The organism is Azoarcus sp. PA01, from assembly GCA_001274695.2.
GTDB lineage: Bacteria > Pseudomonadota > Gammaproteobacteria > Burkholderiales > Rhodocyclaceae > Aromatoleum.
In genome coordinates, this window is record LARU01000002.1 from 690,172 (window position 1) to 747,671 (window position 57,500).

Sequence of the window (57,500 nt, forward strand, 5' to 3'; positions counted from 1 at the left end):
GATTTCCCGGTGATCCTGTTGAAAGGCAGCGCATACGTCCTGCAGCGACGCAGGATGGCGGAGGGGCGCTTCGTTTCGGACGTCGACTTGCTCGTACCGCGCGAACAGTTGCGGATCATGGAGGACCGACTGAAGGCCGCGGGTTGGCAAGCGCAGAAGCTCGATGCCTACGACGAGCGCTACTATCGGGACTGGAGCCATGAGACGCCGCCGCTACGTTACCCGGGGCGCACGCTGGAAGTGGATCTGCACCACGCGATCACCCCCGTGACAGGACGCCGCGCGTTCGACCCGGCGACCCTGTTCGACCGCAGCGAGCCGATTCCCGGCACGCCGTTTCATGCCCTATGTGCAGAAGACCAGGTGCTGCACGCCAGCCTGCACTGCTTCAACGACGGCGACCTCGAACTGCGCGTGCGCGAAGTCGTGGATATCGACGGACTGATACGCGAATATGCCGATCGTCCCGGCTTCTGGGATCGGCTGGGGCAGCGCGCGACCGAACTCGGCCTTGAACGCCCGCTGTGGTATGGATTGCATTACGCGCGGCAGTGGCTCGCTTGCCCGGTTCCGGTGTCGGCGACGGCGGAGCTCAAGCAGCCGCCGGCTTTGCACCGGCGACTGATGGACATGCTTGTTCCGCTGGCGATGTTGCCACCCTCACCGGACCACCCGCCCGGGCTAAAGGTCAAGTGCGCCCGCGTGCTGATGCTGGCACGCCACCATCTGCTGCGCATGCCGCCTCATATGCTCGCACCGCACCTGACACGCAAGTCACTGCGGCGAATGCGCGCCCATTTCGGCGGGAACCCCGAAGCCGGCAGCGCCTGAAAGCCGGCGGGATCTCGTTACAGGGAATGTCAGGAGACGACGCCCGCATCCTGCAGCATCGTCTTCAACTCGCCGTTCTCATACATCTCGCGCATGATGTCGCAGCCCCCGACGAATTCACCGTTCACGTACAGCTGCGGAATCGTCGGCCAGTTGGCGAACTGCTTGATGCCGTTACGGATTTCGTCGTTCTCGAGGACGTTCACCGAGAAGAACTTCGGCACGCCGCTGTGCTTGAGGATCTGCACGGCCGTCGACGAGAAGCCGCACTGCGGGAACTGGGGCGTGCCCTTCATGTACAGGACGACGGGGTTCGTGGTGACCTGTTCGCGGATGACTTCCTGGATGTCCATGGTTCATGTCCTAAAAGTTGAGTGTTTCAGTCGGGTAATTCTATGGATGGATGTCGCACGCGTCAATAGCCTGCGCACGCCATGCGAGGGCAGGACGCGCCGCGATCAGCGACCGCGCCATTGCCCCCCCGACACCCGTTCGATGCCGGCGAGATCCTTCCAGGATGCGATCGCCGAAAACCCCGCGTCGGTCAGCAATCCGCGTACCGCGGCAGCCTGGTCGAAGCCGTGTTCCATGAACAGCCACCCGCCGGCTTCGAGATGACGCGGGGCCTGCGCGGCGATCGCGGCAAGGTCGTCGAGTCCGTCGGGGCCTGCGGCAAGGGCGGTGCTCGGTTCGAAGCGCACGTCCCCCTCTTCGAGATGCGGGTCGGCCGCCGCGACATAAGGGGGGTTCGCGACGATGAGTTGATAGTGGTCGTCGCCGAGCGAAGAAAACCAGTCGCCAAGCACGAAAGAGACGCTCGCGCGCAAGCGCGCAGCGTTCGCCATCGCGACCCACAGCGCTTCGCGCGAACGATCGACCGCGACGACGTCAGCCTGCGGCAGCTCGAGCGCGAGGCTGACCGCGAGCGCCCCACTCCCGGTGCCGAGGTCGAGCACGCGCGTATGCGGCTTGTCGCCGAAATGCGCGAGCGCCAGTTCCACCAGCAGTTCGGTGTCGGGGCGCGGAATCAGCACCGCCGGCGTCACGATGAACGGGTGGCCGAAGAATTCGCGCTCGCCGGTCAGGTAAGCGACCGGCTCGCCCGCCTCGCGCCGCTCGACGAGCGCGCGGAACTCGGCCCACTCCGGCGCTTCGAGCCTGGCTTCGGGATACGCCGCAAGGCGCACCGCCGAGCACTGCAGCACGTGCCGCAACAGAATGCGCGCATCGACGACGGCGATTCGCGCCCGTGCCCAGTTCAGCGCACCGCCGATGTCGGGGGCCGCTTCGGTCATTTTCACGTCAGTCGCCTCCGAGCGCCGCCAGCTGGTCGGCCTGATGCTCGCGCGTCAGCGCGTCGATGAGCTCGTCCAGATCGCCCTGCATCACCGCATCGAGCTTGTACAGCGTGAGGTTGATGCGATGATCGGTGACGCGCCCCTGCGGATAGTTGTACGTGCGGATGCGTTCGGACCGGTCGCCACTGCCGACCAGGCTCTTGCGCGTAGCGGCCTCGCGCGCCTGCTGCTCGCGCAGTTGCCGGTCGTGGATGCGGGCGGCGAGCACCGACATCGCCTGCGCGCGGTTGCGATGCTGGGAACGGTCGTCCTGGCACTCGACGACGATGCCGGTCGGCAGGTGCGTGATGCGCACTGCCGAATCGGTCTTGTTGATGTGCTGACCGCCCGCGCCGCTCGCGCGGAACGTGTCGATGCGCAGGTCGGCAGGGTTGATGTTCACCGCTTCGACTTCATCGGCCTCGGGCATCACCGCCACCGTGCAGGCGGAAGTATGAATGCGCCCCTGCGTTTCCGTCACCGGGATGCGCTGCACACGGTGCCCGCCGGATTCGAACTTGAGCTTCGAATACGCTCCGGCGCCCGCGACGCGCAGGATCACTTCCTTGTAGCCGCCGAGATCCGACGGGCTCGACGACACGATTTCGACTTTCCAGCGCTGGCGCTCTGCATAGCGCGTGTACATGCGCAGCAGGTCGCCGGCGAACAGCGAAGCTTCGTCGCCGCCGGTGCCGGCGCGCACTTCGAGAAACAGGTTGCGCTCGTCGCTCGGGTCGCGCGGCAGCAGCGCACGCTGCAGTTCGGCTTCCAGCGCCTGCAGGCGCACCGCCCCCGTTTCGAGCTCGCTCTCGGCGAGCTCGCGCATCTCCGCGTCGGCGAGCATCGTGCGCGCGCTCTCGCAGTCGGCCTCGGCTCGGCGGTATGCGCCGTACAAGGCGACCACCGGTTCGATCTCGGCGCGCTCGCGTCCGAGCGAACGGAACCCATCCAGGTCGCGCACCGCGTCCCCGGACGACAACTCGCGGTCGAGTTCCGCCAGGCGGTGGGTCAGGAGTTCGAGCTTGTCGCGGATGCTCTGCTTCATGAAAAAGGAGTCGAGTGGGAAACGAAACGGGTTGAGCGGCCGATGGTTAATCGGGGGAGTTGAGGTTGAACAACTGCTGCACGAGCCGGCTCGCATCGGCCTGCTGCTCACCGTCGGACTGATTGAGGTAGCGAGTCGGACCGTGCATCATCTTGTTGATCAGCCCGTGACTGAGCGCATCGAGCACTTTCTGCGGGTCTTCGCCTTTTGCCAGCAGACGCAGCGCCCGCTCCAGTTCGACGGCGCGCACCGTCTCTGCGTGCTGGCGCAGCGCGCGAATCGTCGGCACCACGTCGCGCGCCTGCATCCAGTGCAGGAAACCATTGACGCGCGAATCGATGATCTCCTCGGCTTCGAGCACGGCCTGCTGCCGCGACTCGAGACCCGCGTCGACGATCTGCGCCAGATCGTCGACGGTGTACAGGAAAACATCGTCGAGCTGGCCGACTTCGGCTTCGATGTCGCGTGGCACCGCAAGATCGACCATCACGATCGGGCGGTGGCGGCGCACCTTGATGGCGCGTTCGACCATGCCCAGACCGACGATCGGCAGCGGGCTCGCCGTACAGGACACCACGACGTCGAAGTGCGGCAGCATCTCGCCGACCACATCGAGCCGCATCACTTCGGCGCCGAAGCGATGCGCGAGCAATTGCGCTCGCGCTTCGGTGCGGTTCGCGACCGCGATCCGCTTCGGGCACGCCCCGGCAAAATACGCGGCACACAGTTCGATCATTTCGCCGGCGCCGATGAAGAGCACGCGCTGGTCCGACATCCGCTCGAAAATACGCTCGGAAAGATGCATCGCCGCCGCTGCCATCGACACGATGTTCGCGCCGATTGCCGTCGTCGAGCGCACTTCCTTCGCGACGGCGAAAGTGTTCTGGAACAGTTTGTGCAACAGCGTACCCATCGTCCCGGCTTCTTCGGCACGGCGGACGGCGTCCTTGACCTGGCCGAGGATCTGCGGCTCGCCGAGGACCATCGAGTCGAGCCCGCTCGCGACGCGGAAGACATGCCGGATCGCGTCGCGTTGCGGATAGGTGTAGAGATACGGCGAGACTTCGCTCAACGGCAGATGATGAAACCGCGCCAGCCAGTCGGCAGCGTGCTGCGGCTGCTCGGTGGCGAAGTACAGTTCGGTGCGGTTGCAGGTCGACAGGATCGCCGCTTCGCGCACCGTCCGCTCGTGCGTCAGATCATGCAGCGCATCGTCCAACCGCTCGGGCTGAAACGCCACCTGCTCGCGAATCGTGAGCGGCGCCGTATGATGATTCAGGCCAAGAGCATAAAGTTGCATGCGCGATCGCAGGGGAGCGTAATGCCGCGAATTATAGCACTCCGCGAAACTGCGAAAGATTGAGCAAAATCAGGCAGTTCTGGCAGGCCTTCGGCAGCGCGAAAGAAAACGGGCCGGCAAATGCCGGCCCGTTTTCGTGTTCTGGTGGCCAGGGACGGAATCGAACCGCCGACACGCGGATTTTCAATCCGCTGCTCTACCAACTGAGCTACCTGGCCGGGAAAGCGCGCATTATAGCCCGATCGGGCCCGCTGTCAATCCACCTATGCAAAAATCGTTTCTGCGTCACCGAACGCCCGCTCCTCACGTTACCGAAAACGACGGCAGGAAAGGCTGGGGCGGCGGGGTGACCAGCGGCCCGCGCGGAAACAGGACTTGTGCCGTCGTCCCCGGACCTGTCGGGTTCGGATTCAGCGTCACGGTGGCGCGGTGCAGTTCGGCGATCTCCCGCACGATCGGCAGCCCCAGGCCCGAGCCGTCCACGCCGCTTCCGAGCACGCGATAGAAGCGTTCGAAGACGCGCTCGCGGTCCGCTTCCGGGATGCCGGTACCGGTATCTTCGATCTCCAGCACGATCGCTCCCGCGACGCGGGTGCGTGCGGTGACGCGCCCCCCAGGCGGCGTGTATTTGATCGCGTTGTCGAGCAGGTTCTTGATCAGTTCGCGCAGCAGCACCGGGTTGCCCTCGATCGGCAACGGCCGGCCCGCATCCTCGACCCCCAGGTCGATGCCTTTGGCCTGCGCACGCGGGTACAGCTCGAGCGCCACGTCGCGAACCATCGCGTCGAGGTCCACCTGCTCCACCGCGTAGAGTTTTTCGAAGCTCGCTTCGGCGCGGGCCAGCGACAGCAGCTGGGTGATCAAGTGGCTGGCCCGGTCGGTGCTGTCCGCGATCCGCTGCAACGACTCGCGCAGTTGCTCGGGGTCCGTTTCGAGCAGCGCTAGGTCGGTCTGCATCTTCAGGCCGGTCAGCGGCGTGCGCATCTGGTGCGCGGCATCGGCGATGAAGCGCTGCTGCGCGTGCAGATTCTCTTCGAGACGCGCCATCATGTCATTGAACGCGACGATCACCGGCCGCACTTCCTCCGGAACGCTCGCCGCGGCGATCGGCGACAGGTCGGTCGGACGCCGGCGGCGGATCAGGCTCTGCAACCGGTTCAACGGCGCGATGCCCCGCGTCAGGCCGACCCACACGAGCACGACCGCGATCGGGATGATCGCGAACTGGGGCAGCAGCACGCCGGTCACGACACGTGACGCGAGGTCGCTGCGCTTGTTGCGTGTCTCGGCCACCTGAACCAGCACCAGCGGGCTGGCCGGTTCGGGCCACGCACGCAGATACTGGTACGCGACGCGCACCTCCTCGCCATGAATCACATCGTCGCGGTACAGCACCTCTTCGGCAACCACGGTCGCGGGCGGCGCGACCCACGAAATTTCGCGGTCTCCGGTGACGACTTCACCGCTGCCGTTGGCGACCTGGTAATAGACAGTGTCGTCCTGGTCGGCGCGAAACAGCGCCCGCGGCGGCGCAGGAAAATGCACTGCGATATTGCCATCTTCGACCGACACGAGGCGTCCGAGCGCCCGCACGCTGTCGGCCATTGCCCGATCGTAAGGCTGGTTCGCGAGATTGTCGGCGACGTTGTGCGTGACGATGATCGAGATCGGCCACAGGAACAGCAGTGGCGCGAGCATCCAGTCGAGGATCTCGCCGAACAGCGAGTTCGGCTGCGCCGGCGGACGGTTCGCCGCGGCCGTCTTGTCAGGCTTTCGCCGTCTGGGCCGCATCCGGGTTTTCCAGGCAGTAGCCGAGTCCGCGCACGGTGACGATGCGTACACCGCTGTCTTCGAGCTTCTTGCGCAGCCGGTGGACGTAGACCTCGATCGCGTTGCTCGAGACCTCTTCGCCCCACCCGCACAGGTGATCCACGAGCTGATCCTTGCTCACCAGTCGCCCGACCCGCAGGACGAAGACTTCGAGCAGGCCGACTTCGCGCGCCGACAATTCCACGACCTGGCCGTTGATCTTCGCCACCCGGTCAGCCTGGTCATACGACAGGCTGCCGATCTCGATGCGCCGCGGCTGCCCGGTGCCGCGGCGCGTCAGCGCGCGCACGCGCGCCTCCAGTTCGGGCAGCGCGAACGGCTTCGTCAGGTAGTCGTCCGCCCCGGCATCGAGTCCCCGCACCCGCTCCTCGACCCCGTCCTGGGCGGTGAGGATCAGCACCGGCAGCGCCGACTTGCGCGCCCGCAGGCGTTTCAGGACGTCGATCCCGGGGAGCTTCGGCAAGCCGAGGTCGAGAATCAGCAGATCGTAGGTCTGCGTGGCCAGCGCCGCATCCGCCTCGCTGCCCGAAGCGACGTGATCGACGGCATAGCCGCCCCGTTTGAGGGCCCGCCCGAGGCCGTCGGCAATCACCGAGTCGTCTTCAGCAAGAAGGATCCGCATGGAAATATGGATGTAAGTTGTCCGTAAGCGGGCGCGCCTAGTCTTACACCCGCTGTTCTCCTATTACCGGCCCGGGGAATGTCGACGCCTTTTCGGCCCGCACATTCCGGGGAGCGCCCGTTTGCACAACCGGCGCTCCCTGCCCCTTTTTCCTCACGATCGGTCAATTATCCCACCTTTCCGCAACGTGGCGCGTCGACACGTCCACCCGCCGCGCCAAAGCAAACGGCCCCGCCGCAGCGGAGCCGTTTGCTTTGGCGCCCGGGCCCGAAAGCCCGGAAGCACGAGGCGAACCTCAGACCGGCATTACATGCCCATGTCCATGCCGCCCATACCACCCATACCACCCATGCCGCCCATACCGCCCATCGCCGGCTTTTCTTCAGCCAGCTCGCCGACCATGCAGTCGGTCGTCAGCATCAGGCCGGCGACCGAGGCTGCGTTCTGCAGCGCAATGCGCTCGACCTTGGTCGGATCCAGCACGCCCATGTCGACCAGGTCGCCGTACTCGCCGGTCGCGGCGTTGTAGCCGAAATTGCCCGTGCCTTCGACGACGCGATTGACGACGACGGACGGCTCGTCACCGGCATTGGAGACGATCTCGCGCAGCGGCTGCTCGAGCGCGCGCAGCACGATCTTGATGCCCGCGTCCTGGTCGTGATTGTCGCCCTTGAGGGTGCCGAGGTTCGCGCGGGCGCGCAGCAGCGCGACACCGCCCCCCGGGACGATGCCTTCCTCGACCGCGGCACGGGTCGCGTGCAGCGCGTCTTCGACGCGGGCCTTCTTCTCCTTCATCTCGACTTCGGTCGCGGCGCCGACCTTGATGACGGCAACACCGCCCGCCAGCTTCGCGACGCGCTCCTGCAGCTTCTCGCGGTCGTAATCCGACGTGGCTTCCTCGATCTGCGCGCGGATCTGCTTGACGCGGCCTTCGATGCGCTGGGGTTCGCCGGCGCCGTCGATGATGATCGTGTTTTCCTTGCCGACTTCGATGCGTGCGGCCTGGCCCAGCTCGGCCAGCGTCGCCTTCTCGAGCGTCAGGCCGACTTCCTCGGCGATGACCTGGCCGCCGGTCAGCACGGCGATGTCCTCGAGCATCGCCTTGCGACGATCGCCGAAGCCCGGCGCCTTGACGGAGCAGGTCTTCAGGATGCCGCGGATGTTGTTGACGACGAGGGTCGCCAGCGCTTCGCCTTCGACGTCTTCGGCAACGATCAGCAGCGGGCGGCCGGCCTTCGCGACCTGCTCGAGCACCGGCAGCAGATCACGGATGTTCGAGATCTTCTTGTCGAACAGCAGGATGAACGGGTTCTCGAGGATCGCCACCTGGCGGTCCGGGTTGTTGATGAAGTACGGGCTCAGGTAGCCGCGGTCGAACTGCATGCCTTCGACGACGTCGAGTTCGTTCTGCAGCGACTTGCCGTCCTCGACGGTGATCACGCCTTCCTTGCCGACCTTGTCCATCGACTTGGCGATGATCTCGCCGATGTCCGCGTCGGAGTTCGCCGAGATCGAGCCGACCTGGGCGATTTCCTTGCTCGTCGAGCACGGCTTCGATAGCTTCTTCAGCTCTTCGGTGATCGCGATCACGGCCTTGTCGATGCCGCGCTTGAGGTCCATCGGGTTCATGCCGGCGGCAACGAACTTCATGCCTTCGCGGACGATCGACTGCGCCAGCACGGTCGCGGTCGTCGTGCCGTCACCGGCGATGTCCGAAGTCTTCGACGCGACTTCCTTGACCATCTGCGCGCCCATGTTCTCGAACTTGTCCTTCAGCTCGATTTCCTTCGCGACGGACACGCCGTCCTTGGTCACCGTCGGCGCGCCGAACGAGCGCTCGAGCACGACGTTGCGGCCTTTCGGGCCGAGGGTCACCTTGACCGCGTTCGCGAGGATATTGACGCCGGCGACCATGCGGTCACGGGCGGAATCACCAAACTTGACTTCTTTTGCAGCCATCGTTCATTGCTCCTTGAATTCGTGGGACGGGGATCGACCGGGCGCTCAGGCCTCGACGACGCCCATGATGTCTTCTTCGCGCATGACGAGCAGTTCGTCACCCTCGACTTTCACGGTCTGGCCGGCGTACTTGCCGAACAGCACCTTGTCGCCGACCTGGACGGCCATCGGGCGAACCTTGCCGTCATCGAGGATCTTGCCGTTGCCCACGGCGAGCACTTCGCCCTGATCGGGCTTCTCGCCGGCCGAGTCGGGGATGACGATGCCGCTGGCGGTCTTGCGCTCGGCTTCCAGGCGCTTGACGATCACGCGATCATGCAAGGGACGAATTTTCATCGAGATGACTCCTTCAGTTCGAATTCAACATATCTGCGGGCACCCGCAGCATAAATTATCAAGGGCGCGGAGCGGCCCGGGACGGTTAGCACTCACTGCCAACGAGTGCTAATAATAGGGACGGCCCCCGCCGATTTCAAGAGCACGGAAAGCGATTTCCTGCCATCGCGGCCGGGCACGCCGAATGCTGCGCCCTTTGCTCCCTCGAAAAGGAGAGCAGACATGGCCAAAAGCAGCATTCTCGGTGGCGACGAGACTCCCAGCGTACCGCCCGGTCACAGCACCGCCGACCTGGGCCCGAGCGACAGTTCCGACAGCGGCAGCGACATCGCCGGGGCGCCGGGGCTGATTGACGACGCGGGCATCGCCACGGACAGCGGCACGACGTCCGATCTCGATCATGGTCGTGGCGCCGGCGCGGACATCGGCGACACCGATCTCGACAGCGACACCGATGCTTCCGGGACCGGCGAACGCCGTGCGGCCGGCCGCGACGACAGCAGCCGCGAGGCGAACGACATCCAGCCGGACCGGATCACGCGCAATCCGGGGGGTCTGACCGGCAAGCCGTGACCGGCGTTGTCCGGCAACCGGATAATTTGCTGGCGCCGCGCCGGAAATACCCGCTCCCGCCGCCACGACTCACGCTGACGCCGGACTCAGAACGCGATCGCGATGCCGAAATGCAGGCGCAGCCGCTTTTCGTCGTGACCGTACGCGAGATCGAGGGCGAGCGGACCGGCAGGACTTTTCCAGCGCGCGCCGACGCCGTAGCCGGTCTTGAGCGCGAACGCGTCGCGGCTGTCGCCAGCATCGCCCGCATCGACGAACGCCGCCGCTCCCCACTGCGGCAGGAACCAGCGGACATATTCCGCGCTGAGCGCGGCGAGGTAACGCCCGCCGACCGTCGCGTCGCCCTCTCTCACGCCCAGGCTCTCGAACGCGTAGCCGCGCACCGTCTGCGTGCCGCCAGTGCGGAACAGGAAATCGTGCGGCACGCCATCGCGACTCGGCCCCAGCGTCGCGCCGCCTTCGACGCGCAGGATCAGCACGTCACGTTCGACAAAAGGCAGGTAGCGCACATAGCGGCCGTAAAGCCGGAGGAAATCCTGGTCGGACAGTGCCGCCTTCGCGCCGCCGCCGATGTCGAACTGCAGCACGTCGCCTCGTCGCGGATCGAGGAGGTCATCGACCCGCCGCCGGACCCACGTCCAGTTCGCCGTTAGCGAATTGCGGCTCGTCGACGGTGCGCCGTCGGGGTCGCGTTGCTCGTGCTGCAGGCGCAGCGCGAGGCGCGTGTCGATGTTGCCGCGCGTCCTGGTGCGCGCCACACCCAGTGCCTGGGTCATCAGCGTAAGCCCCTCGACGGTGCTGCGCTCGATCGCGGCACCAAAGCTGTCCCGATGGCCGGCGCGCGCAGGCGGCAGGAAAACATCCGCGTATGCGGCGTTACGGCGCTGCTCGAGCCGCACTCCGGTAGCAAGCTCCCAGCCGCGGTCGAGTAAATTTACGTCGCGCCAGCTCATCTCGGTGCGAAAACCGGTGTTGGTCGAGTAACCGACGCCGAAACCGAGGTATCGGGACTGCGCTTCGGTGACCTGGACCCGAATCGGCACGGCAGCGGCAAGCGCCGGATCGCGCTCGACATCGACGATCACCGAGGCGAACTGCGGAGAGTTCTGCAATGCAGTCTGCAGCGCGAGGAGACGCTCCTGGTCGAACGGCTCGCCGGGCTCGAGCATGTTGAGACGTTCGACGAAGTCGGGCGGAAGATTCTGCAGGCCCGACACTTCGAGCGGGCCGAGGAAAAAGCGCGGCCCGGAGTCGACTGTCACCGAAAGCTGCACCGTCGCGTTGTCGGGATCGACTTCGGCACGGCTGCCCACAATGCGCGCTGCAGCGTAATCGCGCAGCGCGACGCCGTCGATGAGCCGCGCCTTGGCGTCGTCCCACGCGCTCTGGCGAAAAGGCTCTCCCGGCGCGAGCGCCCAGGCGCGGCGCAGCGCAGCGCGACGTGCCGCGCGCGCTTCGCCGTCGCCGGCCAGATCACCGTCGAACAGCAGCTCGACAGCGGCGATGCTCGCCCGCGGACCGGGCTCGACCGACAGCCCCCACCGGCCGTCCGGCTCGCGCTGCAAGCGGATCTCGGGCGTGAAATACCCTTCGGTCGCGAGCAGTTCCGCCGCTTCGCGCCGCGTGCGCCGGGCCAGCGCGATGCGGTCGGCCTGCACGTCCGGCAAGACCTGGCCGTCGGGAGCGAGGATGCGCAGATGGCGCTCGAGCAGCGGCCGCACGCTGTCGGGCGCGTCGAGTTCGACCTGCAGCGGGGCTTGGGCGAACCCGGTGCCGGACGAAAGCCCGAGGCACAGCGTGATGAGCCGCAGCCGCAGCCATGCATGAGTCCGCAAAACTGTCATGCCGAGATTCTACGGCAGAGCTACGGACTCGGCAGTGTCCGGCTCTTGCCGCGCCGTCGGGCTGGCGGACCGAGTGCCCGCCCCGCGGTCCGGCAACAGGCCCCCGCTCCGGGATCCCCCGGCTCAGCTTTCGAGATGATAAGCGGTCACGCGCTCCACTTCATGGGTCGAACCGAGGATCACCGGGACGCGCTGGTGCAGCTTTTCCGGCTGCACATCGAGAATCCGCTGGCGTCCGGTCGTCGCCGAGCCGCCGGCCTGCTCGACGAGCATCGCCATCGGATTCGCCTCGTACATCAGGCGCAGCTTGCCGCCCTGGTCGCGGCACTTCTCGTCGAGCGGGTACATGAAGACGCCGCCGCGCGTGAGGACGCGATGCACGTCGGCGACCATCGAGGCGACCCAGCGCATGTTGAAATCCTTGCCGCGCGGCCCCGTCCTGCCCTGCTGCAACTCCGCGACGTAGCGCTGCACCGGCGGCTCCCAGTGGCGCGCGTTGGATGCGTTGATTGCATATTCCTGGGTATCCACCGGCACCGTCATGAACGGGTGGGTGTAGACGAAGCTCCCCATCTCGCGGTCCAGCGTGAAGCCATGCACGCCGTGGCCAACGGTGAGGATCAGCAGCGTCGACGGACCGTACAGCGCGTACCCCGCAGCGACCTGCTCGCGCCCGGGCTGCAGGAAGCACGCTTCAGTCGGCTCCTTGATGCCCTCCGGAAAGCGCAGCACCGAGAAGATCGTGCCGACCGAGATATTGACGTCGATGTTCGACGAACCGTCGAGCGGATCGAACAGCAGCAGGTAGCCGCCCTTCGGATAGTCGAACGGAATCTGATGCACTTCCTCGACCTCTTCGGACGCCATCGCCGCGAGGTGCCCGCCCCATTCGTTGGCCTGCAGCAGGATCTCGTTCGCGATCACGTCGAGCTTCTTTTGCGCCTCGCCCTGGATGTTGTCGGTGCCCGCTTCGCCGAGCAGGTCGGCAAGCGCCCCTTTCGAGACATTGACGGCGATCGCCTTCACCGCCCGGGCGACGACTTCGATCAGCAGTCGCAGGTCCGGGCTGGTGCGACCGGCGCGCTGCTGCTCGATCAGGAATTGGGTTAGCGTGACGCGTCGCATGAATTGACTCCTTGTTGGTCCAGCCGGGCCAGACTTCAGTTTGTTTCGCAAGCTTGCGGCGCGGATTATCCCGCGGAAGGCGATCGAGCGCACCATCGTGCGCGAACGCGGTTATGATCCTTCGGCAATCGCTGCCCCTGCATCTGCCCCGCCTCGACTGCGCCACGTGAGCATCGGCGACGTCCGGTTCGGCGCGGCTCAAAAACTGTTTCCGTTCAACCCACTCGCTGACTATGCACGTTCTGGTTCTCGGCGCCGGCGTCACCGGCGTCACCACCGCCTGGTATCTCGCCAAGGCGGGCTTCGAAGTAAGCGTGGTGGACCGCCAGCCCGAGGCCGCGCTCGAAACCAGCTACGCGAACGGCGGCCAGATCTCGATCAGTCACCCTGAACCTTGGGCGAACCCTGCGGCGCCGCTCAACGCGCTGCGCTGGTTCGGCCGCGAGGACGCTCCGCTGCTGTTCCGCCCCCACGCGGACACCGCCCAATGGGCCTGGACGCTCGCGTTCCTGCGCGAATGCCTGCCGCATCGCGTACGGCGCAACACCGCGGCGATTGCCAGTCTCGCGGTGCATAGCGGCGAACGCCTGCGGGCGCTGCGCGCCGAAACCGGCCTCGCGTACGACCATCTCGAACGCGGCATTCTGCATTTGTTCTTTACGCCGCATGAGTTTGCGCGCGTCGGCGCGAAGGTTGCGCAACTCGCGACCTACGGCATCCGGGCCCGCTCGTGCAGCCGCGACGAATGCGTCGCGATCGAACCTGCGCTCGCTGCCACTGCCGGAGAGCTTGCGGGCGGCCTGTATGCCCCGAACGACGAGTCGGGGGATGCTTTCGGTTTCACCCAGGCACTTGCCGAGCGGGCCGCGCAAGCAGGCGTGCGCTTTCATTACAACACCACGGTCACGCGCATCGACCACAGCGGCGGGCGCATCAACGGTCTCGAAGTCCATGACGCCGAAGGGCGCAACGGGGGCCTCGCCGCCGCGGCCTACGTGCTGTGTCTCGGCAGCTACAGCCGTCCGCTGGTCGCCCCGCTCGGCGAGCACCTGCCGATCTACCCGGTGAAAGGGTACTCGGTCACGGTTCCGCTACGCGACCCCGAGCGCGCGCCCAGCGTGAGCCTCACCGACGAATCGCGCCGCATCGTGTGCTCGCGGCTGGGCGAGCGGTTGCGCGTCGCCGGGACGGCGGAATTGAACGGCTACAACACCGGCATCAACCCGGCCCGCTGCCAGGCCATCCTGGACTGGCTGGAGTCGCATTTTCCCGGCGCCACCGACACCGCCAAGGCGCAGCTGTGGGCCGGGCTGCGCCCCGCGACGCCCGGCAATGTCCCGCTGATCGGACGCAGCCGCGTGCCGAACCTCTGGTACAACACCGGCCACGGGACGCTCGGATGGACGCTCGCCTGCGGCTCTGCCAGCTGCCTCACCGCCCTGATGTCGGGTCGTCCGGTGCCGGTGCGCAACTTTCCATTCCTGGGAAACATGGTCTGAGCTTGGCATCTCAACGCCCGTCCCGCTGGACCGGGTGCCTTCGCCGCACCCGCAGTCCCGCTACCGCGGGCCGGCGAACCCGGACCGGCACACCCTCCCGATTCGACCCCGGCCTCGAATTCGCCCGAACGCCGCGGCCGGTGCCGCAGCCGCTTACTTGACGATCTTCAGATGGTTGCGAGGTGCTGTCGGGCGCTTTTCCGCAGGGGGCGTCGCGACAGGATTGCTCTCGTCCTGCTGTCCGCCGACTTGCTCGGTCGGGACATCCGGTGCCTCGACGGCGGCTTCCAGTTCGAACGCCATGCCGTGCCCGTTCTCCCGTGCGTAGATCGCAAGAACATTCGACACCGGGACCGAGAGTGCGTGGGCGACGCCGCCGAAACGCGCCTGGAAAGTGATCAGCTCGTTGCCCATGACGAGTTGCTGCGTCGCTTCGGGACCCAGGTTGAGCACGATCTGTCCGTCTTGTGCGTAGCCCGACGGGACCACGGTACGCTCGTCGACGAGTACCGCGATATGGGGCGTGAAGCCCTGGTCGACGCACCATTCGAAAATGGCGCGAAGCAGATAGGGTTTGGTAGATGTGTTTGTCATGGTCAGGTCGCTCCCCTTACAGGGAGCCTCGGCGTTCAGCGCCGCATCACCTTTTCGGACGGAGTCAGGGCATCGATGAAGCCCTGCCGGCTGAAAATGCGCTCGGCGTATTTCATGAGGTTCGCAGCGGCCTTCGGCAGTTCGATGCCGTAATGCTCGAGGCGCCACAGCAACGGCGCGATCGCGACGTCGAGCATCGAGAACTCGTCGCCGAGCATGAACTTCTGCTTGACGAAGATCGGTGCGAGCTGGACGAGCTGGTCACGCACGTGGGCGCGGCTCTTTTCGACGCCTTTCTGGTTTTTCTCGAGCACGTCGATGTGCGAGAACAGTTCGTGTTCGAACGTGTGCAGCAGCTGGCGGGCGCGCGCGCGCAGGATCGGGTCGGGCGGCATCAGCTGCGGATGGGGGAAGCGCTCGTCGATGTACTCGTTGATGATGTTCGCCTCGTACAGGACGAGATCGCGGTCGACCAGCACCGGCACCCGGTTGTACGGGTTGATGACGGCGATGTCTTCGGGCTTGTTGTAGAGGTCGACGTCGATGACCTCGAAGTCCATTCCCTTTTCGAAGAGCACGATCCGGCAGCGGTGACTGAACGGATCGGTTGTGCCGGAATACAGGTTCATCATGTTGTTGCAGCTCCTGATACAAAAGCAAAGCGCACCACGCGATGACCGCGTGGTGCGTCAGATTCAGTGAGTGTGCGGATCAGGTCCGGCGGGCGCTCAGTGAATATCCTTCCAGTAATTTTTCTTCAAAGCATAGGAGAGCACGAACAGCCCCGCCAGGAAGATCAGGACGTAGATCCCGATCGTCTTGCGTTTGTCGGCCATCGGCTCGCCCATCCAGACCAGGAAGGAGACCAGATCGGCAACCGTCTTGTCATATTCCTCGACGCTCATCGTGCCCGGCGTCGCCAGTTCGAGCGCGACCGCTTTCGTGCCGTCCTCGTGCTCGGTGACCTTCGCGATCTGCTGGCCCTGCAGTTCCCACAGCGCGTGCGGCATGCCGACGTTGCCGAATACCACGTTGTTCCAGCCGGTCGGGCGCGCCGGATCACGGTAGAACTGGCGCAGATACGTGTACAGCCAGTCGGCACCGCTGCCGAACTCGGATGCGCGCTGGCGCGCGATCAGCGTCAGGTCGGGCGGCGTCACGCCGAACCACACTTTCGATTCGGCCGGACGCATCGCGATCTTCATCAGGTCGCCGATGCGTTCGCCGGTGAACATCAGGTTGTCACGGATCTGCTGCTCGTCGAGACCGATCTGCTGCAGCGTGTTGTAACGCGCGAAGCTCGCGCTGTGACAGTTCAGGCAGTAGTTGACGAACACCTTGGCGCCATTTTGCAGCGCGGCCGGCTCCGAACTGACCGGTGCCTTGTCGAGGTGCAGTTCCGCCCCGGCCGACAGCGCGAGAGCCGGTGCGAACAGCACGATGGCGGCCAGGCGCTTGAGAGTCTTGATCACACGAATGCTCATTTGAACGTCACCCTTTCCGGTTCGGGTTTGCACTTGTCGAGTTTGCTGTACCACGGCATCAACAGGAAGAACGCGAAGTACAGCACCGAGCAGATCTGGGCGACCAGGGTACGGCCGGGGGTCGGGGCAGCACGCCGAGGTAGCCGAGGATGAAGAACGCGACCAGGAACACTGCGAGGATCGCCTTGAACAGCCCGCCCTTGTAGCGGACCGACTTCACGGGGCTGCGGTCGAGCCACGGCAGGAAGGCGATGATCACGACCGACGCACCCATCGCGACGACGCCCCAGAACTTCGCATCGACGCCGAACAGCGGGTACGTGACCGCGCGCAGGATCGAGTAGAACGGCGTGAAGTACCACACCGGCGCGATATGCGGCGGCGTCTTCAGCGGGTCGGCGGGGATGAAGTTGTTGTACTCGAGGAAGTAGCCGCCGCCCTCGGGCGCGAAGAACAGGATTGCCGAGAACACGATCAGGAAACCGACCACGCCCATGATGTCCTTCACGGTGTAGTACGGGTGAAACGGAATGCCGTCGAGCGGGATCCCGTTGGCGTCCTTTTTCTTCTTGATCTCGACCCCGTCCGGGTTGTTCGAGCCGACTTCGTGCAGCGCGACGATGTGCGCCAGCACCAGGCCGATCAGCACCAGCGGCACGGCGATCACGTGGAACGAGAAGAAGCGGTTCAGCGTCGCGTCGGACACGACGTAGTCACCGCGGATGATCAGCGACAGGTCCGGCCCGATCACGGGGATCGCGGAGAACAGGTTCACGATCACCTGCGCCCCCCAGAACGACATCTGTCCCCACGGCAGCAGGTAGCCCATGAACGCTTCGGCCATCAGCGCGAGGAAGATCAGCGTGCCGAACACCCAGATCAGCTCGCGCGGCTTGCGGTACGAGCCGTACAGCAGGCCGCGGAACATGTGCAGGTAGACGACGACGAAGAACGCCGACGCGCCGGTCGAGTGCAGGTAGCGGATCAGCCAGCCGCCCGGCACTTCGCGCATGATGTACTCGACGCTCGCGAACGCGACGGGGACGCCGGACGCGTTCAGCGAAGCATCGGGCTTGTAGTGCATGACCAGGAAAATGCCGGTCACGATCTGGATCACCAGCACCAGAAGCGCCAGCGAGCCGAAGAAGTACCAGAAATTGAAGTTCTTCGGCGCGTAGTATTCCGACAGGTGCGCCTTCCAGGTCGACGTGAGCGGGAAGCGCGCGTCGATCCAGTGCATCAGTTCTTGTGATTTTGTAGTCATCGCTTAGGCCTTTGCGTCGTCACCGATGAGAATCCGCGTATCCGCGAGGAACTTGTAGGGCGGAATCTCGAGATTGTCCGGCGCCGGCATGCTGCGATAGACGCGCCCGGCAAGGTCGAACAGGGAGCCATGGCAGGGGCACAGGAAACCGCCTGGCCAGTCCGGCCCCACGCCGCTTTCGGCACCGACCTTGAACTTGTCGCTCGGCGAACAGCCCAGATGGGTGCAGATGCCGACCGCGACGAGGTATTCGGGGTTGATCGAACGGTGCTTGTTCTGCGCGTATTCCGGCTGCATCGGTTTTTCCGAAGCCGGATCGCTCACCAGCGGCTCGGTCTTTTCCAGCGACGCGAGCATTTCCGGCGTGCGCCGCAGGATCCACACCGGCTTGCCGCGCCACTCCACGGTCATCATCTCGCCCGGTGCGAGCTTGCCGATATCCGCTTCGACCGGAGCGCCTGCCGCCTTGGCGCGTTCCGACGGCGTCAAACTGGCAACGAACGGCACCGCCGTCGCGACCACTGCAACGCCACCGACCGCCGACGTTGCGACAAGCAGTTGGCGACGGCCACTGTCCATCTTCTGATCCATGCTCATGACATCATTCCTGAAAAGAAAGCCATTCCCGGATACAAAAAAACTGCCGGATTCTATCAAACTGGCCGCAACATAAAAAGCATAAAGCTCAAAGGTGTATTCGGATCATGTATTTAGCATCGCGCACGAAGGCCCGGAACGCAGCGGCAACGCGGCGTTTTGTGCGGTGCAACAGCCTACTCCGGGGAATCAGAGGGGGCGCCTCTCGACGAGCGCCTGCGCGATCGTGCCGGTGTCGGTGTGCTCGAGTTCGCCGCCCACCGGCACGCCCCGCGACAGACGGCTGACCCTGATGCCACGCGCGGCGAGCAGTTCCGCGACGATGTGGGCGGTCGCCTCGCCTTCATTCGTGAAGTTCGTCGCGAGGATCACTTCCTGCACGGTGCTGTCGGCGACCCGGGCGAGCAGCTTGTCGAACTTGAGCTCGCGCGGACCGATGCCGTCGAGCGGCGACAGACGGCCCATGAGGACGTAATACAGGCCGTTGTACGCATGGGTCTGCTCGATCACCGCGAGATCGGCCGGCATTTCGACGACGCACAGCAGCGACGCGTCGCGCTGCGGGCTCGCACAGCGCTGGCAGATCTCGGTTTCGGTAAACGTGTTGCAGCGTTCGCAATGACGCAGCACCGCGAGCGCATTGCCGAGCGCCCGGGCAAGGCGGTCGGCGCCGCGCTGGTCGCGCTGCAAAAGATGGTAGGCCATGCGCTGCGCGGACTTCGGCCCGACTCCGGGCAGGCCGCGCAGCGCGTCGATCAGCTCGTCGAGACTGGAAGGGGACATTCAGAACGGCAGCTTCATCCCGGGCGGCAGGTTGAGGCCGGACGTGAAGCCCGCCATTTTCTCCTGCGTCGTGGTTTCCACACGTCGCACCGCGTCATTGACAGCGGCGGCGAGGAGATCCTCGAGCATTTCCTTGTCGTCCATCACCGAGTCGTCGATGGTCACCCGGCGCACGTCGTACTTGCAGGTCATCAGCACCTTGACCATCCCGGCGCCCGACTGCCCTTCGACTTCGACCGAAGCCAGCTGGTCCTGCATCTTCTTCATGTTTTCCTGCATCTGCTGGGCCTGTTTCATCAGCCCGGCAATTCCGCCTTTCATCATCGCCAGATTCTCCGCATGAGGAATTCAAAGTGGTCTTACCGACGCTTCCACGAGGGACGCGTCGAATCGTTCCATCAGTTCACGCACGAAAGGGTCGCTCTCGAGCGCCGCGACGGCCTCGATGTGCCGCGCCCGTTTTTCTGCCTGGTCGCGCTGCGCCGGGGTTTCGCCGGCGATCGCGCCGGTCTCGATCCTGAGCCGCAGCGGACTCCCATATTGCACCGCGAGCGCGTCCTGCAGGCGGTCGACGAGCCCCGGATTCATGCCGAGCAAATGGCGATGGGTCTCGGACAGCCGAAGGTTCAGCACGCCGTCGGCAAATCCGGCCCATTCGCAGTGCTGCGCCAGTTCCCGCACCATCCCGCCAAGGCCCAGTGCGCGCAGGATCGCATGCCATCCGCCGGCTGCGAAGGCCGACGCGATTCCGGTCATCGTTGTGCCAGCGGACGCAGCCGTGGCTTGCTGCCGCTCGGCACACGCAACAGCACTCCCGGCTGCCGCCGTCGCGCTTCGTTCTGGCACAGCCCGCTCGACCTCCGCGTTGCCTGAGCGCAGGGGGCCCGACACAGCCGACGAGACCGCTTGCGACACGGAGCCTTCGGCGAACGCTTCCGGCGGCAGATCCTCCCACGGCGGAACGGAGTTCGACGGTTCGACCGGACTTTCGGTGACTGCCCCGGCGCGGCCCGGCGACGAAGCTGTCCCGGCTTCGGCGATCGCGCGTTCGCGTCGGGGCTGCTCCGGCGGCAGCACCTTTGCGACCGCGGGGCTTGCCGGCGGCGCCGCATCGCGTGGCGCCACCGGTGCCGTCGTTCGTGCTGCGAAGCTCGCGGCCGGCCGGGGCGACGGAGAGATGACACGCGCGCGCCCGGCCCCGCCTCCGCCCGCCGCATCGTCGGGACTGCCGAGCGGCGCCGGCTGTTCGGGGCGAAACGCGTGCAGGCGCAACAGGCTCATCGTGAAGCCCGCATAGTCGTCCGGCGCCAGCGACAGTTCATCGCGCCCGTGGATGGCGATCTGGTAGGCGAGTTGCAGGAACTCGGCGTCGAAAGCCTCGGCATACGGGGCGAGACGTTGGCGTTCCGCCTCGTCGGCGATCGCCGCCGGGGCGAACTGCGCGAGCGCGATGCGGTGCAGCAGCGAGGCGAGCGCCTGCAACGCCGCGTCGAACGACAGACTGCGCGCCTCCATGCGGTCGGCCACTGCGAGCATCCCGGCGACGTCGCCCGCTGCCAGCGCGTCGAGCACGGCATACAGATGGTCGTCGCCGACCGTGCCGAGCATGTGCGAGACCGGCTCTTCCTCGACGCGCCCCGAACCGTGCGCGATCGCCTGGTCGAGCAGCGACAGCGCGTCGCGCATCGAGCCGTTTGCCGCCTTGGCAAGGTGGCGCAGTGCGGGGGCCTCGAATGGCACGCCTTCGGCCTCGAGGATGCCGCCGAGATGGTCGATGATGTGGCCCGGGGGCATCTGCTTGAGGTTGAACTGCAGGCAGCGGGAGAGCACGGTGACCGGGATTTTCTGCGGGTCCGTCGTCGCGAGGATGAACTTGACGTGTTCGGGAGGCTCTTCGAGCGTCTTCAGCATCGCGTTGAACGCATGCCCGGTCAACATGTGGACTTCGTCGATCATGTAGACCTTGTAGCGCCCCTGCACCGGCGCATAGACCGCCTTGTCGAGCAGCGCCGCCATGTCCTCGACGCCGCGGTTCGAAGCCGCGTCCATCTCGACGTAGTCGGGAAAACGGTCCGCGTCGATCGCGCGGCAGGCGGCGCAAGTGCCACACGGCTCGGGGGTGACGCCGGTCTCGCAGTTCAGCGCTTTGGCGAGAATGCGCGAAATGGTCGTCTTGCCGACGCCGCGCGTGCCGGTGAACAGCCACGCGTGGTGGAGCCGGCCGCTCGCGAGCGCATGGCTGAGCGCCCGGACGACGTGTTCCTGGCCGACCAGCGTCGCGAAATTCTTCGGGCGCCACTTGCGGGCGAGAACCTGATAACTCATGGCAGGATTCTAGCAGAGCGGCCCTCGTCCCGCGGCGCCCCCGCCCGACGGACAACACGCATGCGCGCGTGAAACGGGCGCCGCCGGCCCAAATGAGCCGAAGGGCGTCTTCATCGGAAGACGCCCTTCGCGCGATTGTTTCGGGGTGGCGAGCCTGACCCCCGGCACTTGCAGGGAACGGCTGTGGCTGCTGCCTTCCGGCCCTGACCAGGTTCACCGCGCTGCAATGCGGGGAGACCCGCCACGGCCGCAATTGTACCAGCTTTGCAGCGGCCGGGCGGCTCCGGTGATGCGGTGCGCAACTGTTCCGGTCCCGTTCGGGCAGAGCTTGTGGACGCCCGAACGGTGCCGTGCTACCGGCCCAGCGCGAACGGGTCTTTCGGGATCAGCCTTTCAGCTCCGGGAAGTCCTCTTCGAAGAACTCCAGCGCGCCGCGCACTGTCGAGGCGTCCTTGCCCTGCTCGCTCCGGCGCAGCTCGACGCGCCGGATCTTGCCCGAGATGGTCTTCGGCAGGTCCGAGAATTCGATGCGGCGAATGCGCTTGTATGGTGCGAGCTTGTCGCGCGTGAAGGCGAAAATGTCTTTCGCGAGCTCCTTGCCGGCCTCGAAGCCCGGGGCGAGGATCACGTAGGCTTTCGGCACCGCAAGGCGCACCGGATCCGGGCTCGGCACGACCGCGGCTTCGGCGACCGCGGGGTGCTCGATCAGCACCGACTCGAGCTCGAACGGGCTGATGCGGTAATCCGACGCCTTGAACACGTCGTCGGCCCGGCCGACGTAGGTGATGTAGCCGTCGGCATCGATGGTCGCGACGTCCCCGGTGTGGTAGTGGCCGTTGCGCATGACTTCGCTGGTTTTCTCGGCGTCGCCGGCATAACCGAGCATCAACCCGACCGGACGCTTCGCGAGCACCAGCGACACTTCGCCCTCTTCGGCCGGCTTGTCGTCGGCGTCGAGCAGCGCGATCGTGTAGCCGGGCAACGGGCGGCCCATCGAACCGGACTTGAGCACCTGCCCCGGCGTGTTGCCGATCTGCGCAGTCGTTTCGGTCTGGCCGAAGCCGTCGCGGATCGTGATGCCCCACGCCTTCTTCACCTGGTCGATGACTTCGGGGTTGAGCGGTTCGCCGGCACCGATCAGCTCGCGCAGGTTCGTCTTCACCGACGCGAGATCCTGCTGGATCAGCATGCGCCACACGGTCGGCGGCGCGCACATCGTCGTGATTTCGTATTTCACCAGCACATCGAGCAGCGCGCGCGCGTTGAAGCGGTTGTAGTTGTACAGGAACACGCACGCGCCGGCGTTCCACGGCGCGAAGAAGCAACTCCACGCATGCTTCGCCCAGCCCGGGGAGCTGATGTTCATGTGGCGGTCGCCCGGCTGCAGGCCGATCCAGTACATCGTCGACAGGTGGCCGACCGGGTAGGACTGGTGGCTGTGCTCGACGAGCTTCGGCTTCGACGTCGTGCCGGACGTGAAATACAGCAGCAACGGGTCGGTGACGCGAGTCACCCCTTCAGGCGTGAACTCGGGCGACGCTGCGTATGCGTCCTCGAACGAGAGCCAGCCCCCAGTCGCGCCGCCGACGCTGATGCGCGTGTAGTCGCCGGGAAGTTCCGCGAACTTGTCGGTGTGGGCCTTGCCGATGACGACATGCCTGACCTGGCCGCGATCGAGACGGTCGAGCAGATCTTCGGGCGTCAGCAACGTGGTCGCCGGGATCACGACCGCGCCGAGCTTGATCGCCGCGAGCATCGTTTCCCACAGCGGCACTTCGTTGCCGAGCATGATCAGGATGCGGTCGCCACGCGCGACGCCCTGCGCGCGCAGCCAGTTCGCGACCCGGTTCGAGCGGGCCGACATCTCGGCGAACGACAGCTTCGCCTCCTGCCCGTCTTCCTCGACGATCCACAGCGCCGGCTTGTCGTTGCCTTGCGCCATCGTGTCGAAGTAGTCCAGCGCCCAGTTGAATTCGGTCAGTTGCGGCCACTGGAAGCCGGCATACGCGGTGGCGTAGTCGGTCCGGTTGGCCAGCAGGAAGTCGCGCGCTTTCAGAAACTCGGCCACTGCAGTCATGTGCTCTCCTTTCCCATATGCAACGCCGCGGACGTCCGTCCGCGACGCGTGTTATACGCCGGCTCGCAGTCCCTGGCTGCCACGTCCTGCACCACGGCGTGGCGCAGAAGCGGGGAAACAGTCCGCTGCTGGCGGAATGATTCGGCTCCGGCGATCCATGAAGATCGCCGGGCGGTATTGTGACGTTGACGTCAACGTCACGCAATCATCTCTCGCCGGTAGCCCGCAGCGGTCGAGCGGCCGGACGTTTTCGAGCACTTCGTGCTTCGCCGAATCCGCCAGTCGACCCCAGCCGCAGGAAAGCGTCGAAAAAATTTACAGCCCCGCTTGCGCACGAACCAAATACCTCAGGCTGTCCCGTTTAAACAGCGGTTTGCATGCCGCAGGAATGCTCCTTGCTGCCTCCGGACGACTCTTCATCGACCACGCAGCGAGGGCTTCATGCGTATGTCCAGCACTATCCGGTTCATGCTTTTGCTCACGCTGCTTCCGGTCACGGCGCTCGCAGCCCCTTTCAGCAATGTCTATTTCTTCGGCGACAGCCTGTCCGATACCGGCAACGACTTCCTCCTCAGCAGCGCGATCAACGCCGGCGATCCGGACTTTCCCATCGTCCCCGACCCGATCGGTTACCCCGCTTCCGGGCGATTCTCGAATGGCCCGGTATATTCGGAACTCTTCGCGAGGCGGCTCGGTTTCGACCTGCAGCCGTCGCGGCTCGGCGGGACGAACTACGCCTATGGCGGCGCGGGGACCGGTGCGGTGATCCTGCCCGGCTCGTCGAGCTTCATCGAGCAAGTGGAGCAATACGTCGGCGCTGCGGGCGGCGCGGACCCCGACGCGCTCTACGTCCTGTTCGTCGGATCGAATGATGTCCAGGACATTTTCGACGGTGCGCCGCCCGCCGCGACGATCGAGGCGGCGATCGGTCGAATCGGCACGGCCATCGAGGCCCTCGCGCTCGAAGGGGTGAATCATTTCCTGATTCCCAACATCCCCGATCTGGGGCTCGTGCCGGCGACCACCGGGAACGGCGCGACTGCGCGAAACGACGAGGCGACTGCCGTCAGCTTCGCGTTCAACGCTGCACTCGCCGCGTTGCTCGACAGCTTCGATCACCTCGACCTCCGGACTTTCGACACGTTCGCGCTGCTTAACGATGTCGTCATGAATCCTGCCGCGTTTGGCCTCGCGGACGCGCAGCACTGGTGTCAGCGCGAGATCGGCGTCACGCCGGACGGCCAGCCGCAATACGAGCTGCTGTGCAGCGCGGCCGAAGCCGACCGCCATCTCTTCTGGGACTACACCCACCCGACGACCGCAGGACACCGCGCGCTCGCCGACGCGCTGTTCGCCGCACTGCAGATTCCGATCCCGGAACCGGGAACGTTCGCGCTGCTGCTCGCGAGCCTTGCCGCCTTCGCGCTGCACCGACGCCGGCCGCGCTCCGTCCGAGCATAACCGGCAGCGTGCCCCGCCGTCGAATCCTTCATCCGGCGCTGTCACCGGTCCGGCGGCAGCGGGCGCGCAAACTACCCGCTCTTCCTCAAACGGCTTGGCCTGCCTGGGCGAAGAAGACGCATGAAGCCGGCGGATCATCACTTGCCGGTTCGCGCCGGATCCGGATCGAGCACGTCGCCCGTCCGCGCGGAACAACCGGCGCCTTCGGCTGGGCCCGTTACGCCATGCTGCCTCCGGCGGCGACGAGGCGCTTGATCTCCGGTACGCACGAGCCGCAGCTCGTGCCGCATTTGAGTTTCGCCTGCAGCACGTCGAAGCCGTCGCCGCCGGCGATCGCTGCGGCGATGTCGCTTTCCGCGACGTTCAGGCACGTACACACGATGCGGCCACGGCTCTTCGCCGCCGCCGGTGGGTTCGCGAGCGGCGCGAGGATCCAGCGGCGCAGGTCGGCAGTCGGCTGGCGCTCGACGAGCACGTCGCGCAGCCAGCCGGCCGCCGCCGTTTCGCCGGTGAGGCGCAGGCCGACGAGCAGCCCGTTGTCGATGCGCGCGCGCTTCGTCACGCCGCGCCGGGTGTCGCTGTACGCGAGGCAATGCTCGTCGTCGAGCCCGAGCATGGCATCGAGCTCGGCGAGCCACTCGGGCGGGATCGGCTGGTGGTGCGCGATGCGCAGCACGACCGCGGGATGGTCGCGGCCGGCGAGCGCGAGCGACGCGTAGCTGAAGCGCTCGAGCCACGGCGCGAGCGCCGCCGCACGTTGCAGCGCGAGACCGGCCGCGTTCGCCGCGCCGCTGCCCGCGACCGTGCCAGGGACTTCGTTCGACGCTGCGTCATCGTTCCAGCTCCCCTCCTCCTCGCCGGCCGCACCGGGCTCGCCGCGCATGATCAGCGCCTGGAACGGCAGCACCGCTTTTTCGACCTGCACCGTCGCATGCTTGAGCTCGGGCTGCTTCGAAAACGGATCGAAGTCGCGCAGCGTCAATGCGTTCGCGCCAGCCGAGTTCAGGCTGTTGCCGCCCCAGTGCATCGCGATGAACGCCTGGCCGGAGCGGATTTCCGGCGAGGCTTCGGCGCGCAGCACGACGTCGCCGCGGCGGCTCCTGACGCGCGCGAGATCGCCGCTTTTCAGCCCGCGCAGCGCGAGGTCGTCAGCGTGCATCTCGATGCGGGCTTCGTCGACGTGGTTGTAGAGTCGCGCGACCTTGCCGCTGCGGCTCATGCCGTGCCACTGATCGCGCAGCCGGCCGGTCGTCAGGTGCAGCGGATAGCGCGCGTCGGCGCGCTCGGCGGTTAGCCGCTCGGTCGGCACGATGAAATGCGCCCGGCCGTCCGCAGTCGGGAAACGGCCGTCGGCATAAAGCCGGCTACGGCCGGCTGTATCGGCGACCTTCGCGCTTTTGGGAAATGGCCACTGCTGCGGACCGGCCGCATCGAGCAGCGCGTACGACAGCCCCGTGATGTCGAGGTCACGCCCGGCAGTCGAGGCGGCGTGCTCTGTGAAGATTTCGGACGGCGCCGCGTACGGGAAGAGCCGCGCCGCGTCCTTGCCGATACGCGGCCCGAGTTCGCGCGCGAAGTCGCAGATGATGCGCCAGTCCGGATGCGCTTCGCCCGGCGGCGGCAAGGCGCGGTGAACGTGGGTGATGCGCCGCTCCGAGTTCGTCACCGTACCTTCCTTCTCGCCCCACGTCGCCGCCGGCAGCAGCAGATCGGCGAACGGCGCCGTCTCGGTGTTGCCGTAGGCCTCCTGCAGCACGACGAAGTCGCAGCGCGCGAGGGCTTCGCGCACCCGCTCCTGCTCCGGCAGCGACTGCGCAGGGTTCGTGCACGCGATCCACAGCGCCTTGATCCTGCCGTCGTGCGCCGCGTCGAAGAGTTCGATCGCGGTCAGCCCCGGCGCCGAAGGCACCTCGTCGACGCCCCACAGCCGCGCGACTTCGGCGCGATCCTCGGCGTTCGCGAGATCGCGGTGACCGGACATCAGGTTCGCCATGCCCCCGACTTCGCGCCCGCCCATCGCGTTCGGCTGGCCGGTCAGCGAGAACGGACCGCAGCCGGCGCGGCCGATCTTGCCGGTCGCGAGCGACAGCGCAATCAGCGCAGTACCGTTGTGCGTGCCGTGGGTGGACTGGTTCAGCCCCTGGCACCACAGCGACATCGCCGCGTTCGCCTCGCCCCACCAGCGCGCCGCCATGACGATGTCGTCGGCGCCGCGCCGGCCGAGCCCGCAGACTTCGGCAGCGACCGCCGGCGTGACGTCGCGCACGTGGTCGCGCAGCGCAGCGAACCCGTCGGTGTGCTCGCGCACGAAAGCCTGGTCGACGTGGCCTTCCCACAGCAGCACGTTGAGCATCGCGTTGTAAAGCCAGATGTCGGTACCGGGCAGGACTGGCAAGTGCAGGTCGGCGGCCGCCGCGGTGTCGGTGCGGCGCGGATCGACGACGATGATCTTCATCGCCGGACGCGCCGCTTTCGCGTCCTCGATGCGGCGGAACGCGACCGGATGCGCGTACGACGGGTTCGCGCCGGCGATCAAGAGGCAGTCGGTGTGCGCGAAGTCCTCGTATGAACACGGCGGCGCGTCCGCGCCCAGCGTCTGCTTGTACGCCGCGACGGCGCTCGACATGCACAGGCGCGAGTTCGAGTCGATGTTGTTCGTGCCGATCAAGCCTTTCACGAGCTTGTTGAAGACGTAGTAGTCCTCGGTCAGCAGCTGGCCGGAGATGTAGAACGCCACCGACTCCGGGCCATGCTCGTTGATCGCGGCGGCAAAACGTTCGGCGGCGGTCGCGAGCGCGATGTCCCAGCTCGCGCGGCGGCGCGGCATCCCGCGCGCGGCGCGCAGCTCCGGGTGCAGCAGCCGGGTTTCGGGCCGCGCGGAGAGGTGCAGCGTCGCGCCTTTCGTGCACAGGCGCCCGAAGTTTGCCGGGTGTTCGGGGTCGCCGGCGACGCCGGTGATGCGGCGATCGTCATGTTCGATCAGGACGCCGCAGCCGACGCCGCAGTAGGGACAGGTGGCTTTCGTTTTCATCGGGGGCTCCGCGGGAGAGGCTCGTCATCGGTCTAGCGCCGACTGAGCAGGAACAACAGGATCAGGTTCAGCAGCAGCGACGCGGCGGTCAGGAGCTTGAGCGCGAGCGCCGGGTTGCGCGCGACGAGCGGTACGCGGCGATGCGTCGCGAGCGGACGGTGCGCGCCGCGTTCGAGTGCGAGCACGAACTCCTCGGCAGTCTCGAAGCGGTCCTTTGCGTCGCGCGCGCAGGCTTTCAGCAGCACCGCTTCGAGCCACGCCGGCGTGTCCGGGCGGTAGCGCGTCGGCGGCACCGGCTCGCCGAAGCGCGGCCGCTGGAACGGCTCGACTTCGCCGTACGGGTACTTGCGCGTCAAGAGTTCATACAGCGTCACGCCGCACGCGTAGAGGTCCGACGACTCGTTCGCCGTGCCGCCGTTGAAAAGTTCGGGCGCCATGTAGGACGGCGTGCCGGGGTTGTTGATTTCGCGCAGGTCTTCGGCGTCCGACGCGGCGACGCCGAGGTCGAGCAGCCGCAGCTGGCCGGGGCGGTCGACGTGCACGTTGTCGGGCTTGATGTCGCGATGCACGATGCCGAGCCGATGCAGGCTGCCGACCGCGCGCAGCAGCGGCACGCCGAGCGCGACGAGCTCGTGCGGCGCGAAGCGGTGGCCGCGCGCGAGCTTCGCTTTGAGCGTCTCGCCTTCGTGCCAGCTCATCAGGTAATAGAGCGCGCTGCGCGCATCGGCTTCCGCGACCGCGGGGAAGCTTTGCGAAGGCACGCGTCGCGCGAGCCATTCCTCGCGCAGCAACGCGCTCGCCGCCTCGTCGTCGGCCGCGTCCGGACGCAAGGTCTTCAGCACCAGCGCTTCACCGGTCGCGAGACGCGTGACGCGGTACAGCAGCGTCACGCGCGATTCGTGCAGCAGTTCCTCGATCCGCAAGTCGTCGAGCACGTCGCCTGCCTTCAGCCGCGGGGGCAGCGGCAGGTGGCGCGCGCCGGCGTAGCAGTCGCGCAGCGTGTCCGGCGGCACCGCCTCGACGTTCGCGACCAAAGCGGTGCAGTTGTCGGTGGCACCGCGCGCCAAGGCTTCGAGCGTCAGCACGTCGGCCGCGTCTTCGGCGCAGGGGTGGCGCTTCAGGATCTCGATGATGCCGCCGTCGCCGAGCGCGCCCCATACGCCGTCGGTGACGAGCACGAAACGGTCGCCGGCGGCCAGCTCGCCGTCGTCATAGTCGACGGCGAGCTGCGCATCGAGTCCGACCGCGCGGCGCAGCACGTTGCTGAGCTCGGGGTGTTCCCAGGTGTGGTCTTCGGTCAGGCGCCACAGTTCGCCATCGCGCAGCAGGTACGCGCGCGAATCGCCGACGTGTGCGACGTGGTAACGGCGCCCGCGCAGCACGAATGCGGTCAGCGTCGTCGCCATGCCGGCGTACTCGCGCGACTTCGCCGACTGGGCGAGCAGCCAGCGGTTCAGCGCGGCGATCACGGCATCGAGCGATTTCTCGACGCTCCACGTGTCGGGCGTCGAGAAATAGTCGGCGAGCAGTCCGCGCACCGAATATTCGGCCGCCTCCCGGCCGCGCGCGTGGCCGCCGACCCCATCGGCGATCGCGAGCAGCAGCCCCTTCGCCGCAAGCGGCGCGCCTTCGGGCGTCACCGCCCCGACGAAATCCTCGTTGCCGGGCCGCAGCCCCTGCTGCGACGCGTGGCCGAGCGTGACTTCGAGTGATTTCGCTGCGGCACGAGGCGACGACGACGCGGGGACGGGGACAGCCGCGTTCCCCGGCGGCCCGGGAGCGGGCCTGAACCGCGAACTCGCATCGATGATCCGCGCCACGCCGCTTCTCCGCAAAACGCGTCAGATCTTCGCCGACGTCAGGTGTGCCGCGCCCCACGTCGTGCGCCAGCGCGTCTTGACCGCAGTGAGCCCGACGAGCGCCGCGAGCGCGAGCGCGGCGAAGATCAGGAACCCGGATTGATAGCTCCCGGTCGCCTGTTTCGCGTAGCCGAGCGAGGACGCGAGATAGAAACCGCCCACGCCGCCGGCCATGCCGACCAGTCCCGTCATCACGCCGATCTCCTTGCGAAAGCGCTGCGGCACGAGCTGGAACACCGCGCCGTTGCCCATCCCGAGCGCGAGCATCGCAGCGACGAACACGACGAGCGCCATCCACGCCGCCGGCAAGCCGACGCTGACGACGCCGAGGAACAGCGCCGCGAGCACGTACATCACCGACAGGCTCTTAATGCCGCCGATGCGGTCGGCGACCGCGCCGCCGATCGGACGCACCATCGAGCCGGCGAACACGCACGCGGAGGTGAAATAGCCTGCCATCTTCGCGTCGAGGCCGTACTGCGTATTGAAGTAGATCGTCAGCGACGATGCCAGCCCGACGAAGCCGCCGAAAGTGACCGCGTAGAAGAACATGAACCACCACGCGTCCTTGTCCTTCAACACCCTGAAATACTCGGCGACGGGCTTCGCCGGCGGACACTCTGGCGCGTCCTTCGCGACGAGGAGATAGAACCCGAACACCAGCACGAGCGGCACCAGCGCGAGGCCGAACACGTTCGTCCAGCCATACACCGCGGCGAGTCCCGGCGCGACCAGCGCGGCGATCGCGGTACCGGAATTGCCGGCGCCGGCGATGCCGAGCGCCGTGCCCTGGTGCTCGGGCGGATACCAGCGCGACGCGAGCGGCAGCGCGACCGCGAACGACGCGCCGGCGACGCCGAGGAACACCCCGAGCAGCAGCGTCTGCTCGTAGCTATGGATCCCGAACTGCCACGCGACGAACAGCGCCGCGATGACGATGACCTGGCCGATCGCGCCGGTCATCTTCGGCTTCAGGTGGTCGACGAGCACGCCCATGAAGATCCGCAGGATCGCGCCGGCGAGCACCGGGATCGCGACCATCAGGCCTTTCTGCGCGTGGTCGAGGCCGAGGTCGGCAGCGATCTGCACGCCCAGCGGCCCGAGGATCACCCACACCATGAACGCGAGGTCGAAATACAGGAAAGCCGCGAGCAGCGTGGGCGGGTGGCCGGCTTTGAGGAAAGCTTTCTTGTCCATCGGGTTGGCTCCGGAATCGGTGCTGCGATCAGAAAATTGGGTGCAAGGCGCTGCGCTCGTGGCTGCGGCGAAACCGTGTTTCGACCGCGTCGAAGCGTCGCTTTCCGCCGTGCGGCGCATTTACGCTTTCAGCAGCACCAGCCCGTCGACGAGCTTCACTGCGAACGGCTTCGTGCAGCCGACGTCGGGTGCCGCAGCCTCGCCGCTGTCGAGCTGGATTTTCCAGCCGTGCAGCGGGCACGTGACCTGGCGCCCATGCACGATGCCCTGCGACAGCGGACCGTTCTTGTGCGGGCATTTGTCGTGCATCGCGAAGACCTCGTCGTCGGCGGTGCGGAAGATCGCGATGTCGCCGTGCGCGGACGCGACGACGCGCGCGCCGAGCACCGGGATATCGTCGAGCGCGCAGATCGTTTTCCAGCCGGTCTCGCTGTCGGCTCCCGCGGGGGTCTGGTGAAGGGATATCGCATTCATCGTCTTTCTCACGCTTCCAGGGTTTCGAATTGCGCGCGCTGCGCCGGCGCCGCGTCGGCCGCGTAGCGTTCGGCCCACGGGTCCTTGTAGTCCTGCACCGCGTACAGCAGGCGCTCGTACAGGGCCTTGCGGTTCGCCGCATCCTCGACGACGCGCCTCTTGACGTGCTCGAGGCCGACGCGATGCACGTAATGCACGGTACGCTCGAGGTAGTAGCCTTCCTCGCGGTAGAGCTGCAGGAACGCCGCCGAATACTCGAGCACTTCCTCGCGTGTCGCGACCTTGCACAGGAACTGCGCGACTTCGGTCTTGATGCCGCCGTTGCCGGCGACGTACAGCTCCCAGCCGGAATCGACGCCGATCACGCCGACGTCCTTGATGCCGGATTCGGCGCAGTTCCTCGGGCAGCCGGACACCGCGAGCTTGACCTTGTGCGGGCTCCACATGCCGAACAGCATGCGTTCGAGATCGACACCCATCGCCATCGAGCGCTGCGTGCCGAAGCGGCAGTGCTCGGCACCGACGCAGGTTTTCACGGTGCGGATGCTCTTGCCGTACGCGTGGCCGGTCGGCATGCCGAGATCCTTCCAGACCTTTGGCAGGTCCTCCCTCTTAATGCCGAGCAGATCGATGCGCTGGCCGCCGGTCATTTTCACCGTCGGCACGTTGTACTTCTCGGCGACGTCGGCGATACGGCGCAGTTCGGCCGGCGTCGTCAGCCCGCCGAGCATCTGCGGCACGACCGAATACGTGCCGTCCTTCTGAATGTTCGCGTGCGCGCGCTCGTTGATGAAGCGGCTCTGCGGGTCGTCCTGCGCTTCGTGCGGCCAGGTCGAGATCAGGTAATAGTTCAGCGCCGGGCGGCACGTCGCACAGCCGTTCGGCGTTTTCCACGCCATCATGTCCATCGCGTCGGGGATCGTCAGCAGCTTGTGGTCGCGGATCGCTTTCCTGACGTCGCCATGCGACAGCTCGGTGCACGCGCACACCGCTTTGTCGTGCACGCTGACCGCCTGATAGGCCCCGCCGATCGTCGAGGCGAGGAGCTGCTCGACGAGGCCGGTGCACGAGCCGCACGAGGACGCGGCCTTCGTGTGCTTCTTGACGTCGTCGAGCGTGAAGAGCCCTTTCTCCTTGATCGCCTTGACGATCGTGCCTTTGCACACGCCGTTGCAGCCGCACACTTCGGCGGTGTCGGGCATCGCCGCGGCCTTGTTCTCGCCCTTGTGGCCGGCGTCGCCCAAGTTGTTCTGGCCGAACATCAGGTGGTCGCGGATCGCCGCGATGTCCTGGCCGTCCTTCATCAGCTGGAAGTACCACGCGCCATCCGCGGTGTCGCCGTACAGCACCGAGCCGACGATGCGGTTGTTCCTGATGACGATGCGCTTGTAGACGCCGCCCTGCCGGTCGTGCAGCACGATCTCCTCGGTGTCGGGCCCGCCGGAAAAATCGCCGGCCGAGAACACGTCGATGCCCGTCACTTTGAGCTTTGTCGACGTCACCGAGCCTTCGTAGCGGCCGATGCCGAAGTTCGCGAGGTGGTTCGCACACACTTTGCCCTGCTCGAACAGCGGCGCGACGAGGCCGTACGCGACGCCGCGGTGCGCAACGCATTCGCCGACTGCGTAGATGCGCGGGTCGGTGATCGTCTGCATCGTGTCGGAGACGACGATGCCGCGCACGCGGCCTTCGCCGCAGTAGAGGCCAGCGGACTCGGCGAGCGCGTAGTTCGGACGGATGCCCGCGGCGACGACGACGAGGTCGGCCGGGATCTCGCCGCCGTCCTTGAAGCGTACCGCGGCGACTCGACCGTCTTCGCCTTCGACGAGCGCATCGGTCTGCTTCGACAGCACGAACTTCATGCCTTTCGCTTCAAGCGACGCCTGCAGCAGGTCGGCCGCCGACTTGTCGAGCTGGCGTTCCATGATCCAGTCGGCGAGATGCACGACGGTGACGTCCATGCCGCGCAGCATCAGCCCGTTCGCGGCTTCGAGGCCGAGAAGGCCCGCACCGATGACGACTGCGTGCCGGTAGCGGGCGGCCGCATCGATCATCGCCTCGGTGTCGGCGATGTCGCGGTAAGCGAGCACGCCCGCCAGGTCCTTGCCGGGGATCGGCGGGATGAACGGCGTCGAGCCGGTCGCGATCAGCAGGCGGTCGTACTCGGCGGAGGTCGAGTCGGAAGCGATCACGCGCCGACGCACACGGTCGATCTTCGTGACCATCTTGCCGGCGTGGAGCGTGATGCCGTGGTCGCGATACCAGTCGAGATCGTTCAACATGATCTCCGGCAGCGTCATCTCGCCGGCGAGGACCGGCGACAGCAGGATGCGATTGTAGTTGCCGTGCGGCTCGGCGCCGAACACGGTGATGTCGTACAAGTCGGGGGCGTGCTTGAGCAGTTCCTCGAGCGTGCGTACGCCGGCCATGCCGTTGCCGATCATCACGAGCTTCATTTTCTTCATGCCGTATCTCCTTGCGAATTCAGTCGGCCTGCCCGGCGTGCTGTGACGCCGCCAAGCGCGGCAAGGCCCCAAGCCGAGTTATCGCAAGACCGGTGCCAGCTTCGCACGAGTTCATCAACATATTGTTTTAATTGTCCTTATCGATCGAAGCAGCTTTGAAAATGACAGCTCAGTGGCCGCAAGGAGGACACCAATCCGGTGCATTGTCCGTCATGCTGCACCACAACATGGCGCGCGGCGTGGGCCGGCAAACCGCGCCGCCGGCCCATTTATATTGTTTCTAAATGTAAGTCAAAAGAACTCTGCCCAACTTGTGTCGTAAATTTCCCGCGCTGGCAGTGCGCTGTCGGCAGCTCTGAAAAAGGCAAACCCGTCGAAAGGCGGGGACGCAAAATCACCGGTCTACAGGGGTCGCCCCATGACAGCGGGATTGCCAGGCGGTGGAGTCGCACCCTCTCGGACGAGGGCTGTTCATCTATTGTCCGCATTTCCTCGCGTGTTCCACGGATCGGCCCGGCGCAACGCGAGGAATCGAAGATGAACAACACGCCCATGAACGTCCGCCCCAACCACTCCCGGCGGGCGTCACCGCAGCGCCGCAGTATTTCGCTCATGCTCGCGCTGGCACTGGCCGGTTCGGGAGGCTCGATGGCGGCATACGCGGCGAGCGACACCGCCGCGTGGGTGCCCGGACGAATCCTGGTCCAGCCCCGACCGGGCCTGCCGGAAGCCGCTCTCGAGAAAATCCTCAAAGCGCACGGCGGCAAATCGGTCGGGCGCATCGACGCGATCGACGTCCATATCGTCCAGTTGCCGCCGAATGCGTCCGAGAAAGCGGTCGCCGCGCTGCTGAGCAAGAACAAGCATCTGAAGTTCGCCGAGCCGGACATGATCGTGCCGCCGGACAGCACCAACGATCCCTATTACTCGAAGGCCTGGCACCTCCCGAAGATCGGCGCACCGACCGCGTGGAGCACCAGTACCGGCGAGCAAATCGTCATTGCAATCCTGGATTCGGGCGTCGATAGCAGGCATCCCGATCTCGCCGGCAAGCTGCTGCCCGGCTGGAATTTCTATGATGGCAATTCGAACACTGCCGATGTCACCGGCCACGGTACGAAAGTAGCCGGAACCGCTGCGGCGGCGAGCAACAACAGCGTCGGAGTCGCTTCAGTGGCTGGCGGCGCAATGATTCTTCCTGGGCGCATCGCCAGTACGAGCGGTACTGCATCGTACAGCACGATGGCAAAAGGCGTGACGTGGGCGGCCGACAACGGCGCGCGCGTGGCTAACGTCAGCTACAGCGGTGCCCGAGGGTCGTTGACCGTGCAGAACGCCGGGCAATATCTGAAGAGCAAGGGCGGGATACTGGTCACCTCCGCCGGAAACTCGGGTGGCGAGGAAGCCGTTGCTCCGAGCGACACGCTGATCGCCGTATCCGGCACCACGAGCAGCGATGTCAAGGCAAGCTGGTCGAGTTACGGCAGCTACGTGGACGTCGCTGCCCCCGGAGCCGGCATCTATACGACGGTGAACGGCGGCGGCTATGGCTCCGTGAGCGGGACCTCGTTCGCGAGTCCGGCTGCCGCAGGGGTCGTCGCCCTGATGATGGCGGCCAATTCCTCGCTCTCGCCGGATGACATCGCCGGATACCTGTTCTCGACCGCCGTCGACCTGGGGAATGCCGGCTTCGACAAATACTACGGACACGGCCGAATCAATGCGGCGGCTGCAGTGCAGGCGGCTGTCGCGGCCGAGGCGAAGGATACGACAGCGCCGAACGTGAGCATTGTTTCTCCCGCGAGCGGCGCAGCGGTGCAGGGCCTGGTGACCGTCGACGTGACGGCGAGCGACAACATCGCAGTCAGCCATGTCGAGTTGCTGGCGAACGGGGCGAAGGTCGCCAGCGCCGCGAGCGCGCCTTACGGTTTCAGCTGGGACAGCACCACGGTGGCCGACGGCGCCGCCACGCTAACCGTGCACGCCTACGACGCGGCAGGCAATTACACTTCGCGCGCCGTCAACGTGACGGTGGCCAACGCCGCCACGTCGAGCACTGCTGACACGGTTGCTCCGGCAGCCCTGATCAGCAACCCCGGCGACGGCAGCAAGGTTAGCGGCAACATTACCGTGCAGGCCCACGCTTTCGATAACGTCGGCGTATCGTCGATGCGCCTGTACATTGACGGCTCGCTCGTCAGCAGCGCCCCCGGGAACAGCCTGAGTTATCGCTGGAATACGAGGAAGATCGCCGCGGGCGCGCATGCGGTGACGGTGGAGGCGCAAGATGCCGCCGGAAACACGGGCAGCGAGACCGTGTCGGTTGCACGCTGACGCTGTGACGGCAACCGGGCGACCGTGGTCTTGTGCAAACGCGGAGCGCGCAGGCAGGCCTGCGCGCTCCGCCGGAATCAGCCCGCGGGAAAAGCTGCAATCACACGCCAGTTTTCCTGCGGCGCATCGCCCACAATCCCAGCAGGCCGGCTCCGAGGAGGAGGGTCGTGCCGGGCTCGGGAACTTCCTCTCCTCCGCCCCCGCCGCCACCGCCGGGGCCGCTCTGCGCATCATGGGAGAACGGCGCGAACTGGGACAGATCGACGTCACCGACGATGTTGCACTGTCCAGCGGTCGAAGTGCAGATTTCAAGATTATACAGATCGAAGTGGATCGAAACGCTTTCGTCGAGATCCCCGACGTCGATCGTAAAAGCCTGATAGAACATGCCGCTACCTGCGATCGGACCCTGGCCGGCGTCGTCCTGCGTGTTGTACTCCCCGGACTCGGCAGCTCCGACAAAATTGAACGTGTGTTCGAAGAAGAAGGTTTCAAAGATGCCGTGAGTGCCGAGATCACCGGGATCGAAGAGCTGCGTTGCAACGGTTTCGATGGGCGGCACGCCATAGGTCATGTCCGCCGTAACGTCGATCGTGGCGCCGTTGAAGGTAAATGATCCCAACTCCGAATCCGCCGGTCCCGTCGGGGGAACAACAGCCATCGACAGCCCGTAGGTGTCGGTCACCATGTTTGACCCGTCGGGAATCAGATAGGCATATAGCGTGAACGTATCGCCCTGCGCGACGACAGTTTCGGTAACGGAATCGTAGACGCCGTTGAGGATGTCCAACTGCAAAGTCGGTTGCGCGTGCACTGCGCCTGCGAAGGCAAGACTCAATGCGGCCGCTAAAGTGTTATGCACGATTTTCATGGTCCAGCCCTCATCTTAGTGTTTGTTGCGCAGGGGGTCTTAAAACAGTTTCACTCCCCCTCGCATTGCTCGAAGCACATTCCGTACCGGACGCCAACACTAATGATTAGAAAGCTTTTTTTTGGTTTTTCGCCTCCGTGTTAAGACCATGTGTAAAAATCGCCGACAGCGTGAGAAAGTTGCTTGACAAATGAAAGCTACTACCGAAAGTCCGATTTTTTCCTGCGCAATGCGTCCCCGTCGCGCCGCGCGCCGGCGGAGAAAGGCGACCGCGTCCGCTTTGGCTGTCCTATGTCACAATTCCGCCCCTGATTTATCATCGGAAAACGCAGAAGACAGGATGGCCATGACTGCAACTCGGCAGCCGCAGAGTGGGGCTGCGCGTTTCCCCCGCCGCCCGCGCGGCTTCACCCTGCTCGAACTGCTCGTCGTGATGGTCATCATCGGCCTTCTCGCCGGCTACGTCGGCCCGCGCTTTTTCGCGCAGATCGGCAAATCCGAAGTCAAGACCGCGCGCGCGCAGATCGACGCACTGGAAAAGGCGCTCGACCAGTACCGCCTCGACCTCGGCCACTATCCTTCGACCGACCAGGGCCTCGATGCGCTGGTGAACGCGCCGGGCGAGGAACGCTGGGAAGGCCCTTACTTGCGCAAGGCCGTGCCCAATGATCCGTGGGGCAAGTCCTATGAGTATCGCTATCCGGGCGAACGCAGCGAGTTCGACCTCTACTCTTTCGGCGCCGACGGCCAACCCGGCGGCGAAGGCGACGGGGCGGATGTGGTGAACTGGTAAGCGCAGCGGCTCTACATGCGCTACCGCCTCAAGGCCCTCGCCGCCGACGCGTCCGTGATCGAAACCGAGCTGGAAGCCCCAGCGAGGCCGAAGCCCGGACGCTCGCCGCGGCGCAGGGGCTGTCGATCCTGACCCTGCGCGCGACCGCGGGCGCTTCACGTGTTGCAGGCCGCTTCCCGCTGCTGCTGTTCAACCAGGAGATGCTCGCCCTGCTGCGCGCCGGCATTCCGCTCGCCGAGGCGATTTCCGCGCTGGCCGAAGGGGAAGGCCGCCGGGCGGTGCGCGCAGTGCTGTTGAAACTGCAAGGCGCGCTGCGCGAAGGGCGCTCGCTGTCGACTGCACTGGAAGGGGCGTCCGAAGCGTTTCCCTCGTTCTACATCGCGATGGTTCGCGCAGCCGAACGCACCAGCGACCTCGACCTCGCGCTGGAGCGTTACATCGCGTACCAGCAACAGGTCGAGACGCTGCGCGGCAAGCTCGTGAGCGCGGCGATCTACCCGGCGTTGCTGCTGGCGGTCGGCGGGCTGGTCGTGCTTTTCCTGCTGGGCTACGTGGTGCCGCGCTTCTCGCATATCTACGCCGACGTCGGCAGCAATCTTCCGTGGCTGTCGCGGGTGCTGCTCGACTGGGGCCAGTTCGTCGAACACCATGCGGTCGGGCTGGGTGTCGTCGTGCTGGGAGCCGTTTTCGTCACGATCGCCGCGGTGCGCGCTCCGACGCTGCGCGCGGCGGCCGGTCGCCAGCTCTGGAAGCTGCCGATGCTGGGCAAGCGCCTGAAGGTGTTCCAGCTCGCGCGCTTTTACCGCACGCTCGGTATGCTGCTGTCAGGAGGAATTCCGGCGATCACCGCGCTGCGCATGGTCGCTGGCCTGCTTTCGCCGGGGCTGCGCAGCAGCCTCGAGCTCGCGATCGAAGGCATTCGCGAAGGCCGCGCATTTTCCGCGACGCTCGCGGCCCACGGCCTCACGACCCGGGTGGCGCTGCACATGCTGGAAGTGGGCGAACGCGCCGGCAACCTCGGCGAGATGCTGACCCGCTCGGCGGAGTTCCACGAGAACGACACCGCGCGGCAGGTCGAATGGCTCACGCGTCTTTTCGGACCGCTGCTGATGCTCATCATCGGCTGCGCGATCGGCCTGATCGTCGTGCTGATGTACCTGCCGATCTTCCAACTGGCCGAAACCATCGGATGAACTGCGAAGCCGTGATCCCCGGGCATGAGCTGTCACGCTTGGAGCGCCCACCGTTCTCCGCGAACGAACTCGCCGCTGCGCGCGCAGCCGGAGGCCGGTTGCTCGATGCGCTGGCGCAGCTCGAAGCGGCGCCCGCCGAGCGGCTGGCGCGTCTCGGCGCAACCGTCGATCTGCCTGTCGTCGAGGCTGCCCGCCTGATGAAACTCGCTCCCGATTTCGCCGCGATCGACTTCGAGACTGCGCTGCGCCGCGAATGCGTCGCCGTGCGTGACGAGGACGGCGCGCTGCTGGTGGTGCTGGCCGATCCGTTCGATGACGATCTGCTCGATGGCCTCGGCGCGCGTCTGGTCGAGCCTTTCACGCTGGCGCTCGCGGACCGTGACGACCTCGGCGGCTGTCTCGCGCGCCACGAGGACGAAGTGCGCCGCGCTGCCGGCGTGACCGACAGCCGTGAAACCGGCGGTGGCGGCGATGACGTCGAGGACCTGTCGCTGCGCCGCATCAGCGCCGACGCGAGTCCGGTCGTGAAGCTGGTCAATTCCACCCTCTACGACGCGCTCAAGCAAGGCGCGAGCGACATCCACCTCGAAGCGGTGCCCGGCGGCCTCGTCATCAAGTATCGCGTCGACGGCGTCCTGTCCCGCGTCGGCGGCGCTTCGGGCAACGAGCTGGCCGAACAGGCGATTTCGCGCCTCAAAGTGATGGCCGAGCTCGACATCGCCGAAAGCCGCGTCCCGCAGGACGGTCGCTTCAAGGCGCAGGCAGGTGGACGCGAGATCGACTTCCGGGTGTCGATCATGCCGAGCATCCACGGCGAGGACGCAGTACTGCGCATCCTCGACAAGGAACACCTCACGCGCGAAATGAGCGGCTTGACGCTCGAAGCACTCGGCTTCGATCCCGGCTCGCGCGACCTGCTGCGCCGCCTCGCCGGCGAGCCTTACGGCATGCTCCTCGTCACCGGCCCGACCGGCAGCGGCAAGACGACGACGCTCTACGCAGTGCTCGGCGAAACCAACCACGGCCTGGACAAGATCGTCACGATCGAGGACCCGGTCGAATATCAGCTCGCCGGCGTGCTGCAGATTCCGGTGAATGAAAAAAAAGGCCTCACCTTCGCCCGCGGCCTGCGTTCGATCCTGCGCCACGACCCGGACAAGATCATGGTCGGCGAGATCCGCGACCCCGATACCGCCGAGATCGCCGTGCAGGCTGCGCTCACCGGCCACCTGGTGTTCACGACCGTGCACGCCAACAGCGTGTTCGACGTGATCGGCCGCTTCATGCACATGGGGATCGACCCCTACAACCTCGTCGGAGCCCTGAACGGCGTGGTCGCCCAGCGCCTCGTGCGGATCAACTGCCCGCACTGCAGCGGGGATGTCGTCCCCGACGCGCAGCTCGTCGCCGCGTCGCAACTCGGCGACAGCGCAGGCTTCCGTTACCGCGCCGGCTCCGGTTGCGGCCACTGTCGCGGCTCGGGCTACCGCGGCCGCCGGGCGGTCGCCGAAGTGCTGCTCCTCGACGACGAGCTGCGCGAACTGATCGTCAGCCGCGCGCCCCTGCGCACGATGAAAGAGGCCGCGCATCGTCGCGGCTTCCGCTCGTTGCGCACTGCCGTCACGCAGCTGGTGGAAAAAGGGGAAACGACTCTTCAGGAGCTGAACCGTGTCACGCTCCTCGGCTGATCTGCTGCTGTGCCTCGAAGCCGGAGCCTGGACGCTCGGCACCGGGTCGGGCGCGCGCCGGATTGCGTTCGGCGAAGCGACGCCGGCGGCCGCGCTGGAAGCCCTCGAGGCCGCCGCCACGCCCGCGCGCAGCCGTCTCCAGGTCGTGATCGACGACAGCTGGCTGCGCTACGTGGTCGTGCGCTGGCCCGCTGCGTTGCGCGGCCGCGAGGAGCGTCAGGCCTACCTCGCTCATCGTTTCCGCGAAGTGCACGGCGTCGCCGAGCCGGAGTGGGCGTTCGCGTTCGACCGCGGCCCGGTGCATTTCCCGGTCCTCGCGTGCGCCGCGCCGCGCAGCGTGACCGATGCGCTCCAGGCTTTCGCCGGTACGCGCCGACTGCGCCTCGTCGGCGTCGCCGGCGGCTTCGTGCATCGCTTCAACCGGTTGCAGCGCCGCCTCGGCAGCGCCCCGGGAGCTTTCGGTGCGCTCGCGGTGGCGCGTGGCACCCGGCTCACCGTCGGCCTGTGGCGCGACGGGGCATGGCAGGCGCTGCGCAGCCAGAACGTGGGCGAAGACGCAGCGCAGGTCCTGCGCCAGACGCTCGAGAGCTGGACGCTGCGCATCGCAGGGGCCGACCGCGCAGGCGTGCTCTATACCTGCGGCATCGCACCTGTCGCCCCCGCGGGCTGGCGCATCGAAGACACGGGAGGCGCTTCATGGCCCTGATCCGGGGCGCCCCCGCGCCGCTGGCCCTCGATTTCGCGCCGATTCGCCGCCGCCCCGGCTGGCTCGGCTGGGTACTGCTGAGCGTCGGGCTAGTCGCAGTCGGCATCGAGCTGCTGGCGTTCGAAGCGGCCCGCGTCGACCTCGCCGAGCGCGAAGCGATCGTCGCCCGCCTGCGCCACCAGCTGCAGCGCAAGCTCTCGGCGGCCCCCGCGGCGCCGTCGGCTCCCCTTTCGGCGAAGGAAGCCCAGGCAGCGATCAAGGTCGCGGCGCAAACGAACGCGGACTGGAGCGGACTTTTCACCGGTCTCGCCCGCGCGCGCAGCGACGACGTCGCGCTTCTCGAAATCCATGCCAACGCGCCTGGCGGAACCTTGACGCTCGTCGGCGAGGCGCCCGCGCTCGGCGCCGCGTTCGACCATCTTCGCCGCCTGCAGCAACAAGACGGGCTGCGCGACACCCGCATCGGTCGGCATGAATGGACGAGCGGCGACGGGGGCGATGTCGTGCGGTTTGCAACCAGCGCGCGCTGGGGAAATGCGCAATGAAGCATGGCGCACGCCTCCAGGAAGCGGTGCTGCGCGCGATCCTGCATGCGGGCTGGCCCGGCGCGCTCGGCGCATCGCTGCTCGCGTTCGCGCTGGCGTTCGGATTGTCCGGCGACGCGGAGATCGGCGCGCAACGCGACGCGCTCGCCGAGGAGCGCGCGCGACTGCTGCGCCCCGCACGGCTTGTCGCCGGGGCAACATCCGATCCCCGCGGCCGCCTCGACCGCTATTACGCGGCGTTTCCGGTCCGGGCGGCGTTGCCGGCCCGGCTCGACCGCCTGCACGCGATGGCCGAAACGCACGGCATTGGGATCGATGGCGCCAGTTACGACATCGCCGACGTTTCCGACGCCCCGCTGCAGCGCATCTCGCTCGCGCTGCCGGTCAGGGGCGACTTCACGCGCGTGTACGCGTGGCTTGCCGACGCGCTGCGCGAACTCCCCGAACTCGCGCTGGAATCGCTGTCGGTCAAGCGTGCCGCGACCGACAGCACCGAAGTCGAAGGCGAAGCGAGGTTCGTTCTCTTTGTGAGGAAGGAGCGATGAGCGCGTCGCCAGGCCGCCCGAAGAAGCGCTCCGTCCCGCGTCGTGCGAACGCGCGCAGCGCGAGGGTGCACCGATGAGCCGCGACAAACGCCGCAGGTTCGTCATCGGCGCCGCGCTCGTCGCGACCTTGGCGGCCACCTGGTGGGCGGCGTCGCTCGAAGACGACATCGGCTTGCCGGCCGACGAAGGCAGCACCGCTCGCGACGGCCGGCGCGCGCGCGCAACGACCCGGCGCGCTCGTACGCCGCAGCCGCTGCCGTCGCTGGACGAGTTGCGCGTCGAACGTGCGCCTCTGCCGGACGTCGCCGCCGGCATCCTGCAGGCGACGCACCTTCACCCTCCCGCCGAGCTGGCAATCCCGGCCGCTGCGCCGATGGTGCCGGACGCGCCGCCCTTGCCTTTTCGCTTCGTCGGCGCACTGGAAGAACGCGGCGAACTGACCGCGTTCCTGCTCGAAGGCGACCAACTGCGCGTCGTGCGCGCGCACGACACGATCGATGACCGCTACCGCGTCGAACGTGTCACGGCCGCGTTCATCGAATTCACTTATCTGCCCCGGCGCCTGCGCCAGGTACTCACCGTTTCGGGCTCGTCATGATCCTCTCAAGAAAACGCCGGACCGCTCCAGGTGTTCTCGTGGCCGCAGCCCTACCCGTTTTTCATGTCCCGCCCGCGCCGCGAGGGCGTCGGGACATCAAGGCAAACTGGGCGGACTATGGCCGCGCCATTTTTGCGGCCTTCGTCCTGACCTCCTTCCTTTCCGCATGCAGCACGACGAAAGACCCGGTCGAGCGCAGCCGCGCCGAATTTTCCGGCGGCAATCGCACCGAGGCTTTCATCCGCCTGCGGCAGGCGGTGCGCGATACGCCCGACGATCCGGCGCTGCGCGCCTATTACCTCCGGCAGCGCGAGTTGCTCACCGCGGAGCGCCTCGCGGATGCCGAACGCGCCCGCGCGGCCGGACGCCTGGACGAAGCGGCACGACATTATCGCGAAGCGCAGGAGATCGATCCCGAGCATCCTCGCGCACGCGCCGGGCTCGAGGCGATCGAAGCGGACCGGCGCCGCGCGGCGCAGTTCGCCGAGGCCGAAGCCGCCTGGGCGCGGAACGACCTCGCCACCGCCGAGCGGCTCGTGCGCGCGCTGCTTGCGGCAGCGCCGAACAGCGCACGCGCGCGCAGGCTGCTGCGCGACATCGAGGAGCGCGCCGAGCGTCGCGCACCACCGGCCGAGGCGCTCACCGGTCCGCTCGCGAAGCCGGTGAGCCTGCAGTTTCGCGATGCGCCGCTGCGCGTGGTTTTCGAAGCGCTGTCGCACGCGGCCGGGCTCAATTTCGTCTTCGACCGCGACGTCAGGATCGATGCGCCGGTGACGCTTTTCGTGCGCGACAGCTCGGTCGACGAAGTCATCAAGCTGGTCGCCATCACGCAGCAGATCGAGCGCAAGGTGCTCAACGCGAATTCGGTGCTGATCTATCCGGCGACTCCGGCGAAGCAGCGCGACTACCAGGAACTCGTGACGCGCAGCTTCTATCTCGCGAACGCCGACGCCAAACAGGCCCAGAGCCTGCTCAAGCAGCTCGTCAAGAGCAAGGACCTGTTCATCGACGAGAAGCTCAACCTGCTGGTGATCAAGGACACGCCGCAGGCAGTGCGCCTCGCCGAACGCCTGCTCGCGTCGCTCGACGTCGCCGAGCCTGAAGTCATGCTCGAAGTCGAAGTGCTGGAAGTCGCGCGCAGCAAGCTGCGCGAGCTCGGCCTCGATTTTCCCGACGAGATCGGTTATGGCCTGCTGCGCAGCCAGCAGCAGATCACGCAAACCCAGACAGCAGCCGGAATCGTCAGCGAAGTCGTCACGCTGCCCGGCAGCGAGATCGCGCCGGGCGTCGTGCCGCGCGCGCAGTGGGGCGACCTCACCGGCTTTGTTACGAATCCGGCCCTGACCCTTCGCCTGCGCGCCGAGGACGGCGACACGAACCTGCTCGCGAACCCGCGCATCCGGGTGAAGAACCGCGAGAAAGCGAAGATTCACATCGGCGAGAAGCTGCCGGTATTTACGACGACATCGACTGCGAACGTCGGGGTCTCCGCATCGGTGAGCTACCTCGACGTCGGCCTCAAGCTCGACGTCGAGCCGGCGGTGACGCTCGATGACGAAGTCGCGATCAAGGTCGCGCTCGAAGTCAGCAACATCGTCCGCGAAGTGCCCGGGCCATCGGACTCGCTCGCGTACCAGGTCGGCACGCGCAGCGCCGCGACGGTGCTGCGGCTGCGAAACGGCGAAACCCAGGTCCTCGCCGGCCTGATCAGCGACGAGGAACGCCGCAGCGCGCAGCGCCTGCCCGGCCTGGGCGAGCTGCCGCTGATCGGCCGGCTGTTCTCGAGCGAGCGCAACAACGCGAGCAAGACCGAGATCGTCCTGCTGATCACGCCACGCATCGTGCGCAACATCGTCGCGCCGTCGCTTGCGCGTGCCGACCTGCCGGCCGGCACCGACGCGAGCATCGGCGCGGCGCGGCTCGCGCTCGGCCCGACGCTGCCCGGCAGCCTCGGGCTGTGGGGTTCGGACGGACGTGCGCCGAGCCCGGCGCCCGACGCGCTGCCTTCCGACACGCCGCTCGCGGATGACGTGCCGCCGCTCGAGCCGCCCGCAACGCAGCCGGACGGTCCGGGAGCGTTGAGCATCCAGGCACCGCCGACGGCCCGCAGCGGCGAGCGGATTCACGTCACGCTCGATCTCGTCGTGCCGGGCTCGATCGCCGGTGGCGAAGCCGTCCTCGGCTTCGACCCACTGCGTCTGGAAGCTGCGGGCGGCCGGCCGGCCGGAGACGGCCGGATAAGCGTCGACCTCCCCGCGGGAGCGGAGCGCATCACCGTCCAGGTGCCGTTCGTCGTGCGCCCAGGCACGAGCGGCGCGGCGGATATCTCGCTCGAGAACGCGACCATGCGCCGAAGCAGCGGTGAAACCGCGACGCCCGAAGGAAGCGGCGGCGGCGTCAGCATCGAAGTGACGCTGTGAGGCGGGCACGGTGAGCGCAAGCGCGTTGCGCGGCTTCACCCTCATCGAACTCGTCGTGACGGTGGCGATCGTCGCCGTGCTCGCGAGCGCCGCGATGCCGCTTGCCGAGCTCACCGCCCAGCGCGCGCGGGAGTCGGAGCTGCGCGCCGCGCTGCGCGCGATCCGCGGCGGCCTCGACGCTTACAAGGCGGCTTTCGACGCGAACCGGATCGAGCGCGAGGCGGGGGCTTCGGGCTATCCGCCCGACCTTGCCGCGCTCGTCAAAGGCGTACCCGACATCACCGATCCGAACAGCCGGAAAATCTACTTCCTGCGCCGCATTCCGCGCGATCCGTTCTTCACCGACGCGGACGTGCCCGCCGAACACACCTGGGGCTTGCGCAGTTATGCGAGCCCGCCGGAGACGCCGGCCGAAGGCGAGGACGTCTTCGACATTCATTCGCTGTCACGACGAGTCGGGCTGAATGGGGTCCCGTACCGCGAATGGTAGAGAAGTCCGCACATGACTGAACACCACTCCCCGACCGTTTCCCGCGGCCCGTCGCGGCCGGCCGGATTCACGCTGATCGAACTGCTGGTCGTGATGGCGATCATCGCGACGCTGCTGTCGATTGCGGCGCCGCGCTATTTCGACCACCTGGAGCGGGTGCGCGAAGCGACGCTGCGACAGTCTCTCGCCGTCGTGCGCGACGCGATCGACAAGTACCGCGCCGATACCGGAATCTATCCGCAGCAGCTGGACGATCTGGTGAGCCGACGCTACCTGCGTGCGCTGCCGAAGGACCCGATCACCGAATCCGATGCGACGTGGAAGCTCCTGGCGCCGCCGGACGGGGGCGGCGAAGGGGTCTGGGACATTCGCAGCGGCGCCGCAGGAGCGGCATCCGGCGGCGGGAATTATGCGGACTGGTAGGCACGAGCGCGGCTACACGTATCTCCTGGTGCTGTTTGCCGCCGCTGCGCTGGGATTGTTCACGGCTGAGGTCGGCGTCGTGTGGCAGAAGGTAGTGGCGCGCGAACGCGAGGCCGAGCTCCTCGCCATCGGCAGCGAGATCGCGCGCGCGATCGGCCGCTACCATGCCGACTCGCCGGGCGCTCCGGCGTGGCCGACGAGCCTCGAGGAACTCGTCGACGATCGACGATTCCCGACCGTCAGACGTCATCTGCGACGCCTCTACCGCGACCCGCTGACCGGACACCCGGACTGGGAGCTGGTGCGGGAGGGCCAGGGGATCGTCGGCATTCACAGCCGCGCGACCGGCGAACCGATCCGCAAAGCCGACCTGCCGCCCGAGCTCGGCCCCACTGCGGGCAGCGCGGCGCGCTACGACCAATGGATTTTTCGGCCGGCCGAACCGATTGCGAGCGGTGCACCTTTGACGAACACCGCAGCCGCCGGAATTGCTCGGCGATAGCTAAGCGTCATCCGCGTGCGAAAAAACAGTCTCCCCCGATGCGGCGCGGGCAGGCTGCGCGCGAAACCGGCAATCCCGTCCAGGCTGTCCGGTCCCGCGCCGGCGCGTCTAGCCGCGCTGGCGCCGCGCCTCGAACAGGCAGATGCCGCTCGCGACCGAGACGTTCAGGCTTTCGACGGTGCCGAGCATCGGGATGCGCGCGAGTTCATCGCAGGTCTCGCGCGTGAGCCGGCGCAGCCCGTCGCCTTCGGCGCCGAGCACCCACGCGACCGGCCCTTTCTGGTCGACTTCGTACACCGACTTCTCCGCTTCGCCGGCCGCGCCGACGACCCAGATGCCCGCTTCCTGCATTTCGCGCAGCGCGCGGGCGAGGTTCGTCACCGTAACGTACGGCACGCTGTCGGCCGCGCCGCTGGCGACCTTGATCGCGGTCGCGTTGAGGCCGACGGCGCGGTCCTTCGGCGCCACGACCGCGTGCGCGCCGGCGGCGTCCGCGACGCGCAGGCAGGCGCCGAGGTTGTGCGGGTCCTGCACGCCGTCGAGCACCAGGATCAGCGCGTTTTCCTCGAGCACTTCGAGGACGTCGGCGAGCTTCAGCTCGCGGCTCTTCGCATCGACGCGGGCGACGACGCCCTGATGGCGGCGGGTGCCGACCATGCCGTCGAGACGCTCCGCCTCCGCCTGGATCAGGCGCACGTTCTGCGACTCGGCGAGCCGCACGACGTCTTTCGCGCGCGCATCGGTGCGCTGGGCCGACAGGTAAAGCTCGAACACCGACTCGGGGTCGCGTCTGAGCTTGCCGAGCACGGCATGGAAACCGTAGATCAGCCGCGACTCCGCGCGGCCTTCACGGCCGGCGGGCGCGTCGGGCGCATCTCCCGCATCCTCGCGAGTTCGGGCCGGGCTGCGGCTGTCTGCGACCGAGCCGGCGTCGCGCTGATGCGCCGGGCGCCTGCCGGCTGCCGTCGTGTGGATCGGGCGTTGATTGCTTGAGGGCTTGTTAGCCACGGACTGTGCCTTTCTTCTTGCCTGTTGCGGGTTTATCGGTGACCGGTTCGCCGGCCGGCGTCCTGCTCTTGCGCACCGGCGCCTTGCCGTCGGCGGTGCTTGCGACCGGCGCTGCGCTGCGCTTGGTGCGACGCGGTTTCTCTTCAGGCTCGACGCTCCCCGCTTCGGGCGCAGCGGCCGGCTTCGCCTTGCGGGGCTTCCCGGCGCCCGCCTCTTCCGGCGCTGGCGAGATCGCCTGCGGGGCCGCCGTGGCGTTGGCGGGAGGCCGGAACAGCGCGGCGACCTGCTTGCGTCCGCGTCCCGCCCGCGCGGCGACCGGCGCATCGACGACCGCGGTCGCCACTTCGGCGACGACGGCGACCTCGACCGCATCACCGAGCTCGACCACTTCGACGCGCTTGCGCTCCTTGGCGGTCTTGCCGACCCGTTCGGTCGGCCGTGGCGTTCCTTCGATCAGGCGGAAATCGATTTTCGTCGTTTCCAGATCGACCCGCACGAGTTGCACCCGTACGCGGTCGGAGAGCCGGTAACGCGCCCCGGTGCGCTCGCCGGCCAGTTCGTGGCGCGTTTCGTCATAGTGGAAATAGTCGCTACCCAGATCCGAAATATGCACCAGCCCCTCGATGAAGATGTCGTCGAGGGCGACGAAGAGGCCGAAGGGTACCACCGACGACACGCTGCCGGAAAACTCCTCGCCGACCTTGTCGCGCATGTAATAGCACTTCAGCCATGCGACGACGTCGCGCGTCGCCTCGTCGGCGCGCCGCTCGGTCGCCGAACAGTGCATGCCGATCTGGTCCCAGTCGCCGGCCTCGTACGTGCGGTTCTCGAGCGCGGCTTTGATCGAGCGATGCACGAGCAGGTCCGGGTAGCGCCGGATCGGCGACGTGAAGTGCGTATAGGCCTCGTACGCGAGGCCGAAGTGGCCGACGTTGTCGGGGCTATACACCGCCTGGCGCAGCGAACGCAGCATCACCGTCTGCAGCAGCTGCGCGTCCGGGCGCTCCCTGACTTTTTCGAGCAGCTTGCCGTAATCGCCCGCCTTGGGCTCGTCGCCGCCGCCCAGCCCCAGTCCGAACTCGGCGAGGAAGTTGCGCAGCTTCTCGAGCTTCTCCGGGGTCGGCCCTTCATGCACGCGGTAGAGCGCCGGATGTTCGCGCTTCTGCAGGAAGTCGGACGCGCAGACGTTCGCCGCGAGCATGCATTCCTCGATCAGGCGGTGCGCGTCGTTGCGCACTTCCGGGACGATGCGCGCGATCTTGCCTGCTTCGTCGAAGATCATCCGCGTCTCGGTCGTCTCGAAGTCGATCGCGCCGCGTTTCGCCCGTGCCTTGAGCAGCACGCGGAACAGCTTGTCGAGATTCTCGAGGTGCGGCAGCAGCGGGCCGATCGCCTCGCGGGCGGCCGAGTCCTGCTCATACAGCGCGGCAGCGACCTGGTTGTAGGTGAGCCGCGCGTGCGAGAACATCACGGCGGGATAGAAGCGGTATGCCTTGATCGCACCGGTCGGCGAGATGCTCATGTCGCACACCATGCACAGGCGTTCGACCTGCGGATTCAACGAACACAGGCCGTTGCTGAGCTTTTCGGGCAGCATCGGGATCACGCGCCGCGGGAAATACACCGAGTTGCCGCGGTCCTGCGCGTCTGCGTCGAGACCGCCGCCGGCCTCGACGTAGTGCGACACGTCGGCGATCGCGACGATCAACCGGAAGCCCCGCCCCTGGCGCTCGCAATACACTGCATCGTCGAAGTCCTTCGCCGTCTCGCCGTCGATCGTCACCAGCGGCAGGTTCGTGATGTCCTCGCGGCCGGCCCAGTCCTTCTTGCGTACCTTGAGCGGCAGCTTGCGCGTTTCGGCTTTTGCTTCGGGTGAAAACTCGTACGGCAGTTCGTGCTTGCGCAGCGCGATCTCGATTTCCATGCCGGGATCGGCATAGTTGCCGAGCACCTCGACGATCTTGCCGATCGGTTGCGCAAACTTCGTCGGCTGCACGACCAGTTCGACGGTCACGACCTGGCCCGGCACCGCCTTCTTGCCTCCCGGCGCGAGCAGGATGTCCTGCGCGAGACGGCGGTTTTCCGGCACGACCACCTGCACGCCGTGTGCATCGAGCACGCGGCCGACGACGCGCGTGTTTGCGCGTTCGAGCACTTCGACGATCTTCCCTTCGGGCCGGCCGCGCCGGTCGAGGCCGGTGACGCGCGCGATCACCCGATCGCCGTGCAGCACTTCGCGCATTTCCTTCGGCCCGAGAAAGACATCGGGCTGCCCGTCGTCGCGGATCAGGAAGCCGAAGCCGTCGGCGTGGCCCGCGACGCGGCCGCGGATCAGGTCCGCCTTGTCCGGCAGCAGGAACGCCTCACGCCGGTTACGGATCACCTGGCCGTCGCGCTCCATCGCGCGCAGACGGCGCTCGAACAGCGGCGCTTCGTCGTCGGTGACGTCGAGCGCACCGCACAGCTCCGCGAAACTCATCGGCACGCCGTGCTCGGCGAGCGTCTGCTCGACGTATTCGCGGCTCGGCAGCGGATTCTCGTACTCCGCCGACTCACGCTCGAAGAACGGATCGGCGCGCCGAATATCACTCGGCGAATGACTCCCCGCGGGACCGGCAGGACTCTTCGTTTTCGATCTGGAATTTTTTGGTCTTGTAGTCATTGACATTCTCTGATTGATGCTTATAATGCGCGGCTCTTGCCCAGATGGCGGAATTGGTAGACGCACTAGTTTCAGGTACTAGCGCTGCGAGGCGTGGAGGTTCGAGTCCTCTTCTGGGCACCAGTTCTGCAGGAAAGCCGACCTCGAGTCGGCTTTTTTGTTGCCTGTGCTTCTTGTCACGGAGTCGTCGCAGGCGGAAATCGGCGACCCGCTTTGCCAAAACCCCACTTGTCGGTATACTCCGTCCGCCTGCCCAGATGGCGGAATTGGTAGACGCACTAGTTTCAGGTACTAGCGCCGCGAGGCGTGGAGGTTCGAGTCCTCTTCTGGGCACCAGATCCAAGCAAAAGCCGGTCATTCGACCGGCTTTTGCTTTTTCCAGCGCTGCGCGAGCGTCGCGACTCCCGCACTCACGCACCGAACGGATGGCGGCGCAGGATCGTTTCGTCACGCTCGGGGCCAGTCGAGATCACGTCGATCGCAATCTCGCAGATCTCCTCGATGCGGTGCAGATACGCGCGCGCTTCCTGCGGCAGCGCATCCCAGCTCTGCGCGCCGAAAGTCGTGCCGCTCCAGCCCGCCATCGTCTCGAAGATCGGCTCGCAGCGCGTGACTTCCTCGGAGCCCATCGGCAGCAGGTCGATGCGCTGGCCGTCGAGCATGTAGCCGGTGCACAGCTTCAGCTCCGCCAAGCCGTCGAGCACGTCGAGCTTCGTGATGCACAGGCCGGTCACGCCGTTGATGATGATCGAGCGCTTCAAAGCGGCGAGATCGAGCCAGCCGCAGCGGCGCTTGCGGCCGGTGACCGTGCCGAACTCCCGCCCTTTCGACGACATCTGCTGTCCCGGCGTACCGGCGGTCTCGATGTCGAGTTCGGTCGGGAACGGTCCGCCGCCGACGCGCGTGCAATAGGCTTTCGTGATCCCGAGCACGTAATGCAGGCGCCCCGGCCCGACGCCCGAGCCCGCGGCCGCCTGACCGGCGACGCAGTTGCTCGACGTGACGAACGGATAGGTGCCGTGGTCGATGTCGAGCAGCGTGCCCTGCGCGCCTTCGAACAACAGGCTGCCGCCGGACTTGTTGACGGCATACAGTTCGGCGGACACGTCGGCGACCATCGGCCGGATCTCTTCCGCGTCAGCCATCGCCTGCTCGAACACCGGCCCGAATTCGACCGCCTCGGCGCCGAGGTGCTGCGTCAGCACGAAGTTGTGATAGTCGAGGTTCGCGCGCAGTTTCTCGGCAAAGCGCTCGCGGTCGAACAGGTCATAGACGCGCAGCGCGCGCCGTGCGACCTTGTCCTCGTAAGTCGGGCCGATGCCCTTGCCGGTCGTGCCGATCTTGTCGCCCGCGCTTTTCGCTGCCTCGCGCGCGCGGTCGAGCGCCGCATGGTAGCCGAGGATCAGCGGACAGCCCGGGCTGATGCGCAGCCGCTCGCGCACCTTGATGCCGCCCGATTCGAGCGTGCGGATCTCGGACAGCAGGTGGTGCGCGTCGAGCACGACGCCATTGCCGATGTAGCACGCGACGCCTTCGCGCACGATGCCCGACGGCACGAGGTTCAGCTTGTATTCGTTCGCGCCGATCACCAGCGTGTGCCCGGCGTTGTGCCCGCCCTGAAAGCGCACCACACCGCGCGCATGATCGGTCAGCCAGTCGACGATCTTGCCTTTGCCTTCGTCGCCCCACTGGGTGCCGACAACCACTACGTTCTTCGCCATTTACTTCATTCTCCCTGAAGCGATTCGACCGTCCAGCAGCCGTCACGCCTGATCAGTTGCCGATCGCAACCGGCCTCGTTCCAGCTTCCGTCATGGCCGGGGAGTTCGGTCATCACGACCTCTCCCCGGCTGCGCAATTGTGCAATGGCCGTTTGCAGCCCGGCGTCGCCATCGGCCGGCGCGAGAATCGCGCCGGGCTGCCCCGCATCCGCGAGGCGCACCGCCAGTTCGCGCAGGTCGAGGCTGAAGCCGGTGGCCGGCCGTCCGCGGCCGAAGGCTTCCCCGATGCGGTCGTAGCGCCCGCCGAGCGCAAGCGCCGCCGGCGAGCCGCCGCCATACGCCGCGAACACGACGCCGCTGTGGTAATGGTAGCCGCGCAGGTCTGCCAGATCGAAGCTGATCGGCAGATCGCCGAGCGCCGCGGCGAGGCGGCTCAGATCGTCGAGCGCCGCGCGGATTTCAGCGTCGTCGGGCAGGCACCCCCGTGCCTTGGCGAGCACCTCGGCGCCGCCATAAAGGCCCGGCAACGCGAGCAGCGCGGAGCGCACCGGCTCGGCGACGCCGGCGACGAGCTCGCGCAGGTCCGGGAGCGCCTTTGCCTGAAGCAGGTCGAAGAGTTCCTCCTCGCGTCCCGGCACCATGCCGGCGCGCGCGGCGAGGACACGGAACAGGCCGACGTGCCCCAGGTCGATGCGGCTCGCAGGCACCTCCGCCAGGCGCATCACTTCGGCGAGCAGCCGGATGATTTCGATGTCGGCTTCAAGACCGGCGTGGCCGTAAATTTCGGCGCCGAGCTGCAGCGGCTCGCGCGTCGCCGTGAGCGTCGAAGGCAGGGTATGCAGCACGCTGCCGCAATAGCACAGCCGCGACACGCCACGACGATTCAGCAGGTGTGCGTCGATGCGCGCGACCTGCGGCGTCATGTCGGCACGCACGCCCATCGTGCGGCCGGACAACTGGTCGACGAGCTTGAACGTCCGCAGCTTGAGATCCTGCCCCGCTCCGGTCGTCAGGGAGTCGAGATATTCGAGCAGCGGCGGCACCACGAGCTGATAGCCGTGGGAGCGGAACGCATCGAGCAGGCGACGGCGCAGACGCTCGATCTTGTCTGCTTCGGCCGGCAACGCGTCCTGGATGTGATCGGGAAGAACCCAGCGCATGATAGTCAGGAAAGGAGAAACAGCAGCAGGATGCCGATCAGCATCGACGACAGTCCGATGAAGCGGATCTGACCGTCGGCCATCTGCGCCAGCCGCAAAAAAGTTTCGCGCCAAGCGGCCGGCGCGACAAAGGGCAGGATGCCTTCGATCACCAGCATCAGTGCGAAGGCCATCAACAAGGTGTTGCCCATCCGTTCAGTTCTTGCTGCCCCCGCCGGAATCCTTCATGAATCTGAAAAACTCCGAACTCGGGTCTACGACCAGCAGGTCGTTCTTGCTGTCGAAGGTCTGGCGGTAGGCCTCGAGGCTGCGGTAGAACGAGTAGAACTCCGGATTCTGGCCATACGCTTCACCGTAGACGCTGGTCGCCTTCGCGTCGCCTGCACCCTTCGCCTGCTGCGCGTCGCGGTAGGCCTCGGCGATGATGACTTCGCGCTGACGATCCGCATCGGCCCGTATCTTCTCGGCAATCGCCCCGCCTTCGGAGCGCAGCTCGTTGGCGACGCGCTTGCGCTCCGCCTCCATGCGCCGATAGACCGACTCCGACACCTCGAGCGGCAGGTCGACGCGCTTGAGCCGCACGTCGAGGATCTGGACGCCGATCTTGCGTGCGTCCTCGTCCGCCCGGCTGCGCATGTCTTCCATGATCTGGTCGCGCGCGCCGGACACCACGTCATGCACGGTGCGCCGGCCGAATTCCTCGCGCAGTCCGGAATTGACCGTCTGCAGCAAACGGATGCGCGCGCGCGCCTCGTCCCCGGCGACCGAGACGTAATAGAGCTTCGGGTCGATGATTCGCCACTTGACGAAGTGGTCGACGAGGACGTTCTTCTTCTCCGCGGTGATGAAGCGCTCCGGCTCCGGCGTATCCATCGTCAGGATGCGGCGGTCGAAAAAGCGCACATTCTGAATCATCGGCCACTTGAAGTTCAGGCCCGGCTTGTCGATGACTTCCTTGACCTCACCGAGTTGGAATACCACCGCGAACTGACGCTGATCGACGGTGAACAGCGTCATTGACGCCAGGACGCCGATAAACAGCAGCGCGCCCGCTACGAGCGACATCTTGTCACGCATCAACGCTCTCCCCGCTCACGGTCACGCAACACATCGCGGCTGCGGGCATCGAAGGAACTGTCGGCACGCGGTGCCGAGACGGGCGCCGCCGGCGCCGGAGGTGACGAAGTCACCGGTTCCTGCGCTGCCTGCGCCGCACCGACGCCCTGCAGGAGCTTGTCGAGCGGCATCAGGAGCAGATTCCCGTTGCCCTTCGCATCCACCATGACTTTGCTGGAATTCGACATCACGTGCTGCATCGTGTCCAGATACATCCGCTCGCGCGTCACCTCCGGCGCGCGCCGGTATTCTTCGAGCACCTGCGTGAAGCGGCTGGCTTCGCCCTCGGCATTGGCCACGACCCGCTCCCGATAGGCGTTCGCCTCCTCGATGAGGCGCGATGCCGTACCGCGGGCGCGCGGAATCACGTCGTTCGCGTAGGCTTCGCCTTCGTTGCGCGCGCGCTCACGGTCCTGACCGGCTTTCACGGCGTCGTCGAAGGCTGCCTGGACCTGCTCCGGCGGCTGCGCGTTCTGCATCGTCACGCGGCTGACCTGGATGCCGGTTTCGTAACGATCCAGAATTTTCTGGATCAGTTCGTGCGCGCTCGCCGCGATCTGTTCGCGTCCTTCATACAGCACGAAATCCATCTTGCTTCTGCCGACGATCTCACGCATCGCCGATTCGGCGGCCTGGATCACCGACTCGTCGGGAAAGCGGTTGTTGAACAGGTAGTTTTCGGGACTGCTGAGCACGTACTGGACCGCGAACTGGATGTTGATGATGTTTTCGTCATCGGTCAGCATCAGCGACTCACGCAGCACCTTGTTGCGCTCGGTGCCGCGATACCCGACTTCGACGGTCCGCACCCCGGTCAGATCGACGATCTCGTTGCTCTCGATCGGATACGGCAGGCGCCAGCGCAGGCCGGGATCGGTGGTCTGCACGAAGTTGCCGAAGCGCAGCACGACGCCGCGCTGGTTCGCGTCGACGATGTAGAAACCGCTCGCGAGCCAGACGATGAAGATGAGCGCCAGCAGGGCACCGATTCCGCCGCCGAACTGGCGGAACGAAATCTGCGGCATCTGCGGTCCGCCGCCGCCTCCACCGCTGCCGCCGTTACGGCCGCGCTTGCCACCGAACATGCTCGACAGCCGCTGGTTGAAGTCGCGCCAGATATCTTCGAGATCCGGGGGACCCTGGTTCCCGCCGCGATTTCCGTCGCCGCGTTTGCCGTCGTCATTGCCCTGGTTGCCCCAGCGAGGGTCATTGAGTGACATTAGAACGCCTGTAATCACGTTTGAATAGGATCGATGTCGATGAGATTCGGCGAAGATCCCGCAGGATCTTCCGGGGCAGCCGCGGCCGTGCGTGCCGCTTCGGCCAGAGCATCGCGCAGCAGGCCCAGTCCTTCGCCTGTCCTGGCGCTCAAAAAAACGCGGTCGATCTTACCATACTCATCCCGATTGACCGCCGCCTCGGCCTGGGTGAGGTCGATCTTGTTCATCACCATGATCTGCGGCACGTCGCCCGCGCCGATCTCGACGAGCACGCGGTTGACCGCATCGACCTGCGCCTCGCGATCCTCGCTGGCGGCATCGACGACATGCAGCAGCAGGTCGGCGCTGGCGGTTTCCTCGAGCGTCGAGTGAAAGGCTGCGACCAGTGAATGCGGAAGATCGCGAATGAAGCCGACGGTATCCGAGAGCACGACGTTGCCTCCCTCGCCGACATACAGGCGGCGCGAAGTGGTGTCGAGCGTCGCGAACAGCTGGTCAGCCGCGTACGCACCGGCTTTCGTCAGCGCATTGAAAAGCGTCGATTTGCCGGCGTTGGTATATCCGACGAGGGACACCGACAGCACGCCGCGCCCGAGCCGGCCGCGTCGGCGCACGCGCCGCTGCTTTTCGATCCGCGCGAGCCGCTCTTTCAGCGTCCTGACCCGCATGCCGAGCAGGCGACGGTCGGTTTCGAGCTGCGTCTCGCCCGGCCCGCGCAGGCCGATGCCGCCTTTTTGGCGCTCGAGGTGAGTCCAGCCGCGCACGAGCCGGGTCGACAGATGGTCGAGCTGCGCGAGTTCGACCTGCAGCTTGCCTTCGTGGCTGCGCGCGCGCTGCGCGAAGATGTCGAGGATCAGCGCCGTGCGGTCGATGACCCGGCATTCGAGCGAGCGCTCGAGGTTGCGCTGCTGTGCCGGCGACAGCGCATGATTGAAAATGACGAGGTCGGCGTCATGAGCGCGCAACGCCTCGGCGATCTCGTCGACTTTCCCGCGCCCGGCGAACAGCGCGGGATCGGGCTTGGCGCGTCGCCCGCCGATGACCGCTTCGACACTCGCGCCTGCGCTGACGGCGAGCAGCCTGAGTTCGGAAAGGCGTTCGTCGAGTGCGCCCTGATTCAGATCGAGTTGAACAAGAACCGCCCGCTCACCGGAAGCAGGACGCTCAAACATGGAGACTCGACAAAGCCGGGAATGACAACTTGATGGGTCGCAGCTCAGCTATTGCCGTCACCCGCATCCTGCTGCTGGATATTCACCGGACGTGCTGGCACGACCGTGGAAATCGCATGCTTGTACACCATCTGGGTAACCGTGTTCTTCAGCAGAACGACGTATTGGTCGAAGGATTCGATCTGGCCCTGCAGCTTGATGCCATTCACCAGGTAAATCGCGACCGGCACATGCTCCCTGCGCAAGGTGTTCAGAAACGGGTCTTGTAGAAGTTGCCCTTTATTGCTCATTTTAAAACCTCGAAGCTCTATCTTCTTGTGAATGTAAAGGATTTTATGCTGCGCCGCAATATTGGCGCCGGCACGTCCTCCCGGTGCGGAGCCTATTCTTTCCCTATAAACGGATTGTGCGCAGTACGGAA

The 57,500-nt window shown here is 66.4% G+C and carries 50 protein-coding genes, 3 tRNA genes, 1 other RNA gene, 1 pseudogene and 1 riboswitch (2 of these 56 only partly in view); of the genes and pseudogenes, 18 read left to right on the top strand and 37 right to left on the bottom strand.

Annotated features, from left to right (window positions below; all coding sequences use genetic code 11):
* A protein-coding gene (locus PA01_04235; protein ID KON80937.1) for a nucleotidyltransferase family protein crosses the window boundary here: on the top strand, positions 1-831 show its 3' portion. It extends 279 nt beyond the left edge of the window; the window shows 831 of its 1,110 coding nt (coding positions 280-1,110); its start codon lies beyond the left edge, outside the window; it ends in the stop codon at positions 829-831.
* Positions 832-860: 29 nt separating this feature from the next.
* Here the strand turns inward: PA01_04235 and grxD are convergent, their stop codons facing one another.
* From grxD to groES, 9 genes are all read right to left on the bottom strand, one after another.
* Positions 861-1,184, bottom strand: coding sequence for a Grx4 family monothiol glutaredoxin (gene grxD / locus PA01_04240; protein ID KON80938.1), 324 nt, complete (start codon positions 1,182-1,184; stop codon positions 861-863).
* A gap of 105 nt (positions 1,185-1,289) precedes the next feature.
* Positions 1,290-2,126 (bottom strand): peptide chain release factor N(5)-glutamine methyltransferase, encoded by an 837-nt coding sequence (prmC, locus tag PA01_04245; protein KON82296.1) that lies wholly within the window; start codon positions 2,124-2,126, stop codon positions 1,290-1,292.
* A gap of 7 nt (positions 2,127-2,133) precedes the next feature.
* Positions 2,134-3,213, bottom strand: a complete 1,080-nt coding sequence (gene prfA / locus PA01_04250; GenBank protein KON80939.1) for a peptide chain release factor 1 — start codon at positions 3,211-3,213, stop codon at positions 2,134-2,136.
* A gap of 46 nt (positions 3,214-3,259) precedes the next feature.
* Entirely contained in the window at positions 3,260-4,513 is a 1,254-nt protein-coding gene (hemA, locus tag PA01_04255) for a glutamyl-tRNA reductase (protein KON80940.1), read from the bottom strand.
* Positions 4,514-4,655: 142 nt separating this feature from the next.
* A tRNA-Phe gene (locus PA01_04260) sits at positions 4,656-4,731 on the bottom strand.
* Between the two features lie 85 nt (positions 4,732-4,816).
* Positions 4,817-6,304, bottom strand: a complete 1,488-nt coding sequence (locus tag PA01_04265; protein KON80941.1) for a sensor histidine kinase N-terminal domain-containing protein — start codon at positions 6,302-6,304, stop codon at positions 4,817-4,819.
* Positions 6,279-6,965 carry a response regulator transcription factor gene (locus PA01_04270; GenBank protein KON80942.1) on the bottom strand — a complete coding sequence of 229 codons (687 nt, stop codon included), beginning with the start codon at positions 6,963-6,965 and terminating at the stop codon, positions 6,279-6,281. Before PA01_04270 ends, PA01_04265 begins: the two co-directional genes overlap by 26 nt.
* Positions 6,966-7,271: 306 nt before the next feature.
* Positions 7,272-8,924 carry a chaperonin GroEL gene (gene groL / locus PA01_04275; protein KON80943.1) on the bottom strand — a complete coding sequence of 551 codons (1,653 nt, stop codon included), beginning with the start codon at positions 8,922-8,924 and terminating at the stop codon, positions 7,272-7,274.
* A 45-nt stretch (positions 8,925-8,969) separates the two neighbouring features.
* The gene (groES, locus tag PA01_04280) at positions 8,970-9,260 is read right to left on the bottom strand and encodes a co-chaperone GroES (GenBank protein ID KON80944.1); all 291 of its coding nucleotides are present in this window, start codon (positions 9,258-9,260) and stop codon (positions 8,970-8,972) included.
* Positions 9,261-9,482: 222 nt separating this feature from the next.
* On the opposite strand from groES, the gene PA01_04285 reads away from it, so the two are divergent.
* Complete coding sequence (locus tag PA01_04285) at positions 9,483-9,833, top strand: hypothetical protein (protein KON80945.1); 351 nt, start codon at positions 9,483-9,485, stop codon at positions 9,831-9,833.
* Positions 9,834-9,919: 86 nt separating this feature from the next.
* Here the strand turns inward: PA01_04285 and PA01_04290 are convergent, their stop codons facing one another.
* Both PA01_04290 and PA01_04295 read right to left on the bottom strand, forming a co-directional pair.
* Positions 9,920-11,677 (bottom strand): autotransporter assembly complex protein TamA, encoded by a 1,758-nt coding sequence (locus PA01_04290; protein KON82297.2) that lies wholly within the window; start codon positions 11,675-11,677, stop codon positions 9,920-9,922.
* A gap of 123 nt (positions 11,678-11,800) precedes the next feature.
* The gene (locus PA01_04295; GenBank protein KON80946.1) at positions 11,801-12,802 is read right to left on the bottom strand and encodes a class 1 fructose-bisphosphatase; all 1,002 of its coding nucleotides are present in this window, start codon (positions 12,800-12,802) and stop codon (positions 11,801-11,803) included.
* Between the two features lie 233 nt (positions 12,803-13,035).
* Between PA01_04295 and PA01_04300 the strand changes: the two genes are divergently transcribed.
* A complete protein-coding gene (locus PA01_04300; GenBank protein ID KON80947.1) occupies positions 13,036-14,301 on the top strand; it encodes a D-amino acid dehydrogenase in 1,266 nt (421 codons plus the stop codon).
* 153 nt (positions 14,302-14,454) lie between these two features.
* Here the strand turns inward: PA01_04300 and PA01_04305 are convergent, their stop codons facing one another.
* The 10 genes and pseudogenes from PA01_04305 to PA01_04345 form a co-directional block, all read right to left on the bottom strand.
* Entirely contained in the window at positions 14,455-14,895 is a 441-nt protein-coding gene (locus PA01_04305; protein KON80948.1) for a ClpXP protease specificity-enhancing factor, read from the bottom strand.
* Between the two features lie 35 nt (positions 14,896-14,930).
* On the bottom strand, positions 14,931-15,527 hold the full coding sequence (locus tag PA01_04310) for a glutathione S-transferase N-terminal domain-containing protein (protein KON80949.1): 597 nt from the start codon (positions 15,525-15,527) through the stop codon (positions 14,931-14,933).
* A gap of 96 nt (positions 15,528-15,623) precedes the next feature.
* Positions 15,624-16,379, bottom strand: coding sequence for a cytochrome c1 (locus PA01_04315; protein KON80950.1), 756 nt, complete (start codon positions 16,377-16,379; stop codon positions 15,624-15,626).
* Positions 16,376-17,643: pseudogene (locus PA01_04320) on the bottom strand (cytochrome bc complex cytochrome b subunit). Before PA01_04320 ends, PA01_04315 begins: the two are co-directional and overlap by 4 nt.
* 3 nt (positions 17,644-17,646) lie before the next feature.
* Positions 17,647-18,240 (bottom strand): ubiquinol-cytochrome c reductase iron-sulfur subunit, encoded by a 594-nt coding sequence (gene petA / locus PA01_04325; GenBank protein KON80951.1) that lies wholly within the window; start codon positions 18,238-18,240, stop codon positions 17,647-17,649.
* A gap of 189 nt (positions 18,241-18,429) precedes the next feature.
* A complete protein-coding gene (gene recR, locus PA01_04330) occupies positions 18,430-19,023 on the bottom strand; it encodes a recombination mediator RecR (protein ID KON80952.1) in 594 nt (197 codons plus the stop codon).
* Positions 19,024-19,347, bottom strand: a complete 324-nt coding sequence (locus PA01_04335; protein ID KON80953.1) for a YbaB/EbfC family nucleoid-associated protein — start codon at positions 19,345-19,347, stop codon at positions 19,024-19,026.
* Positions 19,348-19,371: 24 nt separating this feature from the next.
* The gene (gene dnaX, locus PA01_04340; protein ID KON80954.1) at positions 19,372-21,348 is read right to left on the bottom strand and encodes a DNA polymerase III subunit gamma/tau; all 1,977 of its coding nucleotides are present in this window, start codon (positions 21,346-21,348) and stop codon (positions 19,372-19,374) included.
* Positions 21,349-21,492: 144 nt separating this feature from the next.
* Positions 21,493-21,591: signal recognition particle sRNA small type (gene ffs, locus PA01_18540), an RNA gene on the bottom strand.
* A gap of 142 nt (positions 21,592-21,733) precedes the next feature.
* Entirely contained in the window at positions 21,734-23,425 is a 1,692-nt protein-coding gene (locus PA01_04345; GenBank protein ID KON80955.1) for an AMP-binding protein, read from the bottom strand.
* Between the two features lie 468 nt (positions 23,426-23,893).
* On the opposite strand from PA01_04345, the gene PA01_04350 reads away from it, so the two are divergent.
* A complete protein-coding gene (locus PA01_04350) occupies positions 23,894-24,886 on the top strand; it encodes an SGNH/GDSL hydrolase family protein (GenBank protein KON80956.1) in 993 nt (330 codons plus the stop codon).
* A gap of 217 nt (positions 24,887-25,103) precedes the next feature.
* Here the strand turns inward: PA01_04350 and PA01_04355 are convergent, their stop codons facing one another.
* From PA01_04355 to nirB, 5 genes are all read right to left on the bottom strand, one after another.
* Entirely contained in the window at positions 25,104-27,917 is a 2,814-nt protein-coding gene (locus PA01_04355) for a molybdopterin-dependent oxidoreductase (protein KON80957.1), read from the bottom strand.
* Positions 27,918-27,949: 32 nt separating this feature from the next.
* Entirely contained in the window at positions 27,950-29,737 is a 1,788-nt protein-coding gene (locus tag PA01_04360) for a bifunctional protein-serine/threonine kinase/phosphatase (GenBank protein ID KON82298.2), read from the bottom strand.
* Positions 29,738-29,758: 21 nt separating this feature from the next.
* Entirely contained in the window at positions 29,759-30,973 is a 1,215-nt protein-coding gene (locus tag PA01_04365) for a NarK/NasA family nitrate transporter (GenBank protein KON82299.1), read from the bottom strand.
* Positions 30,974-31,093: 120 nt separating this feature from the next.
* Positions 31,094-31,447, bottom strand: coding sequence for a nitrite reductase small subunit NirD (gene nirD, locus PA01_04370; GenBank protein ID KON80958.1), 354 nt, complete (start codon positions 31,445-31,447; stop codon positions 31,094-31,096).
* An 8-nt stretch (positions 31,448-31,455) separates the two neighbouring features.
* Positions 31,456-33,912 carry a nitrite reductase large subunit NirB gene (gene nirB / locus PA01_04375; protein ID KON80959.1) on the bottom strand — a complete coding sequence of 819 codons (2,457 nt, stop codon included), beginning with the start codon at positions 33,910-33,912 and terminating at the stop codon, positions 31,456-31,458.
* Between the two features lie 353 nt (positions 33,913-34,265).
* Positions 34,266-34,350: riboswitch (cyclic di-GMP riboswitch) on the top strand.
* Between the two features lie 99 nt (positions 34,351-34,449).
* Here nirB and PA01_04380 point away from each other — a divergent pair.
* A complete protein-coding gene (locus tag PA01_04380; GenBank protein ID KON80960.1) occupies positions 34,450-36,246 on the top strand; it encodes a S8 family serine peptidase in 1,797 nt (598 codons plus the stop codon).
* Between the two features lie 100 nt (positions 36,247-36,346).
* Here the strand turns inward: PA01_04380 and PA01_04385 are convergent, their stop codons facing one another.
* A complete protein-coding gene (locus PA01_04385) occupies positions 36,347-37,117 on the bottom strand; it encodes a choice-of-anchor N protein (GenBank protein KON80961.1) in 771 nt (256 codons plus the stop codon).
* A gap of 346 nt (positions 37,118-37,463) precedes the next feature.
* Here PA01_04385 and gspG point away from each other — a divergent pair, with 346 nt between their 5' ends.
* From gspG to PA01_04440, 11 genes are all read left to right on the top strand, one after another.
* Positions 37,464-37,910 (top strand): type II secretion system major pseudopilin GspG, encoded by a 447-nt coding sequence (gene gspG / locus PA01_04390; GenBank protein KON80962.1) that lies wholly within the window; start codon positions 37,464-37,466, stop codon positions 37,908-37,910.
* 200 nt (positions 37,911-38,110) lie between these two features.
* Positions 38,111-39,103, top strand: a complete 993-nt coding sequence (locus tag PA01_04395) for a type II secretion system F family protein (protein ID KAI5913028.1) — start codon at positions 38,111-38,113, stop codon at positions 39,101-39,103.
* Entirely contained in the window at positions 39,100-40,791 is a 1,692-nt protein-coding gene (locus PA01_04400) for a GspE/PulE family protein (GenBank protein ID KON80963.1), read from the top strand. The genes PA01_04395 and PA01_04400 overlap by 4 nt, the downstream gene beginning before the upstream one ends.
* Positions 40,772-41,497 carry a hypothetical protein gene (locus tag PA01_04405; protein KON80964.1) on the top strand — a complete coding sequence of 242 codons (726 nt, stop codon included), beginning with the start codon at positions 40,772-40,774 and terminating at the stop codon, positions 41,495-41,497. Before PA01_04400 ends, PA01_04405 begins: the two co-directional genes overlap by 20 nt.
* Positions 41,488-42,042 carry a PilN domain-containing protein gene (locus PA01_04410; protein KON80965.1) on the top strand — a complete coding sequence of 185 codons (555 nt, stop codon included), beginning with the start codon at positions 41,488-41,490 and terminating at the stop codon, positions 42,040-42,042. The genes PA01_04405 and PA01_04410 overlap by 10 nt, the downstream gene beginning before the upstream one ends.
* A complete protein-coding gene (locus PA01_04415; protein ID KON80966.1) occupies positions 42,039-42,587 on the top strand; it encodes a hypothetical protein in 549 nt (182 codons plus the stop codon). Before PA01_04410 ends, PA01_04415 begins: the two co-directional genes overlap by 4 nt.
* A 73-nt stretch (positions 42,588-42,660) precedes the next feature.
* Entirely contained in the window at positions 42,661-43,185 is a 525-nt protein-coding gene (locus PA01_18545; protein ID KAI5913029.1) for a hypothetical protein, read from the top strand.
* Positions 43,186-43,223: 38 nt separating this feature from the next.
* Positions 43,224-45,605 (top strand): general secretion pathway protein GspD, encoded by a 2,382-nt coding sequence (locus PA01_04425; protein ID KON82300.2) that lies wholly within the window; start codon positions 43,224-43,226, stop codon positions 45,603-45,605.
* A gap of 10 nt (positions 45,606-45,615) precedes the next feature.
* Positions 45,616-46,095 (top strand): type II secretion system GspH family protein, encoded by a 480-nt coding sequence (locus tag PA01_04430; GenBank protein ID KON80967.1) that lies wholly within the window; start codon positions 45,616-45,618, stop codon positions 46,093-46,095.
* A 12-nt stretch (positions 46,096-46,107) separates the two neighbouring features.
* Positions 46,108-46,518, top strand: a complete 411-nt coding sequence (locus tag PA01_04435) for a type II secretion system GspH family protein (GenBank protein KON80968.1) — start codon at positions 46,108-46,110, stop codon at positions 46,516-46,518.
* A complete protein-coding gene (locus tag PA01_04440; GenBank protein ID KON80969.1) occupies positions 46,505-47,020 on the top strand; it encodes a type II secretion system protein in 516 nt (171 codons plus the stop codon). Before PA01_04435 ends, PA01_04440 begins: the two co-directional genes overlap by 14 nt.
* 108 nt (positions 47,021-47,128) lie before the next feature.
* Here the strand turns inward: PA01_04440 and rlmB are convergent, their stop codons facing one another.
* Both rlmB and rnr read right to left on the bottom strand, forming a co-directional pair.
* Positions 47,129-47,848 (bottom strand): 23S rRNA (guanosine(2251)-2'-O)-methyltransferase RlmB, encoded by a 720-nt coding sequence (gene rlmB, locus PA01_04445; GenBank protein ID KON82301.1) that lies wholly within the window; start codon positions 47,846-47,848, stop codon positions 47,129-47,131.
* Between the two features lie 172 nt (positions 47,849-48,020).
* The gene (gene rnr, locus PA01_04450; GenBank protein KON82302.2) at positions 48,021-50,690 is read right to left on the bottom strand and encodes a ribonuclease R; all 2,670 of its coding nucleotides are present in this window, start codon (positions 50,688-50,690) and stop codon (positions 48,021-48,023) included.
* A gap of 38 nt (positions 50,691-50,728) precedes the next feature.
* Between rnr and PA01_04455 the strand changes: the two genes are divergently transcribed.
* A tRNA-Leu gene (locus PA01_04455) sits at positions 50,729-50,813 on the top strand.
* Positions 50,814-50,941: 128 nt separating this feature from the next.
* Positions 50,942-51,026, top strand: a tRNA-Leu gene (locus tag PA01_04460).
* A 74-nt stretch (positions 51,027-51,100) separates the two neighbouring features.
* Here PA01_04460 and PA01_04465 read toward each other — a convergent pair.
* The 8 genes from PA01_04465 to der form a co-directional block, all read right to left on the bottom strand.
* Positions 51,101-52,411, bottom strand: a complete 1,311-nt coding sequence (locus tag PA01_04465; GenBank protein ID KON80970.1) for an adenylosuccinate synthase — start codon at positions 52,409-52,411, stop codon at positions 51,101-51,103.
* A 5-nt stretch (positions 52,412-52,416) separates the two neighbouring features.
* Positions 52,417-53,571: an ATP phosphoribosyltransferase regulatory subunit gene (locus PA01_04470; GenBank protein KON80971.1), complete on the bottom strand. Its 1,155-nt coding sequence runs from the start codon at positions 53,569-53,571 to the stop codon at positions 52,417-52,419.
* 5 nt (positions 53,572-53,576) lie between these two features.
* On the bottom strand, positions 53,577-53,762 hold the full coding sequence (locus tag PA01_04475; GenBank protein ID KON80972.1) for a DUF2065 domain-containing protein: 186 nt from the start codon (positions 53,760-53,762) through the stop codon (positions 53,577-53,579).
* Between the two features lie 4 nt (positions 53,763-53,766).
* Positions 53,767-54,648, bottom strand: coding sequence for a protease modulator HflC (hflC, locus tag PA01_04480; protein KON80973.1), 882 nt, complete (start codon positions 54,646-54,648; stop codon positions 53,767-53,769).
* Positions 54,648-55,907: an FtsH protease activity modulator HflK gene (hflK, locus tag PA01_04485; GenBank protein KON80974.1), complete on the bottom strand. Its 1,260-nt coding sequence runs from the start codon at positions 55,905-55,907 to the stop codon at positions 54,648-54,650. Before hflK ends, hflC begins: the two co-directional genes overlap by 1 nt.
* A gap of 14 nt (positions 55,908-55,921) precedes the next feature.
* Positions 55,922-57,079 carry a GTPase HflX gene (gene hflX, locus PA01_04490; protein KON80975.1) on the bottom strand — a complete coding sequence of 386 codons (1,158 nt, stop codon included), beginning with the start codon at positions 57,077-57,079 and terminating at the stop codon, positions 55,922-55,924.
* 44 nt (positions 57,080-57,123) lie between these two features.
* On the bottom strand, positions 57,124-57,369 hold the full coding sequence (gene hfq, locus PA01_04495) for an RNA chaperone Hfq (GenBank protein ID KON80976.1): 246 nt from the start codon (positions 57,367-57,369) through the stop codon (positions 57,124-57,126).
* 92 nt (positions 57,370-57,461) lie between these two features.
* Positions 57,462-57,500: the 3' portion of a ribosome biogenesis GTPase Der gene (gene der, locus PA01_04500; protein ID KON80977.1), read on the bottom strand. 1,290 nt of this gene lie beyond the right edge of the window; the window shows 39 of its 1,329 coding nt (coding positions 1,291-1,329); its start codon lies beyond the right edge, outside the window; it ends in the stop codon at positions 57,462-57,464.

Excerpts from the sequence above, each read along its gene's own strand:
- PA01_04305 (KON80948.1), bottom strand. The coding sequence starts at position 14,895 with ATGACAAACACATCTACCAAACCCTATCTGCTTCGCGCCATTTTCGAA.
- hemA (KON80940.1), bottom strand. The coding sequence starts at position 4,513 with ATGCAACTTTATGCTCTTGGCCTGAATCATCATACGGCGCCGCTCACG.
- PA01_04415 (KON80966.1), top strand. The coding sequence starts at position 42,039 with ATGAAGCATGGCGCACGCCTCCAGGAAGCGGTGCTGCGCGCGATCCTG.
- PA01_04435 (KON80968.1), top strand. The coding sequence starts at position 46,108 with ATGACTGAACACCACTCCCCGACCGTTTCCCGCGGCCCGTCGCGGCCG.
- PA01_04310 (KON80949.1), bottom strand. The coding sequence starts at position 15,527 with ATGATGAACCTGTATTCCGGCACAACCGATCCGTTCAGTCACCGCTGC.
- PA01_04295 (KON80946.1), bottom strand. The coding sequence starts at position 12,802 with ATGCGACGCGTCACGCTAACCCAATTCCTGATCGAGCAGCAGCGCGCC.
- PA01_04265 (KON80941.1), bottom strand. The coding sequence starts at position 6,304 with ATGCGGCCCAGACGGCGAAAGCCTGACAAGACGGCCGCGGCGAACCGT.
- nirB (KON80959.1), bottom strand. The coding sequence starts at position 33,912 with ATGAAGAAAATGAAGCTCGTGATGATCGGCAACGGCATGGCCGGCGTA.
- hflK (KON80974.1), bottom strand. The coding sequence starts at position 55,907 with ATGTCACTCAATGACCCTCGCTGGGGCAACCAGGGCAATGACGACGGC.
- gspG (KON80962.1), top strand. The coding sequence starts at position 37,464 with ATGACTGCAACTCGGCAGCCGCAGAGTGGGGCTGCGCGTTTCCCCCGC.
- hfq (KON80976.1), bottom strand. The coding sequence starts at position 57,369 with ATGAGCAATAAAGGGCAACTTCTACAAGACCCGTTTCTGAACACCTTG.
- PA01_04290 (KON82297.2), bottom strand. The coding sequence starts at position 11,677 with ATGACAGTTTTGCGGACTCATGCATGGCTGCGGCTGCGGCTCATCACG.
- PA01_04410 (KON80965.1), top strand. The coding sequence starts at position 41,488 with ATGGCCCTGATCCGGGGCGCCCCCGCGCCGCTGGCCCTCGATTTCGCG.
- rnr (KON82302.2), bottom strand. The coding sequence starts at position 50,690 with ATGACTACAAGACCAAAAAATTCCAGATCGAAAACGAAGAGTCCTGCC.
- PA01_04440 (KON80969.1), top strand. The coding sequence starts at position 46,505 with ATGCGGACTGGTAGGCACGAGCGCGGCTACACGTATCTCCTGGTGCTG.
- PA01_04285 (KON80945.1), top strand. The coding sequence starts at position 9,483 with ATGGCCAAAAGCAGCATTCTCGGTGGCGACGAGACTCCCAGCGTACCG.
- PA01_04345 (KON80955.1), bottom strand. The coding sequence starts at position 23,425 with ATGACTGCAGTGGCCGAGTTTCTGAAAGCGCGCGACTTCCTGCTGGCC.
- prfA (KON80939.1), bottom strand. The coding sequence starts at position 3,213 with ATGAAGCAGAGCATCCGCGACAAGCTCGAACTCCTGACCCACCGCCTG.
- nirD (KON80958.1), bottom strand. The coding sequence starts at position 31,447 with ATGAATGCGATATCCCTTCACCAGACCCCCGCGGGAGCCGACAGCGAG.
- hflX (KON80975.1), bottom strand. The coding sequence starts at position 57,079 with ATGTTTGAGCGTCCTGCTTCCGGTGAGCGGGCGGTTCTTGTTCAACTC.
- PA01_04470 (KON80971.1), bottom strand. The coding sequence starts at position 53,571 with ATGCGCTGGGTTCTTCCCGATCACATCCAGGACGCGTTGCCGGCCGAA.
- groES (KON80944.1), bottom strand. The coding sequence starts at position 9,260 with ATGAAAATTCGTCCCTTGCATGATCGCGTGATCGTCAAGCGCCTGGAA.
- dnaX (KON80954.1), bottom strand. The coding sequence starts at position 21,348 with ATGAGTTATCAGGTTCTCGCCCGCAAGTGGCGCCCGAAGAATTTCGCG.
- PA01_04270 (KON80942.1), bottom strand. The coding sequence starts at position 6,965 with ATGCGGATCCTTCTTGCTGAAGACGACTCGGTGATTGCCGACGGCCTC.
- recR (KON80952.1), bottom strand. The coding sequence starts at position 19,023 with ATGTCCCCTTCCAGTCTCGACGAGCTGATCGACGCGCTGCGCGGCCTG.
- petA (KON80951.1), bottom strand. The coding sequence starts at position 18,240 with ATGAGCATGGATCAGAAGATGGACAGTGGCCGTCGCCAACTGCTTGTC.
- PA01_04335 (KON80953.1), bottom strand. The coding sequence starts at position 19,347 with ATGATGAAAGGCGGAATTGCCGGGCTGATGAAACAGGCCCAGCAGATG.
- PA01_04475 (KON80972.1), bottom strand. The coding sequence starts at position 53,762 with ATGGGCAACACCTTGTTGATGGCCTTCGCACTGATGCTGGTGATCGAA.
- PA01_04385 (KON80961.1), bottom strand. The coding sequence starts at position 37,117 with ATGAAAATCGTGCATAACACTTTAGCGGCCGCATTGAGTCTTGCCTTC.
- hflC (KON80973.1), bottom strand. The coding sequence starts at position 54,648 with ATGCGTGACAAGATGTCGCTCGTAGCGGGCGCGCTGCTGTTTATCGGC.
- prmC (KON82296.1), bottom strand. The coding sequence starts at position 2,126 with ATGACCGAAGCGGCCCCCGACATCGGCGGTGCGCTGAACTGGGCACGG.
- PA01_04300 (KON80947.1), top strand. The coding sequence starts at position 13,036 with ATGCACGTTCTGGTTCTCGGCGCCGGCGTCACCGGCGTCACCACCGCC.
- PA01_04355 (KON80957.1), bottom strand. The coding sequence starts at position 27,917 with ATGAAAACGAAAGCCACCTGTCCCTACTGCGGCGTCGGCTGCGGCGTC.
- PA01_04400 (KON80963.1), top strand. The coding sequence starts at position 39,100 with ATGAACTGCGAAGCCGTGATCCCCGGGCATGAGCTGTCACGCTTGGAG.
- PA01_04465 (KON80970.1), bottom strand. The coding sequence starts at position 52,411 with ATGGCGAAGAACGTAGTGGTTGTCGGCACCCAGTGGGGCGACGAAGGC.
- grxD (KON80938.1), bottom strand. The coding sequence starts at position 1,184 with ATGGACATCCAGGAAGTCATCCGCGAACAGGTCACCACGAACCCCGTC.
- PA01_04365 (KON82299.1), bottom strand. The coding sequence starts at position 30,973 with ATGGACAAGAAAGCTTTCCTCAAAGCCGGCCACCCGCCCACGCTGCTC.
- PA01_04315 (KON80950.1), bottom strand. The coding sequence starts at position 16,379 with ATGAGCATTCGTGTGATCAAGACTCTCAAGCGCCTGGCCGCCATCGTG.
- groL (KON80943.1), bottom strand. The coding sequence starts at position 8,924 with ATGGCTGCAAAAGAAGTCAAGTTTGGTGATTCCGCCCGTGACCGCATG.
- PA01_04380 (KON80960.1), top strand. The coding sequence starts at position 34,450 with ATGAACAACACGCCCATGAACGTCCGCCCCAACCACTCCCGGCGGGCG.
- PA01_04395 (KAI5913028.1), top strand. The coding sequence starts at position 38,111 with ATGCTCGCCCTGCTGCGCGCCGGCATTCCGCTCGCCGAGGCGATTTCC.
- PA01_04350 (KON80956.1), top strand. The coding sequence starts at position 23,894 with ATGCTTTTGCTCACGCTGCTTCCGGTCACGGCGCTCGCAGCCCCTTTC.
- PA01_18545 (KAI5913029.1), top strand. The coding sequence starts at position 42,661 with ATGAGCCGCGACAAACGCCGCAGGTTCGTCATCGGCGCCGCGCTCGTC.